This window comes from Lentzea indica, assembly GCF_012184385.1.
GTDB classification, from domain to species: domain Bacteria; phylum Actinomycetota; class Actinomycetes; order Mycobacteriales; family Pseudonocardiaceae; genus Lentzea; species Lentzea indica.
Genome location: NZ_VSRL01000053.1, coordinates 1 through 43212 on the forward strand (window position 1 = coordinate 1; position 43212 = coordinate 43212).

Sequence of the window (43212 nt, forward strand, 5' to 3'; positions counted from 1 at the left end):
GTCCGATGCGCGGCGCGAGTGCCCCGGCGAGCGTGCCGCCGAGCACGATCCCGATCGCCGGTATGCCGTAGAGCATGCCCAGTGCTCCCTCGGCGGCGAGCCCGTACCCGAGTCCCTCGTCGGCCGACACGTCGGCGAGGAGGCTGAACAACTGGAGCATGCTCTGGTAGGCACCGGTGCCGAGGACGACCACTCCGAGTGTGAGCATCAGCGGCCTGCTGAGGTTGGTGATGTCCACGACCGGGTCGGGTTTGCGGTGTGCCAGCCTGATCCAGCAGCCCAGCGTCACCGCGCCCGTGAGGAGGATCAGCAACGGGATCGCGCCGGTCCAGCCGAGATCCCCGCCGAGACTGACATAGGTGACCACGGCCGCGATTCCGCCGCCGAGGAGGAGTGCGCCCGCGACGTCGATCCGGCCCGGTGTCCTGACCACGGACTCGGGCAGGAAGAACCGGACGAGGAGCGCCCCGACAGCAGCGAAGACCGCCGACACGACGAACACGATCCGGTAGCCGTACGCCTGCGACAGCGTCTCGAACAGGAACGGGAACCCGATGCCGAACACCGCGTTCCCAGTGGTCACGATGCCGGTGACGATCATCCCCATCCGGGTGTCGCAAATGTCCCGGACAACGCCGACCGTGAGGAACAGTGACGCGACGGCCGCGCCCTGGATGACGCGTCCGAGGACGAACATCCAGAGGCTGGGCGCGATCATGCACACCAGCGCACCGGTGCCGGCCAGGATCAGCGTCCACACGAGCACCTTGCGCTTGCCGTGGACGTCGGCGGTTCTTCCCAGCAGGGGCGCCCACATGGCACCGGCGAGCAGTGCGCTCGCGTTGAGCCAGGCCGGCTGGTCGGCGCCGAAGTGCTCGAGCATCTGGGGAAGCACGATGAGCGGAGCCGTGATGACGGTGTCGACCATGACGTTGACCAGGATCAGGATCGCCACCTGAGCGACGAGGCGCTTGTTCCACTGCGTTTGCATCAGGAGGGCCTCACCTGGGTGCCGACGGACCGGAACGGCGCCAGGTGTTCGATGACGTCCATCTCCCGGTCGGCGGGGACGCGGGCGATGAGATGGCCGTCGGTCCTGATGAGGATCAGCTCACCGGGATGCGGCTGGTAGACGCGCTCGAACTCGCCTTGTGTGTCCACAATGGAGTAATCGGACGTGGAGCCGATGCGGTGGACGTGCAAATGGGTCGGCTTGGCGTTGTCGAAGACGACCGGGCCGGTGTGCTCGTAGGCGATCAGCGACCAGTGCGGTCCGCGCAGGAGGTCGAACAGGTCGCCGCTGAAGTCCTTGCCGCGCAGGCCACTGACGTTCGGTGCCCGGTCGCCGGGGGCGGGCCAGGACGTGGTGTCACCGGGGTGGACGATCGGGCTGGTGGTGCGGTAGTGGATGCCCAGCCCGCTGTTCAGGTTTCCGTCGCCGATGTCGGCGAACGCCGAACCCAGCCCGTCCCCGCTGCCACGATCGGCCTGCGCCATGGCCCGGTTCATCTTCTCCGTGCTCATCGCCAGCACGGCGCGGGCGACCGGGATGCGTTCGGCGCCATAGGTGTCCAGCAGGCGCATCAGAGCGCCGTCGAGGACGCTGGTGATCTTCCAGCCGAGGTTGTAGGCGTCCTGGATGCCGGTGTTCATCCCCTGGCCACCCGCGGGTGAGTGGACGTGGGCGGCATCCCCGGCGAGCAGTACGCGACCGCTGCGGTAGTCCTCCACCATGCGGGTGTTGACCTGGTACACCGACAGCCAGGAAGCGCTTTCCAGCGTCACCTCGCCCGCGCGTTCGTCGAACAGCTGCTGGTAGAACTCGAGAGACGGGGTCTCTGCGGGCGCGCCGGGCAGCAGTGGGCTCTGGAACTGCCACAGGTCGTCGCCGAGCGGGGTGAGGCCGAGCATGCCGTGTTCCGACGGCCAGACGTGGATGTGGCCGCGGTCGAGACCCGGCACGGTGACGTCGCCGAGGTACCAGCGCTGTTCCTCGCGGGTCTCGCCGACCAGCGGCAACCCGGCGAGCTTGCGGGTCCGGCTCTTCCCGCCGTCGGCGCCGACGAGGAACCGGGCGCGCACGGTGCGGTCACCGTCGGGGGTACGCAGCGTGGCGGTGACGCTGTCGTCGTCCTGTGTGAGGCCGACCAGCTCCGTGCCGAACTCCACCTGCCCGCCGAGTTCGCCGAGTCGTTGCCGCAGTGCGTGTTCGACCTCGAACTGGCCGATCCACAGCACGTCCGGGTACGGGGTGTGGAACTTCTCGTCCGCCCGCACCGAGATCGACGGCTTGTCCACGACCGCACCGGACGGCTCGTGGAACCGCACGGGCAGATCGGCGACTCCGTGCCGCAGCACGTGGTCGACGGCGCCGAGGTCGTCGAGGACCTCGAGCGAGCGGGGCTGAATCGCCTTGGCGCGCGTGGCGGTGCCAGGCACCGGTTCCCGCTCGACGACGCGGTGCGCGACACCGCGACGGGGGAGGTCGCACGCCAGGGTCAGCCCGGTCGGTCCGGCCCCGACGATCAGGACGTTGGTGTCGAACTCCTCAGTCATGAGGTCCTTCCTGAATGTGTTGTGCGACAACGGGGAGCGTGTCCTTGCGTAGGACGCCCTGCTGCGCGACGACGACGACGTTCTCGGGCTTCGACAGCACTTCGATGTCCCGCAACGGGTCCTCCACGCAGATGACGAGATCGGCGAGCATGCCGGGCCGCAGCGTGCCCAGCCGGTCGTCGACGCCCATCAGGCGGGCGCTGTTCGACGTCGCGGCGCGGATGGCGTCCATCGGGCTCATGCCCAGTTCCACGAGGCACGACAGTTCGGTGAGGTTCTCGCCGTGCGGGGCGATGCCGGCGTCGGTTCCCGTGGCGATGTTCACCTTCCGCTCGATGGCGGCGGCGATGTTGTGTCTGGTGCGGTCACGCCAGCGCAGCTTCTTCTCGTAGCGCCACGGCGGGATGGTGCCCGGATCGAGTGGAGCGACCATTGTGGACAGTGTGGGGACGAGGAAGGCCCCGCGCTCGCCAAGCAGGTCGCACCCTTCGTCGTCGATGCCGAAGCCGTGCTCGACCGACCGGACGCCACCGCGGATCGCGGCGAGGATCCCGGCTCTGCCCTGAGCGTGCGCCGCGACCGGGCGACCGCCGTGGCGGCGCGCTTCGTCGACGATCGCCGCGATCTCCTCGTCGAGCAGGTCCTCGTCGTCGGGGTCGTCGGTCGCGCTGCTGATGCCGCCGGTGGTGCAGATCTTGATGACGTCGGCACCGGCACGCAGCATCAGCCGTGCCGCCTTCCGTGCCTCGCGCACGTCGTCGGCGAGCGCGCAGAAGTCGAAGCCGAGGTCCATCCCGCCGGGCAGCGTGCTGTCCGCATGCCCGCCGGTGTGGCTGATGATGCCGACGGCGACCTGCAGTCGCGGACCCACCAACAACCCGGTCGCGACGGCGTCGCGGAAGCCCGCGGGCAGTGCGCCGAGGTCGCGTGCGGAAGTGACACCGGATTCCAAGGTCCGCCGTAGCCGTTCGGTCGTCTGCAACATGCGGACGACCGGGTCCGTCATCAGCGCTTCCTCGACCATGGAACGTTCGGACGCATGCCGAGGTGGACGTGGCAGTCGAAGAGCCCAGGGAGCAGGGTGCCACCGCGGCCGTCGATCGTCCGGACACCGGGTGGTGCCGCGGGTGCGTGGTCTGCCGGGCCGGCGTAGACGATCCGGCCGTCGGCGTCCGCCTCGAGCACGGCGTCGGGCACCGCTGCCGGGCTGTCACCGTCGATCAGCGTGACGTTGTGCACGCGCAGAGCGGCCTTCTCCATGGCGCAGAAGCTATGGCTATCCTGCGAAGTGGCTCGGGCATTGCACGTTCTCGTCGGTAGCGGGGTACTTGGTGCAAGAAACCTACGACGAGCTCGACGTCGCTATCGTGGACGCCGTGCGGTCCGCGCCACGCGCGAGCTGGCGCGACCTGGCGCCGGTCCTGGGCGTCGACCCGGCGACCGTCGGCCGGCGGTGGTCGCGCATGCACTCCACCGGGGACGCCTGGGTCACCGTTCACCCGGCGGGCAGCGCGACACCCTCGTGTGCAGTGGTGGAGATCGACTGCACGCCTGGCCGTTCGGCCGAGGTGGCCGACGTGCTTGCCGCAGACGTGGAAGCCGCCACCGTCAAACTGACCTCCGGCGCGCGAGACATCCTCGTCCTGGCGCAGGCCCCCGATCTCGACGCGCTCTCCGCCTACCTGCTCGACCGTGTGGGCCGCGTCCCGGGGATCAGAGGCGTGCGCAGTCATCTCGCGACGCGGGCGACCCTGGAAGCCAGCCGGTGGCGGGAAGGCGCGCTGGATCCCGAGCAGCGCCGCCGCCTGCACGCCCGCGCCAAGAACCGCCTGGAGCAGCAGGACATGGGCCTAACGGCTGCGGACCACCGCATCATCCGCGCGCTGAACATCGATGGACGGATGTCGTTCGAGCGGCTCGCCGACCACGCGGGCATGGGCCCCGTCGCCGTCCGGCGCAGGCTGACCCGCCTGGAGGAGGCCGGGCTCGTCACGTTCCGCTGCGACACCTCCCGCCGCCTGTCCGGACAGGCCGTCGCCGCCGTCTACTTCGGCTCGATCGACGTCCGCGACCTCGAGGACGTCGAGGGCCGGATCCGTGCGCTGCAGGGGATCCGGGCAGCCAGCCTGGTGGCCGGACCGTACAACGTCATCATCGACGCCTGGCTCCGGTCGACCGCGGAAGCCCACGACCTCGAACGGAAGATGAGCCACGTGCTGCCCGGCCTGCGCGTGCAGGACCGGTCGGTGGTCCTGCGCACGATCAAACTGCTGGGCCGCATCCTCGACGCGGAAGGAAGATCGCTACGTTCCGTGCCACTACTGGCCGACACAACAGGCTGATCCAGAACCGCTTGATTTCCGCTGAGCAGAGTGGCGAGTGAGAGCTGTGTTGAGAAGTGGGATCGCCAGGCTTTTGTGCTACGTCGGGATCCCGGCGTCCATCGTGTTCGCCTTGCTCATGTACGCCGCTTCGCTGGTGGGCTCCTATGACGCCGGCAAGGACTGTGCGGCACGCCAGTCGGACAGCGGCGCGCGCAACGTCGACGTGACGAGGAGTTCCTTCCCGCCGAACGCGACTTGCGTGTTCGCGGACGGGGCAACCGAGAACCTGGTGCCGACGTCGTTCGCGGTGCTTCTCTGGGGCAGCATCGGCGGCTCTGTGGTGTGCGTCGCGGGAGCTGTCTTCTTCGAACGCAGGAGCGAGCGCCTCCACGGGTGAGGCCACCGCTCGATCGGGACGGATCACATCGCCCGGAAGGACGGGCGGTGCCGCAGGCCGCTGGGATGATCGAGCTTGATGGCGAACCGGTGGCCTGACTCGCCCGCGCAAAGCCCGGCCGCCACCACCCGCAGTTCCTGCACGCCCAGGTCGTCCGGCCCACACCTGGCCAGCGCCGCGATCACCGTCCGGTCCAGCACGCCTGCCAACGCCTCGCGCAACCGCCCGGCCGACCAACCCAGATCGGTGGACGGGAACTCCAGTTCGAGGTCGAACAGGATGTCTTCCTCGTCCGGACCCGCACCGACCACGACCATCTCGTGCGAGATCATCACGCTGCCCGCACACTGCGGCACCAGCGCCGTGGCCTCGAGGTCGTCCGGCACGCCGTCCAACGCGGTGCGCAACCGCCCCACCGGCCACGCCTCCACCCGATGATCGAACTCTTCCACACCCGTGGGGCTCTCTGGAGCGTGTCGCCTGCGCCGCGAGAACCACCATGTCGCCGACTTCACTGCACCCATGCCACCTATGCTGCGCACCCACGACGCTCCTGTCACGGGGCCAGGACAGCTGCAACGTCCACAATGGATGCCGCATCGTGTCGCTCCTGGGCCCGTCTTCCCTCCCGGTGTCGTGCCGGTGCGGTCGGGGAACTCTGACCGCTATGGATGCGAAGTCCGATCTGGTGATCTGGGTCCAGCCGGTGCTGGGTGAACCGTTCACCGTGGGAAGTGCCGAGTTCGAGTCGGTGGAAGCGGCCATCGAGCGGCTTCACCAAGCGCTGGAGGAGGGGGCCACCATGCACTTTTCGGCCGGTCGGCCGGACAGGGTGGAAGGACGTGCACGTTCAGCGCAGACGTTGGTCAACTTCAGGCATGTTCTGGCGGTCCGGGTGTGGACGAGTGATGCGGAAGTCGAGGACGCCCAGTACTTGTAGCGACGCGGCGTTGCCGGTTCGTCCTGGCCCGGATCAACCTGGATGCTGCAGGACAACGACCTGAGGTTGAGCGCCTGTTCGGGTTCAGCAGCGTGCTCGGATGGCCAGGGCACCCGCCGCGCTGGTGGTCGATCTGAGCCCGGTCACGTTCTTCGGCGCCGCCGGCGTGAACCTGCTGGTGCAGATGCGTGAGCAGGCAGATCGACGTGATGTCGCCTTCGCGGTCGTCGCCGGACAGCGGGCGGTCCTGAGGCCGTTGCGCGCCACCGACACCGACCGCGCGCTGCACTGCGTCCCGACGTTGCCCGAAGCCATGGCCGCCGTACGGCCCCACCGTCCAGTGACTACCGAAAGCAACATCGTCCGCCACGCGGTGTAGCGCCCGTGCGTGCACACCGGCGAAACCCGACGCGCTTCGAACACTCTCGCCGGTAGGGTCTGACAGCACTTCGAGGCTGCAGAGTGGAGAGTGGTGTCGTGACCGAGGGGCCAGTCGCACCGTCCAGTGACATCGACCTGACCCGTCCCAGCGCTGCCAGGGTCTACGACTACTACCTCGGTGGGGCGCACAACTTCGCCGTCGACCGCGAGATGGCACAGCAGGCGATCGCGATGTGGCCGGATCTGCCGCTGATCATGCAGGCCAACCGGGCGTTCCTGCGGCGTGCGGTGCGTTTCTGCGTCGCGCAGGGCATTCGGCAGTTCCTCGACCTCGGCTCGGGCATTCCCACCGTGGGCAACGTGCACGAAGCCGCCCGGCGAGCCGTTCCGGACGCTCGGGTCGTGTACGTGGACAGCGACCCGATCGCCGTCACCCACAGCCGCAACATCCTCGACGGCGACGAGCTCACCGCGGTGGTCCACGCCGACCTGCGCCATCCGGACACGATCCTGAGCCACCCCGACGTGCGGTCGCTGCTTGACCTGGACCAGCCGATCGCGGTCATGATGGTGGCGGTACTGCACTTCGTGCCCGACAGCGACGATCCAGCCAAGATCATCGCGAGCTACCGCGACGCGATGGCACCCGGCAGCTTCCTCGTCGTCTCCCACGCCAGCCAGGACGGTCAACCGGTGAAGGCCGGCTCGCACCAGGACCTCTACCGCCGTACGCCGACGCCGATGACCATGCGGTCCCGGCCTGAGGTGACCGCACTGTTCGACGGTTTCGATCTCGTTGACCCCGGAGTGGTTTTCCTCCCGTTGTGGCGCCCCGAGTCGCTCGACGACGTCGACGAGCACCCTGAGCGGTTCACCGGTCTTGCCGCGGTGGGCCGCAAACCGCGGTAGCCCACCGGCAACCACCAAACGATCAGGTGGTTCGCCCCAACTCGACACGATCGGCGGTGTGCACGGGTGCGGCGTGTGGTTGGCTGCTGGCGTGCGTCCTGACCCGGCGACCGGCCCCATGTCCGGGGACGGTGTCGCTCCTGGCCCCGAAGACGAGCGGCTGCTCCGCACTGTGCTGGACGATGCCCCGCTCGGATTCGCGGTGTTCGACGACGCGTTGCACTACGTCTACGTGAACAACTATCACGCGGCGCTGCACGACATGGCGGCGAGCCAGCTGGTGGGCAGGCCGATCTCCGGCGTGCACACGACCGATCTTGTACGTGCTGTCCAGGACCGGGTGCGGCACGTGCTGCGCACCGGCGAGGTGGACCACGACGTCGAACTCGATCTGTCCACTCCGGACGAGGACCTGCACCTGCTCGTCAACCGGTTCCCGTTGCGTGGCCGGACCGGGTCCGTCGTCGGTGTCGCCGTGACCGTGCAGGACGTGACCCAGCTGAGGAAGCTCGCCGCGCTCGAGACCGAAGGTGCGTACAGGCACGCTCAGGTCGATCTGGTTCACCGGCTGGAACAGGCACAGCGCATCGGCGGGCTGGGCTCGTGGGAGATCGACCTGGCGACCGGCAGGGTGCGGTGGTCCCGGCAGATGTGCGCGATCGCCGGTGTCGATCACACACCTGATGCCGAGGCGGCGTTCGCCATGGTGCACCCGGACGACCAGGAGATCGCCCGGCAGTACCACGAAGCGCTCAGCGCCGGCTGCCCGGCAGGCGCGGAGATCCGGATGATCCGGCCGGATGGCGTCACGATCAGCGTGATCAGCGCGGGAGAACCCGTGCTCGACGACACCGGCGCCGTGGTCAGGGTGCAAGGAACCGCGCTGGACAAGACCGCGCAACGCGCCGCCGAAGACGCTGCTCGCTGTGCTCGCGCCGAGGCCGAGGCGGCGCGAGCAGGCCGACGCGTCGACCGCGACGCCCTCGTCCGTCTCCAGCACGCGCTGTTGCCCGCGTCGATCCCGGAGATCCCCGGTGTGAGCATGAGCGTCGCCTATGAGCCCGCCGACTGCCTGGCCGGTATCGGCGGGGACTTCTACGACTGCTTCGCTCTCGGGGACGGCTTGTTCGGGTTCGTCATCGGCGATGTCGCCGGCCACGACGTCGAAGCCGCGACGACCATGGGGCAGATCCGGGCAGGCGTGCACGCGTACGCGCTGGAGGACGGTTCCCCTGGTTCGGTGTTGCGGCGGCTCAACCGGCTCGTGCTCGCCGACGCGAACCTCGCGATGACCACGATGATGTTCGGTACCTACCGCCAAGGCGACCGCCTGCTCACCTACAGCAACGCGGGTCATCCGAAACCCGTGCTGTGCCGGAACGGACGCGCGCAACCGCTGGACCATCCCCACGGCCCCGCGCTCGGCGCGGTCACCCGCGACTGCGCCTACCCCGAGGCCACGCTGAATCTGCTGCCCGGCGACGTCATGCTCTGGTACACCGACGGGCTCGTGGAACGCCGGAACACCGACGTCGACGCCATGGTCCGGCACCTGTGCGAACTGCTCACCGCCGATGTCGCGGTCGAGAAACTGCCGTCCTACCTGGTGGCCCACATCGTCCGGGAGGAACAGGACGACGACATCTGCGTGTTCACCATCAGCGCCAACGCCATCACGCCGCCGGCCTGACGACCGGGTCAGGGCGTCGCCCGTGCGGGTACTCGGGTCTCATGGACCCGACAACAGTCCTCCCGCGGCAGCCCTGACAGGCACCCTGCCGTGACCACGGTGTTCCTCGCCGGCGACGTCGTGACCGGCCGCGGCGTCGACCAGATCCTGCCGCACCCCGGTGATCCGCGGCTGTGGGAGCCCGTGATGCGTGATGCCCGCGCCTACGTGGAACTGGCGGAGGCCGTCAACGGCCCGATCCCCCGTCCCGTCGACTGTTCCTGGCCATGGGGTGACGCCCTGGCCGTGCTGAACGACGCAGCACCCGACGCCCGCGTGATCAACCTGGAAACCTCCATCACCCACAGCGCCGCCATCGACACGCGCAAGCGGGTGCACTACCGAATGACGCCCGAGAACATCGGATGCCTGACCGCAGCCCGGCCGGACGTGTGTTCCGTTGCCAACAACCACGTCCTGGACTTCGGCCGCGGTGGTCTGCGGGACACCCTCGACGCACTGGCCGTGGCGCGGATCAAGGCCGCGGGAGCCGGCCACGACGCGCACGAGGCGGGCAGTCCCGCGATCGTTCCTGTCAGTACGGGCAGTGTGGTCGTGTTCTCCTTCGCCGACACGTCCAGCGGCGTTCCTCGGGACTGGGCCGCGACGGGGACGCGGCCCGGCGTCGCCCTGCTGCCCGACCTGTCCCCCGCCACCGCCGACGCGGTCGCCGCCAGGGTGCGGCAGGTCAAGCGACCCGGCGACGTCGTCATCGTGTCGGTGCATTGGGGTGCCAACTGGGGTTACCACGTTCCCGCCGACCAGGTCCGCTTCGCGCACCGGCTGCTCGACGCCGGGGTGGATGTTCTGCACGGCCACTCGTCCCACCATCCCCGTCGGATCGAGGTCCACCACGGCAAGCTCGTGCTCTACGGCTGCGGTGATCTGATCAACGACTACGAGGGCATCCCCGGATTCGACAGGTATCGAGCCGATCTTCGCCTGCTGTGCTTCGCCTCGGTCGACCCCGGCACGGGCGAGCTGACCGCGTTGCGCATGACACCGCTGCGGGCCCGGCGCATGCGCCTGCACCACGCCTCCCGCGAGGAGGCCGAACACCTGCGAGGTGTCCTCGGCTCACGAGTCCACCTCGTTGAGGGGAATGAGCTCCATCTCCAGCTCTGACAAGTTGCGTGGTGCTCTCGCTCGGACGAGCCGCTGTGGCTGGCGCGCCCGTCCCTGCGCACGGCCGGCTCTACCGGGGCGTTTCGCACCGGACAGAGGGGTACCCAGGCAATGAAGCCACGACACAGGGAGCAGAAATGACATTGCCTGCTCAGCGGCCGGGCCGCCAGCTCTCGCGGTGGGACCCGTTCCGCGAATTCGAAGACCTGTACACCCAGATGGGCCGGTTGTGGGACCGCACCTTCAACACCGACACGCCGACGGCAGGAAACTGGTCGCCGCTGGCTGACGTGTGCGAGACCGGCGACTCCTACGTCGTCGAGATCGACGTGCCCGGTGTCAAGCGCGAAGACATCTCCGTGCAGCTGACCGGCAACGACCTGGTGGTGAGCGGAGAGCTGAAGGAAACCGAGCGTGAAGGCATGTTCCGCCGGCGGACGCGGCGCACCGGCTCGTTCGAGTACCGGACGAATCTGCCGGCGGACGTCCGGACGGACGACATCGACGCGCACCTGCACGACGGCGTGCTGACGCTGCGCATTCCGAAGGCGGAGGCCGCACAACCAAGGAAGATCGAGATCAAGGACTGACCGTGACAGCCGGCGTTCGCCCGCCTGCGGGCGTCAGCGAGCGCCGTACCAGCCGGTCACCGGCAGATCCGGTCGAGGTGGACAGCCGGCGCAGGTAGTGCCGCCACAGCTCGGCGGTCAACCGTGCGTCGGCCAGAGCACGGTGCGCAGATCCGTTGTCACCAATGCCCGCTGCCGCGTGGCGCACTGTCCACATCGTCCGTGGTGACGCCGTGCACCCACGCGAGCACCGGGTTCTCGCCGAGCGACAGGCGCCGATACGACTCGCGGCCTTCCTCGAGGAGCCGCTGAGCAGCAGCGTCCAAATAGGACGGTACATCGTCAGCCTCGTACCACCAGCACATCTGGCGGCGTATCTCGGAGCCAGGAGAGGTAGCCGCTGATCGAGTGGTAGGCGGGCCAGTAGGGCATCCCGCGACCGACGTGATCCACGTTCGTGCAACTGACCTTCAGAGCGGGTCGATGCTCTCCGGCATCTGGTCGGTGCCCCACAACTGTTCCGGCACTTGACCGACGTAGATCATCCCGTCCTGCACGGAGTAACGTCCGATTTGGACGGTCGTGCCGTGCGGAACCCAGACCGATGCCCCAGACCACCGGCGAGTGGCCATGGGCGCGGGCGTGATCGATGCGGCTGTGGTGGGATGGCCCTGTGCGGCGATCTTGCGGCGGAAGCGATCCAAGAACCCCACAGGCGTGCCACTCCCCTTTGTTTGCGGGAGGACCGACCGGGTATCCCCCACGGAAACGGCCATGTACGAGACAGCTGGAGCAGGCCATGCTCAGTCGTCACGAACAACAGCAGCTCGCGGAGATCGAACGCCAGTTCACCGCGTCGGATCCCGCCCTCGCCGGCCTGCTGAGCAAGGGCCCGAGTTCGGTGCGGACCCGCCGCCGCAAGCTCGCGGTACTGGCTGTCAGCCTGCTTGGAGCGCTCCTCATTCTCTTGGGCGCGGCCGTGGCGGCCTTCTCGCTGATCTTCTTCGGCGTCGTCGCACTCCTGACTTGCGCGGGCGTGCACGTGTGGAACCACCGTGCCGACGAACCCTGACCACCGAGGTCGGTAGATCCAGTTCGGCCTCCGCCATCACCACAAGCTGCTGGTGACCCAATTGCGGCCTGAGCGGTCTTCCGCTCGGCGCCGGCACGGCCTACCCTTCATGGACTGGTGTGCCGGGAAGCCTGGTCGGCGTGACGTATCCGCCGTGGGAAAAGAGACCGGTCATGCTCACCAGGAGAGCCCTCGTCATCGGCACCGGCCTCGCCGGTCTGGCAACCGCGTATCGCTTGCGTCGCAGCGACTGGGACCTCGTACTGGTGGGCGGCCCAGCCCAGTGCGCCTTCACCCGCACCGCTGACGGCCTCGACGCCGCACGACGGCTCGGGCTGCGACTCGACCCCGACGTGACGGCCGTGCTTCGCCGCAGCCTCGGCGACTCGGTGTCCTACCGCATCGACGAAGTACGCGCTCTGCGCCCGGACGACTGCGGTGTCACGGTGACCTTCACGAACGGCGAGGACGACTGGTTCGACTTCGTCACCGAGCCCGACCCCGGCTTCGACACCTCGCTCGCACTCGTCGCCGCCGAGATGCTCGGCGACGCGCTGGACATCTTCCGTGCCACAGATGAGGCGTTGCGCTGGTGGGAAGAGAACCTACGGCCGCTCAAGGGAGATCTGGTTGAAAGCCTTGCTGGTCACGCACGGCACACGTGGTGACGTTCAACCGTTGCTCGCGCTCGCCGTCGAGCTCCGTGCTGCTGGTCACGAGGCTGTGCTCGCCGCACCGGAGTCGTTCGCAGCGGCGGCTGCGGAGCACGCGGTGCCGTTCGCCCCGTTGGACGAGGGCCCGAACCGGTTGTTGAACGAGCCGTTGCTGAAGGAGGCGATCGAGGGCGGCTATCGCGGTGTTCGCGGGAAGATCACCGCGATCAGGACCGTCCGCCGGATCAAACCCCTCATGGCGGACGTGTTGCGGGACACCGGAAGAATCGCGCGTGAGGTTCGCCCGGACGTCGTCGTGCACACGCCGAGCGTGCCCGCCCAGCACGCGGCGGAGATGCTCGGCGTCCCGGCGGTGCTCGCGACGCTGCAACCGGGCTGGGTACCGACAGCGCTGTTCCCGTGCCCGATGGTGCCGTTGCCGAAGCTGCCCAGGATGTTCAACCGCGCCACCTACCTGGTCGTGCGGGCGACGTTGCGGGCGTACTCGGGGATCGTGAACTCCTGGCGCACCAACGATCTCGGCCTGCCCGGTGGCCGCGGGCCGGCGCCGGCCCTGGTGCTGCAGGCATTCAGCGGCCGGGTGACACCCGTGGATCCGGCGTGGCCGGAAACCGTGCGCACCACCGGCTTCTGGTACCTGCCGCGATCGGACTCGTGGTCGCCCGATCCCGCGTTGAAGGAGTTCGTCGAGAACGGGCCGACGCCGATCTACGTGGGATTCGGCAGCATGGCAGGCCGCGACGCCCAACGCACCGGCGAGATCGTCGCGCAAACCGTGCGCGCCGCCGGCGTTCGCGCGGTGGTCGCCACCGGCTGGGGAGGCTTGGCAGCCGACACTTCCGACGAACTCTTTGTCGTGGACCAGGTACCGCACGACTGGCTGTTCGGCCGTGTCACCGCTGTCGTGCATCACGGCGGCGGAGGAACGACCGCGGCCGCACTGGCAGCGGGGACACCTCAGGTCATCTGTCCGTTCGTCGCCGACCAGCCACACTGGGCCCGGCGAATGCAGGCGATCGGAGTCGCACCAGATCCCGTTCCGCACAAGGGATTGGCGGCCGATGCACTTGCTTCGGCGATCACCAAGGCCGTCGAGATGCGGGCCCGTGCTCTTGAAGTCGGTGCCGGGATACAAGCGGAAAATGGTGTCCGTGCCGCGGTCACCGCAGTGGAGGCTCATCTGTCGTGATCGGCCTGGCGCCACGATCGCTCCTGAGCCGCCGGGATCGATAACTTCGTTGTTGTCGGGTGTTATGGCGGTGGGGGTCAGCACCCGGTCCTCGGTCAACACCACCGATCCCTCAACCAGGTCCGGCTCCCGCACCGGCCGCCACAGCACCGCCACGTCCACCTCACCGAGCGAGGTCAGCGTCACCGCGCGGCTGGTGCGCTCGAACAACGTCCCGCCGATCCGGCGCTCCTGCGTCTTGATCGCCTGACTGACCCGCGCCTGAGACACGTGCAACCGCTCCGCGGCTCGCCCGAAGTGCAACTCCTCGGCGAGCGCCAAGAAGATCTCGATGTCACGAAGCTCCACCCATGGCGGTGTGGTCGGGGCACGACCTGGCCGACCGGTCGTCGGTGTCGCTGGAGGACTTCGCCGACCGGGTGTTCATCGACCCTGGTCCACGAGTGCCCGAGTACTGGGCTCAGTCGATGTTGCCCCAACACACTCCCAGCGGCCGTCGCGTTCCGCGGGGTCCGCTGATCGGCACCTTCCACATGGTGCTCTCACGAATCGCCGCCCGCGAGTGTCTGGCGCCCTTGAACGAGCACGTCCCGCACTACTACTCGACCCCGGGTGTCGCCTTCGTGCCGGTCCACGACGCACCGATCACCGAGTGGGTTCTGGTGTGGCGCAAGGACGTGCTGCACCCGCGCGGGCGCGGCTTCGTCGACGTGGTGACGGAGCTCGGCCCGCGCGAGTTCGGCACGGTCAGGCAATAGCGGATTGTTCGAGCGTCATCCGAGGCAGGTCCGGACGCCTTGGCCAGGTTCATCGCCCGCGGGTCGTCGGGCCGGAAGTTCCAGAGGTTGGTGGCGTAGCCGAAGCCGACACGGGCGTCGGGGTCTGCGAAGCCGACCGAGCCGCCGGAGCCGGGGTGGCCGAACGACGCCGGACTGAGCATCGGGTACGGCGGGCAGGCCCGCCAGAACCCGAGTGACATGTTGAAGGAGCGGTCAGCGGGGATGTTCAGCCCCGGCGGCAGCCCGTACATCGATGTCGTGTCGGTGTGGACTTCTGTCGCTGTCTCGACGGTTGCCCGGTTGAGCAGTCGCACGCCGTTGACGTTGCTGACCGTGGCGGCGTACATCCGGGCGATCGAGTGTGCGTCGGCGACCATGTTCGCGGCCGGGTGCTCGGACGCGCGCCAGGCAGGTGTGGTGAAGTAGTCGGTCGAGGTGAAGGCGCCGCCGAGTTCGGCGGCGCGGATCGCGACGGAGCCCGGGCTGTACAGGGCGGTGACCCATGCGGTGACCGTGTCCGCGTCGAGTCCGGTCGCCTTGATCATCCCGGCGAGCAGTTCCTCCATGCTGAACGGCGCGGCGTGAATCTTCGCGACCCGTGGCTCGTGCTGGGCGGGCATCCCGATCCAGGCACTCAGCCCGAGCGGCCGGGCCACCTCCTCGGCGAAGAACGTGCCGAGTGACTTGCCGGTGATCCGCCGCACGACCTCGCCGACCAGGTATCCGAAGGTGTTGGCGTGGTAGATGTGCTGCGTACCCGGCTGCCACAGCGGCGGCTGTGCCTCCAACGCGCGGATGACCGGGTCCCAGGCGCACGCCTGCTCGAAGGTCAGTGGCCCGTCGACGATCGGCAGACCGGCCTGGTGGGACAGCAACCAGCGCACCGGGATCCGGTCCTTGCCGTTCGCGCCGAACTCCGGCCAGTACCGGACCACCGGAGCGTCCAGATCCAGCAAACCGCGCTGCACCAACAGGTGGGCACAGATCGCGGTCGCGCCCTTCGTCGTGGAGGCGACCTGCATGACGGTGTCCCTGCGCCACGGCCGGTTCGTCTCGCGGTCGGCGAGGCCGTCCCACAAGTTGACCACGAGGCGACCGCCCGCATAGACGCTGCACGCCGCGCCGAGCTCGCCGCCTCCCTCGAAGTTCTTGCGGAACGCGTCGGCGACCTTCCCCCAACCGCGCGCGACACCGCACTCACCACTGTCGCTTCCGGAGACGTCCGCGGAAGCGGTTCCCCGGCCGACGAGGCCGGTGACGGCAGTGAGCGCGCCGGCACCCATTACGCCCTTCAACACGGTCCGGCGCCCAACGTGGCCCTGTTCGGGTGTGTCGTCCGGCGTACCGAAAGCAGGCATGACAAATCTCCCCTTGTTGTGTCCCGTGTTTCGGAAGTTGATGTGCCCACAGTCGCCGATCGACCAGACACACCACTGACACCGCCCTGACACCGACCACGCCGAAGACATGGCCGGTGTCAGACGTGTGCCGTGACGCCCCGAGACTCCCGGCCAACACGACGGCGATCAACGGCGAACATCGCAACGACCGATGACACGACGGTTATCAGCGCTTCGGCACCGGGCTTGACCTTGACGCCGCGTCAACCCTCCATCCTGTGGCCATGACAGCTCAATCGATCGCCGGTCCGGCGATTCGCGTGCAAGGTCTGGTGAAGTCGTACGGAAAGCTCGAAGTGCTGCGTGGCGTGGACTTCGACGTGGCGCGGGGCAGCATCTTCGCCCTGCTCGGCTCGAACGGAGCGGGCAAGACCACGATCGTGCGAATTCTGGCCACGCTCCTGAAGGCCGACGCGGGAACGGCCGGCGTCAACGGCTTCGACGTCGCCACGCAACCGGCGAACGTACGGGAGTCCATCAGCCTCACCGGACAGTTCGCCGCCGTCGACGAGATCCTCAGCGGGCGGGAGAACCTCGTTCTGGTCGCCAAGCTGCGGCACCTCAAGGATCCTGGCGCGATCGCGGACGACCTGCTGAGGCGTTTCTCGCTGACCGACGCGGCCACGCGCAGGGCGTCGACCTACTCCGGTGGCATGCGCCGCCGTCTCGACATCGCGATGAGCCTCATCGGGAATCCACCGGTGATCTTCCTGGACGAGCCGACGGCCGGGCTCGACCCCGAGGCGCGCATCGAGGTGTGGCAGACGGTCAAGGAGCTCGCCAGCCACGGCACGACGGTGCTGCTCACCACCCAGTACCTCGGCGAGGCCGAACACCTGGCCGACCGGATCGCGATCCTGCACCAGGGCCGGATCATCGCGAACGGCACCCTCGACGAGCTCAAGCAGCTTCTCCCGCCCGCCACCGTCGAGTACGTCGAGAAGCAGCCCACCCTGGAGGAGATCTTCCTCGCGATCATCGGCGACGACGACCCGCGCGACACCGCCGGCACGACGACAAGGAACCGAGGATGACCGCGTACTTCTTCGCCGACACCGGTGTGCTCACGGGACGGACGCTGCGCCATGTCACCCGCAGCATGGACACCATCATCACGACCGTCATCACGCCGATCGCCATGATGCTGATGTTCGTCTACGTGTTCGGCGGCGCGATCGACACCGGTCCGATCCACTACATCGACTACATGCTGCCCGGCATCCTGCTCGTGACGGTCGCGTCAGGCATCTCCTACACCGCGTACCGGCTTTTCGCAGACATGAAGAGCGGGATCTTCGAGCGATTCCAGTCCATGCCGATCGCACGGTCGGGGGTGCTGTGGGCACATGTCGTCACCTCGCTGGTCGCCAACCTGATCTCGCTCGTGATCGTCGTGGCCGTCGCACTGCTCATGGGCTTCCGCTCCGGGGCGGGCGTGCTGGAATGGCTTGCGGTCGCAGGCATCCTGCTCCTGTTCACCCTGGCCCTGACGTGGATCGCGGTGATCCCCGGCCTCTCCGCGACGTCGTTCGAGGGCGCGAGCGCGTTCGCGTACCCGCTCATGTTCCTGCCGTTCGTCAGCTCGGCGTTCGTGCCCACGGAGAGCATGCCCGGCCCGGTGCGCTGGTTCGCCGAGAACCAGCCGGTGACGTCCATCGTCAACACGATCCGCGACCTGTTCGCCCTGCAGCCGGTCGGCGACACCATCTGGATCGCACTCGCCTGGTGCGCCGGCATTCTCGTCGTGGCGTACGTCTTCGCGATCGCCGCCTATCGCCGGAAGATCGCCTGAGGCAGGCTGGGTCCCATGCTCACCATCAGCCAGCTGGCGGCGTACGCGGGGGTGACTGTGCGAGCGGTGCGCCACTACCACCAGATCGGGCTGCTGCCGGAGCCAGAACGCGACCAGTCCGGCTACCGCACCTACGACGCCGCCGCGGTGGTGCGACTGATCCGGATCCACATCCTCGCCGATGCCGGCGTGCCGCTGGCTCGGGTGCAGGAACTCCTCGACGCCGGCCAGGAGGAGTTCACCGCCGGCGTCCAGGAGATCGACAAGGACCTGCGCGCCGAGATCCGGCGGCTGCAAAGCACCCGCAAACGGCTCGCCCGACTCTCAGCCGGAGAGCAGCTGACGCTCCCGCAGAGCGTCGTGGGCTATCTCGACCGGCTGCGCGGTCTGGGCGTCGAGGAGCAGTACATCGAGATGGAGCGGGATGTCTGGATCATGATCGCCGCCCAGGTGCCACACCTGATCGACGCCGTGATCGCCCAGAAGCACGAGCAGCTGGACGACCCCGACATGGTGAAGCTCTACAGCTTTCTCCAGGGACCACTCGACGGCCCGGCCGATGATCCGCGCATCGTCGAGATCGCCGACATCCTGGAGCGCCTGAGGATTCGCGCCCTGGAAGCCTGCGTCACGGATGCCGACGGCTTCGACGATCAGTTCGTCACCCTGCTGGACACGACAATGGTCAACTCCTCACCGGGCGCCGCGCGGGTCGTGGCCATCCTCGAGGAACGGGGATGGAAAGGCTGGACCCGCATCGAGCAGGTACCTGCCGACAGACTCAACACTCAGTCCGGACCTACCGAGTAACACTGATCAGCTGTGCGGCCGTCACCGGACACGCCAACCTGACTTCACCACATCAAGCAGATTCGACGGCGGTCATGGACGAACGTGATTCGAGTTGCCTATTGGGCCGAATGCGACGGAACCGCACATCGGGGCCAGGCGTCATGACCGCCATGGGAGAGAAGTTCCACGTCGTGCCAGATGAGCTGCGCGGCTACAGCGGGCTGCTCGAACGTCAGGCCGAGCACTTCCTGACGATCCGGGAGCACGCGATCCTCAAGGGTGGGGACACGTCCGGGTTCACCGGGCTGCTGTCGCTGCTCGATCCCGTCGTGACCGGGGTTGCGCAGCTCTACGGCGAGACGCTCGACGCCGCCAACAAGAAGATGAGCCAGGACGCCGAGGCGTTGGTCAAGTCGGCCCACGCCTACGAGAAGGCGGACGAGGTCGCGGTCTGCCTGATCGACACCGCGGGCGGCAAGACGGAGCCCCCGTCCTGGCTGGAGCGGTTCCTGGGGGTGGGCGAATGACCGGCGGAGTCTGCAACGGCTACCAGGACGTTGAAGATCCGAACGTCGCGCTGCGCGCCGCGCCCGACGACCGGCCCGGCCGGCAGACCGTCAAGGAGCTGATCGAGGCCGCCGGGTGGAAGATCCAGGGCGTCAACTGGATCTACCAGCAGGTCACCGGCGACGACCTGGTGCGCGACCTGGTCATGCCGCTGGCCGGCGACTTCGAGAAGATCGACGCGAACGCCGCCGCGTGGGACCGGGTCGCCAAGGCGCTGGACAACGTGCGGCACAACGTCAACAACAGCATCGAGGAGCTCTCGCCGAACTGGGACGGCGGCGCCGCGCAGAGCTTCGAGAATCGCATGCGCCGCACGTGGACCACGGCGATCGAGTGGGACTCGCAGGTCGCGAAGTTCATCGGCGACCGGTTCAAGAACATGGCGAGCTCCTGCCGGTCGGCCGCGAAGCTCGCGCTGACCCTGCTCGACAAGATCTGCGACAAGCTGATGAAGGCCGCGATGACCGCGTGGATCCCGCTCGTCGGCTGGGGTCGTGCCGTGTGGATGGTCTACGACGTGGTCAACATCGTCGACCAGGTGCGCAAGCTGATCCAGTCCATGCAGACGCTCATCGAGGGCGTCAAGAGCATGATCGACGGCATCAAGCTGATGGGCACCGCGCTGGCCAGGATCCCGGACGTGCGGGACGTCAACGACTTCTTCGACGTGGTCGACACGTGGCAGGACGGCACGGAGAAGCTGGGCGACGGCACGTCCGCCGTGGGCAGCGGCGCGTGGGGCGCGGCCAAGAGCGGGTACAAGGCGCGCAGCAAGTACAAGGACGCGCAGAAGGAAGAGCGCTGGGCAGAGCGCAGTTCTTCGAGTTCGGGCGGTGCGGAATGACGTTCCCGTACGACAGCGCTCGCCAGCAGTTGCAGGCGTGGCAACAGGATCTCGATGCCAAGGGCTCGCGGTTGGAGAAGGTCGCTCTTGAAGCGTCCAAGGTGCAGACCCGCGGCAGCGACCTGTCCCCCGCGGACATCGCCGAGATCGAGAAGTTCGCACGGTCGAAGGACGCGCCGAACGCGCTGAAGGACCTGCAGCGCAAGGTCGACTCGGGCGAGATGTCCTGGCGGGACATCTCGTCCGGCAAGGCCGTCAACGATCCCGACGTGCAACGTGCGATGCAGAGCAGCATGCCGTCGCTGAAGCGGGCGTACACGGCGATCAAGGAGGGCCAGAACCCCGACGAGATCGTCGCGGCGGGTCAGCAGCGCACCACACGGTCCCGCAACGACTTCGACGACGACACGCCGATCGACTTCACCGAGGACGCCTTCTGACACTCCAGGCGACCGAGCTCGGCAGGAGACCGGCGACTTCGGCGACCACCCGGAGCTGACGCGGCTGGTACGGGAGGTGTCGTCGCACCTGCGGTTCGAGTTCGCCTTCGATGGAGACCCGCATCCCCACAAGCTGGGCTCGCTGTCAGCGTCCGGGCGCTCGATCAGGTCGTGTAGTCGGCGTTGATGCGGACGTAGCCGTCGGTCAGGTCGCAGCCGTAGACGGTGAAGGCGCCGTTCGCGATGCCGAGGTCGACCGAGATCACGATCTCGTCGCCCTTCATGTACTGGGACGCGGCAGCCAGCCCGGCCTCGTCGGTCAGGGTCGGGTACAGCTCCAGGTCGCCGAAGTGGATGCTGACCGCGTCCTGATCGATGTCGGTCTCGTCCTCCAGCTTGCCGATGGCCATGGCAACCCTCCCCCAGTTGGGGTCCGCACCGTGCACGGCGGTCTTCACCAGCGGTGAGTTGACGATGCTCTTGCCGACGAGCTTGGCCTGCGCGTCGTCCCTCGCCCCGGTGACCCTGACCTCGACGAGCTTCGTCGCGCCCTCGCCGTCCGAGGCGATGTCGCGCACGAGCGTCAGCGTCGCGCGGTACAGGACCTCCTCGAACTCGGCGAGGTCGACCGCGCCCGCCAGCCCGTTGGCGAACACCACCGCGCTGTCACTGGTCGACGTGTCGGTGTCGATGCTGAGCGCGTTGAACGTGCGGTCCACCACCCGCCGGAAACGGTGTCCAGATCGGCGGCCTCGACCTCCGCGTCGGTGAAGAAGAACGCCAGCATGGTCGCCATGTTCGGCTCGATCATGTCGACGCCCTTGGCGATGCCGAGCACGGTGGCATCGCCGCAGCGCAGGCTCACGACCTCGGGCCGGGTGTCCGTGGTCATGATCGCGCGGGCCGCGGCGGGGAAGTCGGCGCTCTGCAGTGGTGACGGCAGTGCGTCCATGCTCGACCGGATCAGGTCCATCGGGTACGGCCGACCGATCACGCCGGTGGACGCGATCAGCAGCTGCTCCTCGGGCACGCCGGCCAGTGCCGCTGCCCGGCTGCGCACCTCGGCGGCGTTGTCCGCGCCGACCTTCCCCGTGGCGACGTTCGCGTTGCGCGACAGCACGACGACACCACGGCTGTCCGCACCCGACTGCCTGCTCAGCACGACGCTCGGGCCGGGGCGATGCGCCATCGCGGCGACACGGCGGCTGTCGATCAGCTCCGTGAGTGCGGGCACGTCCTCGCGGTGCGCGAGAACGCCGTCTGACCGGCAGAGCACGGCGAGCGTTCCGCCGATGTGGTTGAGCACAACGGTTTCGCTGGCCGCGAGCTCAGAGTTGCCGCCGGTGCTGCCGGGCGACCTGCTGACTCCGGGGCAATGTGCCGATCGGGTTCTGGACGCCATCACGACGCGCGGGTGGCATGAGGCCGTTGGTCTGGCTGGGCGGGCTGGCGGCGGAGCAAACGGTGCATCTGGTCCACACTGGACAGACGTGGCCGCGAAGTCCTCGCGGCCACGGTTCAGCCAGCGGTTGACCGGGACCGTGACGACGATCATGCCCTGGTGCCGACACTCCACTCGTCAAGGGCGCGCTGCAGCTTGCCGGTGTCAACGGGTTTGGTGAGGTAGTCGTCCATGCCCGCAGCCAGGCAGCGCTCACGGTCCTCGGCGAGTGCGTGTGCTGTCATGGCGATGATCGGGATGCGCCTGCCGCCCTGCTCGCGCCTGCGCAGCTCGGTCGTGGCGGTGTAGCCGTCCATTCTCGGCATCTGGCAGTCCATCAGGATCGCCAGGTACGGCTTGGTGCCCGCGAGTTCAAGGACCTCGTGCCCGTCCTGGGCGACGTCCACCTGGTAACCCATCCTGGTGAGGGTTTCCACGGCGACCATCTGGTTGATCTCGTTGTCCTCGGCCAGCAGGATCCGGCCGCGGCTCGCGGTGGCGATCGTCTCCACCGGGCCACGCGGATCGGGGGGCAACGCGTCCGGGGTGACGATTTCGAGCAGGCAGTTGTAAAGCTGGGACGGACCGATCGGTTTGGGCAGCAGCGCCGCCGCACCCGCGTTCTCGGCGAGTCGGTCGTCGTGGTACGAGCCGGAGGTCAGCAGAACGACCTTGACAGGTGGAATGTGCGTGTCGGCGGCGATGGCGTGGATCAGGCCGATGCCGTCGAGGTTCGGCATGTGCTGGTCGACCACTGCCAGCCCGAACGGACGGCCGGTGCATGCCGCCTCGCGCAGATGTTCCAGGCCGGCGAGGCCGTCGGACACCGCGGTCGGGTTCATGCCCCACGCCTTGGTGTGCCTGCTGATCAGGTGCAGGTTGGTCGGGTTGTCGTCGACGACGAGCAGCCGGTTGCCGGTGATGTGGCTGTGCAGCGGCACGCGGATGTGCTTCATCAGCGGGTGTTCCTGGGGCGCGAACCGGAGGGTGAACCAGAAACGGCTGCCTTCCTTGAGCCGGCTGGTCATTTCCAGGGTGCCGCCCATCAGTTCCACGAGCTGCCGGGTGATCGTCAGGCCGAGACCGGTGCCCCCGTACCTGCGGGTGCTGGCGGCGTCGGCCTGGGAGAACGGTTCGGTCAGGCGAGCCAGGTCGTCCGGGGCGATGCCGATGCCGGTGTCGAGGACGGTGAAGGTGATCCGGGACCTGTCGTCTGGCAGCGGTTCCGCACGCAGCAGTACGCTGCCCTCTTCGGTGAACTTGACGGCGTTGCCCAGGAGATTGAGCAGAGCCTGGCGCAGCCGGCCGTCGTCGCCGCGGAGTGCGGTGGGCAGGTTCGGCGGGTAGTCGCAGACGACTTCGACGTGCTTGTCGCGGGCGGTTTGGGCTACCGCCTGAACGACCTCCTCGAGGACCTTGTCGAGCTCGAAGTCGGTTTCGACCAGTTTGAGCTTGCCCGCTTCGATCTTGGAGAAGTCCAGGATGTCGTTGATGATCGACAGCAGTGCCCGGCCAGAGGTCTGGATCGCGTCGACGTAGCGCCGCTGAGTGGATTCCAGCGGGGTGTCCAGCAGGAGGTCGGCCAGGCCGATGACGCCGTTCATCGGCGTGCGGATCTCGTGGCTGACCATGGCGACGAACTGCGACTTGAGCTCCGCGGCGGCCACCGCCTTGTCGCGGGCGTCGGCGAGCTTCTGTTCAGCCTCGCGGCGTTCGCTGATGTCGCGGATCGCCGCCGAGACCATCGTGCCCTGCTCCGTGTCCAGTGGTGCGAGGCTGATCTCCACCGGGATCTGGCTGCCGTCCTGGCGCAGGCCGGCCAGTTCGATGCCGGTGCCCATCCGGCGGTGACGGGGGTCCTTGAGGTAGCGCTGCCGGTGGCCGACGTGCTTCTCCCGCAACCGTGCCGGGATCAGCAGTTCGATCGACTGGCCGACCAGATCTTCACGGTGGTAACCGAAGAGGCGCTCGGTCTGCTCGTTGACGAGCACGATCGTGCCGTGCTCGTCGACGATCAGCATCGCGTCGGGCGCGGCGAGGACGAGTTGCTGGAACCGTTGCTCGGCCTTGATGCGCTCGGTGACGTCACGGGCGATGGACGAGACGCCGATGATCTGGCCGGTGCTGTCGCGAATCGGTGACACGCTCACCTCCACGTGCACCCGGCTGCCGTCCTTGCGGACTCGCACGGTGTCGTGCAACCGGATCGACTGTTCGCCGTCGGCGTGCAGGAGCGTGGCGAGCTCGCCGCGTACGTCGGTGGGCACGATCAGCTCGATCGAACGGCCGATGGTCTCCGCCGCGGTGTAGCCGTACTGGCGTTCGGCGGCCGGGTTCCAGCTCGTGATGATGCCGCCGAGGGTCTGGCCGATGATGGCGTCGTCGGTGCTGTTGACGATGGCGGCCAGACGCGCGACGGCGTCGTCGGACGCCCGCTGTGCCGTGGTGTCACGGGCCACCGCGTAGACCAGTCCCTCGTCCGGGATGGGGACGGCGTTCCAGGTGAGCCACCGGTAGGAGCCGTCACGGCAGCGGTACCGGTTCTCGAACATCAAGGTGGTTCGGTTCAACGCGATCTGCTGGCTGCTTTCCGCCGCGGTCCTCGCCACGTCGTCGGGATGGATGAAGTCGAGGTACGGCCTGCTCAGCAGTTCCTCGGTGGTGTAGCCGAGTGCGCGTTCCCAGGCCGGATTGAGGTGCTTGAAGTAGCCGTCGGTGCCCGCGATGCACAGCAGGTCCGTCGAGATGCCGAAGAAGTGGTCCAGCCTTTCGGCCGCCCGTCGTCGCTCGGCCTCGGCCTGGTTGCGCGAGGTGAGGTCCCGATAGCTGCTGACGAGCAGCCGGGTGTCCTCCGTGTCGCGCACCCTGGTGGTGGTGACCTGGGCGGCGATCTCGCTCCCGTCCTGGCGGCACACGAGAACGTCTTCCTCCACGTCGTCGTCGGCGCCCAGACCTGACGTGAGCGGCAGCCACGGGTACGGCGGTTCGATGCCGGCCGCCTCCTCCTTGGCGTATCCGGTGATCTCGCACCAGCGGGGGTTGACCTCCAGCACCTTCCCACCGGGATCGGCGATGAGCACGCCTTCACGCAATGACCGCAGCACCGTGCCGTTGAAGTCCCGTTCCCTGCGCAGCTCGGCGAACAGCTTCCGCCGTGCCCGATCCGCTTTGTCCAAATCGGACCCCGCACGCAGGAACACGACGTACAGGATCAAGACCGTCGCGGCGGTGGACACGGTGATGACGGTGTTCCTCGCGTCGGCGTCCTTGCTGCCCACTGCGTTCAGCAGCAGGCCGAACAGCACGAGCAGCACGGTCATCGCCAGCCTCAGCTGGCGCAACACCTCTCCACCCGCGGCGCCGCCGAGGTACACCCTGGCCGTCGTCCGATCCGGACGGCAGGCAACCAGTCCGGCGGACAGGGCGATGAGGCAGATCGCCGTGCTGAACGACATCTGGCCGATCAACGAGTCACCGGACAGGTACACGAGACCGTAGGCGTGACCGAGCAGCGCGATGACGGCCACGAGAGCACCGGCCGGCGCCAGCACGGCGGAGGGACGGTGGCCACGCCTGCCATCGGTGTCCAGCAACACCATGGCGAGACCGGTCAACACGAACGCGATCGCGGTGTGCGGTGACGGACGTCCGGGGAAGTCGGCGACGACCCACTGCGCCACGCGGTCCGGGAACAGCAGCGTGTCCGCCCCGAGGTGCTGTCCGGTCACGTACTCGGCCAGCACAAGCATCCCGACCAGTGCCACCAGCAGGCCCAGTGCCTGTCCTGCGCGCCGCCGTGGCGTGCCCGCCGTCTCGGGTGCGATCAACCACAACGCGATCCCCAGCAGCGCGAGCATCAACGCCACGAGGGGCCTCAACGTGGGGGCGCCGGGAATGATCGACGCCAGGGTCCGCACGCCCGTGGCATGCCCGAGCAGCGCGATTCCGTTGATCACGACCACGATCAGGACGGCCGCCGCGGTGATGCGTGACGACCGGAGCGACGCCCGCGCCGAGTACTCCATGTGGCGTAATGTAGGTGCGAAAAGTTGCAACGCTGACACCCCGCAAGGGTGAACTCACATGGCAATCTCGGATGAGGACCTGCGTTCGGCGATCGCCGGACGGCTCGCCCAGCTCCGGTTCGGCCGGCCCGCCGAACCGGGTGACCTCGCCGCGCGCGTGCTCAACGCGTTCCACGTCGCGGCGCCCCGACACGTCGACGCCATCGCGGCAGCAGTCGCCGCCGGCGACGTCAAGACGGCCAGAGAGCAGGCACACGACCTGACCAGTCTCGCGGGCCACATCGGCGCCGCCGACGTGGTGGACTCCTGCGGCGAGCTCAGCCTGCGGCTCAAGGCGGGCGACATCGCGGGCGCCGCGGCGGTGGCCGCCGATCTGCGCGCCGGTTACGAGCGCGCGAGCCGCGCCACCGTGGGGATGTAGCGCTCCGTACAAGATCGAGTTGCACGCGATCTCGGCGTACCTACGGTGTGGGGAACGTTGACGCACCAGGAGATGAGTGCATGGCGACTGTCCTGATCGTCGACGACCTCCCGATCAACCGAGATCTGATGCGCACCCTGCTCACCCACCACGGACACCGGGTGCTGGAGGCCGGCGACGGTGTCGAGGCGCTGGACCGGATCGCCGACGAGATCCCCGATCTCGTGGTGACCGACGTGATGATGCCGCGGATGGACGGGTACCAGCTCGTGCGCGAGCTGCGGGCCAAACCGGAGACGGCGGGCGTCCCGGTGATCTTCGCGACCGCCAACTACCTCGACCACGAGGCCGCCCCGCTCGCACTCGGGTACGGCGTCCGCCACGTCGTGACCAAGACCGACGAGCCCGGCAAGCTGCTCGAGGTCATCGACGCCGAGCTGGGCGGCGAGCGGGCGTGCGAGCCGATCCCGATCGACGAGGGCCTGACGCGGGAGCACCTGCGCATCGTCAACACCAAGCTGGTCGAGAAGGTCCGCGAGACACAGCGCAGCGAACAACAGTTCCGGTTGATGGCCGAGTCGGCCCCGGTGGGGATTCTCCTCGTCGACACCGAGGGAAAGGCGGTCAACGTCAACACCCGGCTCGCCACGATCCTCGGCCGCCAGGCGGATCAGCTGACCGGCCTCGCCTGGCAGGACGCCATCGGTCTGGACGACGACAGCGAACTCGCGGAGGTGCTCGCGGGCAGGCAGGAAAGACTGACCCGCAACCAGTGGCCGGTCGAGCGTCCCGGCGGCGGCCGGTGGCTCGACATCAGCCTGCACAACGCCTACGACGAACACGGACGGATGCTCCAATGCGTGGGGGTCGTCGACGACATCACGGAGAAGATCCGGGCGGAGGAACGGCAGCGCGAACTGGACCACCGGCTGCGAGTGGCCGAGCGGCTGGAGAGCCTCGGCCAGCTCGCCGGCGGCGTCGCGCACGACTTCAACAACATCCTGACCTCCATCCTCGGCCACGCGAGCATCGCGCAGGAGACGACCGAGACGGGCGCGGAGAACGGCGCCGTGGACGCCGCGGTCGCCGAATCGCTGCAGAAGTGCCTTGATGGCGTGATCCGGGCGGGCAACAGAGCCACCCGCCTCATCTCCCAGCTGCTGGCGTTCGGCCGGCCCGACATCGCCCAGCCCGAACCGGTGGACGTGAACGAGTTCCTCGACGAGATCGAGACGCTGCTCGAGCCACTGCTCAGCTCGATGATCGAGATCGTCAAAGACCGGGACGCCGACCTGTGGCAGATCTTCGTCGACAGCGGCCAGCTGGGCCAGATCGTGCTCAACCTCGCGGTGAACTCACGGGACGCGATGCCCGCCGGCGGCACCCTCGTCCTGCGTACCCGCAACCACGTCGTCGACGCGGACACAGGCCCGCTGGCGCCGGGCCGCTACGTCCAGCTCACCATCGCGGACACCGGGCACGGCATTCCCGCGGACGTGCTCGAGCACGCGCTCGATCCGTTCTTCACCACCAAGCCGGTCGGGCAGGGGACCGGGCTCGGGCTGGCCACGGTGTACAGCATCGTCCGCAAGTACGGCGGCGACCTGGTCATCTCCTCGACAGTCGGCGAAGGCACGACGATCGACGTTTACCTGCCCGCCGTGGACGGCTGACCGATCGGCAGGCGATCCGGCGAGGTGGGCTTGCCGATGCGGAAGCCCTGCACCTGGTCGCAGTCCAGCCGCCGCAGCACGTCGAGCTGGCGCGCGTTCTCCACGCCTTCGGCGACCACCGTGAGGTTCACCGCGTGCGCCATCATCACGATGCTGCGGACGATCGCCTCCGCGTCACGGCACTCGCCCAACGCGGAGATGAAAGACATGTCGATCTTCAGCTGGTCGATCGGCAGCTTGCGGAGCTGAGCGAGAGACGAGTAGCCGGTGCCGAAGTCGTCGATGGCCAGCCGCACCCCGATGTCACGCAGCGCGCTGAGCGTGCCTGCGGCGACCGCCGGATCCCTCATCAGCGCGTTCTCGGTGATCTCGAGGCAGAGCGTGTTCGGGGCGATGCCGGTCGTCCGGCCAGGACTCCTGCACGGGCGGGCCACCAGCCGGGGGTCGTCGAGCTGGCGAGGTGACAGGTTCACCGCCAGGTGGCAGCTCGCCCCGATCCGCGAGCGCACGAGGGCCGCCTGCCCGGTCGTCGTGCGCAGGACGTGGTCGCCGACCAGGTTGATCAGGTCGCTCTCCTCGGCCAGTGGGATGAACTCGGCGGGTGAGATGGCCCCGTGGATCGGGTGGGTCCAGCGCAGGAGCGCCTCGACGCACACCACACGACCGCTCCTGAGGTCGGCGATCGGCTGGTAGACGACCGAGAGCTGCTCGTTCGCCGCGGCCTCGCGCAGATCCTGTTCGAGCTGGAGGCGGCGCTGCATCTTCTCGCGCAGGTCGACGTCGAAGAACACGTGCCGGCCTCGGCCCTGGGACTTCGCCTGGTACATCGCCACGTCCGAGTCGCGCAGGAGGTCCTCGCCGCTGCGCGGATCATCGGGGCCGGCGGTGACGATGCCGATGCTCGCGTCGAGGTGGAGCTGCCGCCCGTCGACGTGGACGGGTGCGGCGACGGTGTCACGCAGGTGCTCGGCGAGCCCGTGCAGGTCGAGCCTGGAGATGTCGCGGGCGACGACCACGAACTCGTCGCCGCCGAGCCTGCCGACGAGGTCGCCGCCGCGGACGCGACCGCGCAGCCGTTCGCCGACGATCCTCAGCACCTTGTCACCGACGGTGTGCCCGAGCGAGTCGTTGATGACCTTGAACTTGTCCAGGTCGATGAACAGCACCGACATCGTGCCCGTGCGCGCCGTCAGGTGCCGGATGACCAGCGCGCGGTTGGCGAGCCCGGTCAGTCCGTCGTGCGTGGCGTCGTGCTCCAGGCGGGCGGCGATCGACCTGCGCTCGGTGATGTCGGTGAACGAGACGACCACGGTAGCCGGGTACGTGTTCACATGGTTGAGCGGGCGGCAGCTCATCGACAGCCAGATGTCCCGCCCGTCCGGCCTGCGCGCGCGGAAGACGCGCCCGTTCTGAGGCAGTCCCGTCCGCCGGGTCTGCGCACACGGGTACGCCGATTCGGGCAGCCGGACCCCTCGCTCGTCGAACAGCGGGCACACGGTCGTGGGTGAGCCGACGAGGCGTTCCTCCCGGATGCCGAGGACGCGTTCCGCCGCCGGGTTGGCCGACTCGATCAAACCGGTCGAGCCCACCACGAGGACCCCTTCCTCCAACGAGGCGACGACCGTCGTGAAGTGCTGTTCCGCACGACGCCGTGCGGTCTCGTCCGCGCACACGAGCACGTAGCCGTCGTCCATCTCGGCGGCCGACACCCTGACGACGAGCGTGGCGCCGTCGGAACGCCGATGCACCGCCTGGGTCATACCGCCCCCGCGAACCACGGCGGCGGGATCGAGCCGCGCACCGACCAGCGTGGCGACCGGGTTGCCGACGGCGTCGGCAGCCGTACGGCCGTACACCGTCTCGGCGGCGGGGTTCCACGTCGTCACGACACCCTCGGAGGTGGTCGCGATGATCGCGTCGCTGACGTGCGCGACCAGCGCGGCCTGGTAGTGCAGGGTGGCCTCCGCGGCCTTCTGCGCGGTCACGTCGCGCAGGATGACCTGGAAGGCGGGCCTGCCCTCCCACGTCGTCCGCACGGACACCGCCTCGACGTCGACCGTGCCTCCGTCGAACCGCACGATGGTGGCCTCGGCGGGTTCGGAGGCTGCGCCCGGTGTGGACAGCGCGCCGATCCGGCGCATCATCTCCGGCACCGAGGCCGGATGGACGAAGTCCGTGATCGGGCGGCCGACGATCTCCGCCTCCGAGCGCGCGCCGAGGAAGCGGACCCCAGCGGGGTTGGTGTAGGTCAGCACGCCCGCCTCGTGGACCACGATCGCGTCGGGGCTGAGCTCGACGAGAAGCCGGTAGCGGTCAGCGAGATCGGCGAGCGCCTGCTGGTCCACGTGCCGCGTCGTCACGTCGGTGGCGACGCCCGTCAGGCTCTTCGCCGTGGCGTCGCCGGACACGCAGGCTCGCAGCTGGATCCACTTCGTGGTGCCGTCCGGCAGCACGTACGGCTGTTCGAGGGCGAAGTCCTGCCACACCGCGGCGGTGCGGGCGGCGACGACCAGCGGTTCGACCAGGGCCATCAGATGGGGCCGGATCTCCGTGTCCGTCTCGTCCGGCACGCCGAGCAGCCCGGCCAGGCCGGACATCCACGTGGCACAGTTCGTCGTGAGGTCGAACCACCACATGACCGCGGCGTCCATGGACGGCGCGAGGTCAACGACGCCCTGGTCGAACTTCACATCCTGGTCCAGCTTCGCGGTGTCCATACCGCTCTTAACGGCAGGTGCGCGACGTTCCTGACGAGAATTGGGCATGCATGTGGTGAGCGGTGACAAGTCGGCGCTCGAGGAGTCGTTGCAGGCCGGACGCCTCAGCTGCCCGGTGTGCCGGGGAGCGCTGCGGCGTGGGCAACGCGCGTGAACGCGTGGTGCGGTTGCGCGGTGTCTCGGACCGCAAGGTGCGCCCGCGCCGGGCCAGGTGTGCGGACTGCCGGCGCACCCACGTGCTGTTGCCGGACTGGATGCTGCTGCGGCGGGCGTACGCGGCGCCGGTCATCCGGGAGGCGGTCGCCGCGCACGTCCGCGGCAAGGGCTATCGGCGGATCGCGCTGAGCCTCGGACTGCCCGAGACCACGGTGCGGGACTGGCTGCGTGCCTTCCGCCGCAACACGAGTCCGCCCCATGTCGCCGCGTGGTTGTCGTCAGGTCTCCGGAACTGAGTCCGCTCTGACGGGCATGACCCCGAGGAAAGGACAGGACATGATCGGCATCTGTGGCATCGGAGTGGTCAGCGGTTACGGCTGGGGCCGCGAACCGCTGTGGGACGGCCTGGTGAGCGGCAAACCCGCCGCCCACCTGGTCGGCGGATACGGGCAGGACGACGCGTGGGTGGCGCTCGTGCCGGACGGCGGTGTTCCCGAGGACGGGCCGAGCCGGTTCGCGCGGGCGATGCGGGCCGCAGCCCGCGAGGCGATCGCGGACGCGGGCGACCACGGCTGGCAACCCGGTCGCCGGGTCGGCCTGCTGCACGCGGTCGTGCTGGGCGAAGTGGATCTCTGGCGGGACTTCTACCTCGCCCGCGACGGGCACGTGTCGGTGCGGGAGTTCCTGGCCCTCATGCCGTCGACGCCGATGTCGACCTCATGAGGGAATACGGCTTCCACGGCCCGGCGATGAACGTGTCCGCGATGTGCGCCTCCGGCAACGCCGCGCTGATCACGGCGAAGTCGTGGCTCGACGCCGGCGTGGTGGACGACGTGGTGCTGGTGGCCACCGACCTCTCGGCCACGCCGGAGAACGTGAGCCACTTCGTGCGGCTCGGCGTCGCGGTCACCGACACCGACCCGCTGGACGGATGCCGTCCTTTCCAGGAGGGCAGTCGCGGGTTCACCGTCGGCGAGGCGTCGGTCGCGATGGTGCTGTCGAGCCGCGCGTCCACGCCGTACCTGCACCTGCTCGGTGGCGCGATGTCACACGACGCGCACCACGTCACGTCGATCGACCCCGGACTCACACAGGTGATGACCTGCTTCCGGGACGCACTCGCCAACTCCGGCGTCGATGCCGGCTCCGTGCGATACCTGAACGCACACGGGCCCGGCACCGCGCAGTGCGACCGGGCGGAGGCGGCCGTGGTGGAAACGCTCTTCGCGCCGAGCACCGAGATCTACTCGGTCAAGCCGCTCACGGCGCACTGTCAGGGGGCGGCCTCGGCGATCGAGGTGGCCGCCGCCGCCCTCGGGAGCGAACGGGGGATCGTTCCGGCACCACCGACGGTGGCGACGGCCCACCCGCAGCTGCTCGACGGTCCCACTCCCCTGGCGGACGGCATCACGGTGAAGTCGTCGCTCGGGATGGGCGGCCACAACTCCGTCGTGGTGCTCGCGCCTCCATGCTGACCGGGCCCACCCTGCCGAAGCAGGATGCCGTCATGGCCCCCCGCGAGGGTGGCCATGACGGCGGCTCAAGCGGCGAGGCGGCTGCGGAGCGTGCCACGCGTGGCCACCTCCGCGAAGTACGCCTCGCGTTTGCGCGCGGCCCGGCCGGACGGTGGCTCGGCCACCAGGTCACGATCGAGCTGCGCGTTGACGCCGTCACGGAGCAGCGCGAGCGCCTCGCCGGATGTGCGACACCCGGGACTCGCCCACACCCAGTTCCGCCGCGATGTCGGCCATCGAGCGCTCCTGGAGGAAGTACCTGACGATGACGGTGCGCAGGTTGCCGGGCAGGGCGTCGATCGCATCCCGCAGGTAACCGCGTCGCTCACGCAGCAGCAACACGTCCTCGGGACCGGGAGCCCGCTCGCGGACGAGGAGGTCCGCGGTCTCCGGGGTGATGCCCTGCAGGCTGATCGGCGCCGCCCGCAGCACGTCGTGGTGCCACGCGGCCACCTCACGCTCGGACACCCCGAGCAGCTGTCCGAGCTCGACCGGGGTGGGCATGCGGCCGAGGGTCGCCACCAGGTCGTCCTGGGCGGTCTGGAGATCGCGGGCCCTGGTCCGCACAGAGCGGCTCGCCCAGTCGAGACCGCGCAGGTGGTCGATCAGCGCGCCGCGGACCCGGACGCACGCGACCTGTGTGAACGGCCCGTCACCCCGGTAGTTCCGCGCGCAGGCGACCAGCGCGGTCAGCCCGGCCGACAGCAGATCTTCCCGGTCGACGTGTGCGGGCAGCCTGCGGGCCAGGTGCTGAACTTCGCGGTCCACCAGTGAGAGGTGACGACGCACAAGTTCCTCGACTTCGCTGATCACTGCCATGGGGGGAGTCTTCGAGCGTTCGGTGAGCACAGCGGTTTCCGCTCGGGTGCAGAACGGTTGTAGGCATCCGGGCGCGCTCACGCGAAAGCGGCCGGCGGCGGGGGCGGTCTGGGTGACTCCGATGTGGAGCGGGGTGCTGAGCGAAGGCGGCCGAGGTGATGGAGAGACACGGCTCTCCCACCACCGGGCCGGGCGAGCATCACTCTCGTCCCTCCCCCGCTTCCGCACAGGACGCCAGCAACCAGAGAAACGCCTTGCCGAACGGCGCCGGCACGGGGACAAGTCCGCCCGAGGCGGCCGGTCCAGTTCGCCGGGATCCCGCGCCGACGACGTTCTCGGGCGGGCCGGCGGGTTTCGACGACGTGGCGTGACTCATACCGCAAATGCGGGATTCCTCATCGGAGAAACAGCCACTTTTCCAGCTCATTACGCGTGCCCCCGGGGGATTCCGTTCATGCGATTAGGTGAGTTTTTCTGCCTGGTGCCGGTCTGGACCGCGAAGTAGCATCCGAATCAGGCCGGCTGACCTTTTGCAGGTCGTCAGTGGCCCTCGTGCAGCTCGAACGACGATGAGAGGCTAGCCATGCAATCCGGTACCGGTTTTGAGATTCGAACTATATTCGGTGCATTGGTCGTGGCGACGGCCATGGCGGTGATCACCGCCGGTCCGGCCGGCGCCGTCGACGACACCACCACGACGACTTTCACCGTCTCAGCGGGCGCACTGGGAATCAACGCACCCGCGACGGCACCGCTCGGCACAGGGGCAGCGGGAGGCACGATCACGGCGCAGATGGGAAACGTGGTCGTCACCGACGCGCGGGCCCAGCTGGCCCCCACCTGGGCAGCCACGGTCGCCTCCGGCGACTTCACCACCGGCACCGCGACAACTGATGAGACGATCGCCAACGACCTCGTGGGCTACTGGTCAGGACCCGCGATCTCGCCGTCGGGCTCCGGCGCGACGTTCGTGCCGGGACAGCCCACGGCCGGTGACGTGGTGACATTGGCCGCGTCCCGGCCGGCGTTCTCCCTCACCGCCGGAGTCGGAAACAACTCGGTGACCTGGAATCCGACGCTGATCGTCAACGTCCCGGCGGCCGCGGTCGCGGGCGGATACACCGGAACGGTGACGCATTCGGTGGTGTGACCGGGCTGCTCGGCTGTTCGTGGTGCTGGTGGTCGCCGCGCTCGTGCAGAGTGCGGCGACCACCGGGTGTTGGTCCGCGACACCGGCCGGGACGCCCGGCGACGGGATCGGTATCAAACTGCTCGACGCCCCGACCAACAGGCGAGACGACCCCAGGGCCAAGACGTACATCATCGACTTCCTCCCACCCAACTCCGTGATCAGGAGAAGGGTGGAGATCCGGAACACCTCGGACGAGGCGAAGTCCGTCGACGTCTACGCAGGCGCTGCCGACATCCAGGACGCCAAGTTCATCGTCGGCGCCGATCGCACGCCCAACGAGTTGTCCACCTGGGTTTCTTTCGACCGCACCCATTTCGACGTGCCCGCCCGCAGCACGACCACGGTGCTGGCGACGATCACCGTTCCCGCGCAGGCGACCGGTGGCGAGCAGTACGCCGCCATCTGGGCGCAGGTCGCCGCGCCGCCCAGTGGCCCGGGGATGGTCCGCATGGTCAACAGGGTCGGCGTCCGGATCTACCTCAGCGTCGGCCCCGGCGGCGAACCCAGGTCGGACTTCGAGATCGAGAACCTGACCCCGGCGCGCACTGCCGACGGACGGCCCGAGGTCCTCGCGCAGGTGCACAACACCGGCGGGCGAGCGGTGGACGTGAGCGGTTCGCTGACGCTCTCGGACGGGCCGGGAGGGCTGCGCGCAGGCCCGTTCCAGGTGTCCGCCGGCAAGACGATCGAGCCGGGAGGCAGGGCGCAGGTCTCGGTCCTGCTTGACCAGAAACTGCCGGTCGGCCCCTGGAAGGCGGAGCTGAGCCTGGCGAGCGGCCTGATCAACCGGACCGCGACCGCTGTGATCACCTTTCCCAGTTCGCCCGGTGTCGGCGAGCCGGTCGTGCCGCAGTCACCCTATTTCACCGGGGTACTGGTGGGACTGCTCGCCGTGGCGTGCACGGCATTGGGCTGGATCGGCATTCGTTCGTGGCGGCGCCGGCGTGCGGATCTCCGGACTGAGTGGTAACCGGCAGGAAAGCGCTGTGGCTGTTCCCCGATCATTCTGATTACGGGAAAAACCGGAAGATCACACCTTGTGGTGGTTGGCGCGATGGGGCAATGCACCAGGGGCGTGCAGAACCAAATACTTGCCTTTGCGCGAGCGGAGCGCGGTCGCCAACGGATCGCGTCGTTCCTGACGAGTTGGGGTGATGGACGGTGAAGCGGCGGGTTTTGGCCAGGCTGGTGGTCACAGTCTTGCTGACGACCTTGATGCCGCTCGTCTTTCCCGGGATGGCCACGGCATCGAACCCACTCGCGATCACCAGCGCGAACCAGGCCACATTCGCCGTGGGACGGCCGGCCACCTTCACGCTCACCGCGACTCGTTCGCTGAAGCCCGTTCTCACCGCAGCCGGCGCATTGCCCGATGGCATCCGGTTCGTCGACAACCGCGACGGGACGGCCACGCTGTCCGGAACACCCAGAACCATGGGCGCGTACCCCCTGACCATCAGTGCCCGCGACACCGCCGACCGAACCGTCGAGCAGAGACTCCTCCTCAGCGTCGGGGAGGGCTGGTACAACGCCAGCTGGCAGCGCCGCAAGCCGATCACGATCGACCGCACCAAGGTCGGCTCGGCGCTGACCAACTACCCCGTGAAAATCATGAGGACCACCGACTCGGACCTGGCCAGCAGGGCGCAGTCGAACGGCAACGACATCCTGTTCACCAACTCGGACGGCACCACCAAGCTCAACCACCAGCTCCAGTCGTACACGTCGGCAACCGGTGCGCTGGTCGCGTGGGTGCAGGTGCCCGCGTTGTCCAGCACAGCCGACACGACGCTGTACATGTACTACGGCAACAGTTCGGCCTCCAGCCAGCAGAACGCCAGCGCGGTGTGGGACTCCACCAACACCTCCGTCTGGCACCTGACCGAACCCGTCAGCACGACCACCGGCAACTTCAAGGACTCCACCAGCAACGTCAACCACGCCACGTACCAGGGCTCACCGGGCCTGGCCACGAACTCCGACGGCGGCCTCACCTTCAACGGCACGTCCAACTACCTGTCGACCACGACTCAGCAGACCAACCCGCAGGTCTTCAGCGTCGAGGCGTGGGTCAAGACCTCCACCGCATCGGGTAAACCGATCGTCAGCTACGAGGGGCTGCAGACAGGTACCGCGACCAGCCTGTACGACAGGAACCTCAACATCGGAACCGACGGACGCGCCCACTTCGCCGTGTGGGACGGTTCCGTCGCCCGCCAGGTGCCGGGAGGCACCAACCTGGCCGACGGCAACTGGCACTTCCTCGTCGGCACGTACAGCAACGTCAGTGACACCCTCAGCCTGTACGTGGACGGCGCCCTGGCCGGCACCGCCGCCAGCCTCGCGGCCGAGATCAGCAACGGGTGGTGGCGCATCGGCAGCTACCACGCGTCCGACAACACCTTCGGCGTCAACGGATACTTTCCAGGCACCATCGACGAAGTCCGCGTCGCCAACGTCGTGCGCTCCGCCGGTTGGGTGACCACGAACTTCAACAACCAGAACAGCCCGTCGACGTTCGCAACGCTCGGCACCGAGCAGACGCTCACCGCACCGGCGATCACAAGTGCGAGCAGCACCACCTTCACCGAGAGTTCGGCCGGCTCGTTCACCGTCACCACGACCGGCGCGCCGACGCCGACACTCAGCCAGACCGGCTCGTTGCCCACCGGCGTGACCTTTGTGGACAACGGCAACGGAACGGCCACCCTGTCAGGAACACCCACCAGCGCGGGTACGTACCCGCTGACCATCACCGCCGCCAACGGGGTCAGTCCCAATGCCACGCAGAACTTCACCTTGACCGTCGGAGCGGCCTGGTACAACACGGGCTGGCTGTACCGCAAGGCGATCACGATCGACCACACGAAGGTTCCGGCCAACACGACGAACTTCACGGTCCTGGTCAGCAGAACCGACTCCGACCTCGCCGCACGGGCCCACTCCACCGGGCGCGACATCCTGTTCACCGACTCGGACAAGGTCACCAAGCTCGGCCACGAGATCGAGTCCTACACCTCGGCGTCCGGAATCCTGGTCGCCTGGGTACAGGTCCCCTCCTTGTCCAGCACGGTCAGCAAGACCATCTACATGTACTACGGAAACGCCACCGCCGGCGACCAGCAGAACGCCAGCGGCACGTGGCGCTCGGAGTACAAGGGGGTCTGGCACCTGTCGCAGAGCCCGACCGCCACCGCCCCGCAGTTCAAGGACTCGACCAGCAACGCCAACCACGGCACCGCGCAGGGCTCGATCCCCTCCGGCGCCCAGGCCGCCGGCAAGGTCAACGGCAGCATCACCCTGGACGGCAGCAACGACTACGTCTCGACCGCCGTCCAGCAGACCAACCCGCAGGCGTTCACGATCGAGGCCTGGGTGAAAACCAGTTCCGCCTCCGGCAGGGCCGTCGTCAACTTCGAGGACATCCAGACCGGCAGCGCCAGCACTCCCAACTACGACCGCGCTATCTACGTGGGCACCGACGGCAGGCCCCGCTTCGTCCTGTGGGACGGCTCGCAGGCACGTATCGCCGCGGGTGCCAGCACCATCGTGGACGGCCAGTGGCACCATCTCGCAGGCACCTACAACGGCACGACGATGAACTTCTACGTGGACGGCACGGCCGTCACGCCGGTCACCAGCTCCTCGGCTCAGGTGTTCAACGGCTACTGGCGCTTCGGCAGCTACCACGTGGAGCCCTACATCAACGCCATCGACGGCCACTTCTCCGGCAGCATCGACGAGATCCGGGTGTCCAACACGGCCTGGTCAGCGACGACCATCACCACCAGGTACAACAACCAGAGCTCGCCGTCCACGTTCCTCTCGCTGGCCGGTGAGCAGGCGTACTCCGCCGCACCGACGATCACGAGTGCGAGCAGCACCACCTTCTCCTCGACCCTGCCGGGCTCCTTCACCGTCACCACGACCGGCAGCCCTACGCCGTCCCTCAGCGTGACCGGCGCTCTGCCCAGCGGCGTGACCTTCGTGGACAACGGCAACGGAACAGCCACCCTGGCCGGGACGCCCGCATCGACTGCCACGGGTACGTACCCGCTGACCATCACCGCCGCCAACGGGGTCAGTCCCAACGCCACCCAGAGCTTCACCCTCACGGTCGTGTCGGGGTGGTACAACTCCGGCTGGCGCTACCGCAAGGCGATCACGATCGACCGCACCAAGGTCGGCGCAAGTCTGACGAACTTCCCGTTCCTGGTCAGCAGAACCGACTCCGACCTCGCCGCACGCGCCCAGTCCAGCGGTAACGACATCCTGTTCACCAGCTCCGACGGCGTCACGAAGATCAACCACCAGATCGAGACCTACACGTCGGGCACCGGCACGCTCGTGGGCTGGGTCAAGGTGCCCAGCCTGTCCACCACCGCGGACACGGTCATCTACATGTACTACGGCAACGCCTCGGCGGGCGACCAGCAGACCGCCGGCGCGGTCTGGGACTCCGGCTTCACCGGTGTCTGGCACCTGTCCGAGGGGCCCACGAGCACAGTCCCGCAGTTCAAGGACTCGACCGGCAACGCCAACCACGGCACCGCGCAGGGTTCGATCCCCTCCGGCGCCCAGGTCGCCGGCAAGGTCGACGGCAGCATCACCCTCGACGGCACCAACGACTACATCTCGACCACGAACCAGGCGACCGTGCCCAACACCGTCACGGTCGAGGCGTGGTTCAAGACCTCGACGGCGTCCGGAAAGAAGATCGTCGGCTACGCCAGCGACCAGACGGGCACCACAGAGGCGAACTACGACCGGATGCTCTGGGTCGGGACCGATGGCAAGCTGCGCTTCGGCGTGTACGACGGTGTCTTGCGAATAGGCGCCAGCGCCGGCACCGTCACCGACGGGGCGTGGCACCACGCGGTCGGCGTGTACGACAACGTCGCCCAAACCCTCACGCTGTACCTCGACGGAGCCGTCAGTTCCTCCGTCGCGACCGGCACCACGCCGCAGAGCTACACCGGTTGGTGGCGCATCGGTTCCTACATGATGTACGCAGGCTGGACGAACAGTGCGGCCGGTTACTTCCCTGGATCCGTCGACGAGGTCAGGGTCTCGACCACGGCGAGAAGCGCGGGCTGGATCACCACCGAGTACAACTCCCAGAGCTCGCCGTCCACCTTCTCCTCGACGGCCGGCGAGGTGGTCTACACCGAGGCGCCCGCGATCACGAGCGCGAACAGCACCAGCTTCACCGCTGGCTCGGCGGGCACCTTCACCGTCACCACGACCGGCACGCCGACACCAGCCATCAGCAAGAGCGGCGCATTGCCCACCGGAGTCACCTTCGTGGACAACGGCAACGGCACGGCAACCCTGTCGGGAACGCCCGCGGTCGCGGGCACCTACCCGTTGACGATCACGGCCAGCAGTTCGACCACTCCCGACGCCACCCAGGCCTTCACCCTCACCGTCAACGGAGGCTCGCTGTCGATCACCTTGCCCAGCACCGCGAATCTGGGCACAGGCGCACTCGGCAGCACGGTCAGCGGCGCACTCGGCTCCGTGCAGGTCATCGACAACCGTGGCAGCACCAGCGCGTCGTGGACCGCCTCGGTGTCCTCCACCACCTTCACCAGTGCGGGAAAGACGGTTCCGCTCGCGAACCTGAGCTACTGGTCGGGACCGTCCACGGCGACCACCGGCACCGGCACCTTCACCCCGGGACAAAGCAACTCCGGAGCCGCGCAGGACCTCACGGCGTCTCGCACCTGCTTCACGCTGGCAGGAGGCAACGGCATCAACCAAACCACGTGGAACCCGACACTCATCGTCACGGTGCCGATAACTCTGGTCCCCGGCACCTACAGCGGAACAGTCACGCACTCCGTCGTTTAGGAAGCACCCATCGACTTCGAATGAGCCAGGAGGGTGTTGTGTTCGGTAAACGAATCGGGTCGCTTGTGGCGGGAGCCGCCGCCGCTATTGCCGTCGGTACTGCTGTTCCGGCGAATGCGGTGGATTCCACCGTGACGTTCGCGACCACGGGCGGCACGCTTTCGGTCGTGGCGCCTGCTGCGGCGACGTTGACCGGTGGCAGCACCTCTCCGGGCGGGACGGTGAGTGGCCCGCTGGGAACCGTGACCGTCACCGATACTCGGGGTAATGCCGCCGGGTGGACGGCGAGCGTGTATTCGACGACAGGATTCACCGCCTCTGAAAGCACCGCGATCGCCAACAGCAGCGTCACCTACACACCGGGAGCGACCACGAGCACCAACTCGCCCGGTAGCCCGACCATCACCACGGGAAACGCCGGATCGCCGGGCGCCAACACCGGAGCCGCACTGACGGCATACACCTACGCCAACGCGACCGCCGGAGGCAACACGGTCGCCTGGAACCCCACCATCGCGGTCGTCATCCCGTCCAACGCGATAGGAAACGCGACGTACTCCGGGACGATCAGCCACCAGGTGGTGTGACCGTTGCGTCAGGCGCTGTTGAGAAAGGGGAAGTCGTGAGTATCAAGCGAATTGGTTTGCTCGTGGCGGGTGTCGCCGCCGTTGCGGCCGGTACTGTTGTTCCGGCCAATGCGGAGGACACCACTGTGACGTTCACCGCGAGTGCCGGCTCTCTTTCGGTGGTGGTACCTGCCGCCGCGTCATTGACCGGCGGTAGCACCGTTCCGGGCGGGACGGTGAGCGGTGCGCTGGGAACCGTCACCGTCACCGACGCGCGGGGCAATGCCGCCGGATGGACGGCAAGTGTGTACTCGACGACCGGATTCACCGCCTCCGGAAGCACCGCGATCGCCAACAGCGGTGTCACCTACACACCGGGGGCGACCACGAGCACCAATTCGCCGGGCAGCCCGACCATCACCGCGGGAACCGCCGGATCGCCGGGCGCCAACGCCGGAGCCGCACTGACCGCGTACACCTACGCCAACGCGACCGCCGGAGGCAACACGGTCGCATGGAACCCCACCATCACGGTCGTCATCCCACTCACCGCGAAGTCCGCGGTGACGTACTCCGGGACGGTGAGCCATCAGGTGGCGTGACAAGGCTGCCCTGCCGCTGGTGCTCACCTGCCTGGTCGCCCTCCTGAACGGGGGTACCGGCGCGCTGGCGGACGGCGACCTTGCCAAGAACAGCATCGGCATCCGGCTGCTCGAGATGCCCGCGAACCGCTTCGGCGACCCTCGCGCACAGGTCTACATCGTCGACCACCTCGCGCCGGGTGCCGTCATCAAACGACATGTGCTGATCACGAACAATTCCCAGGCGCCGCAACACATCGAGGTCTTTCCCGGCGCGGCCAGCATCGACGATGACGCGTTCAACGCGCTGGCCGGACGCGCCACCAACGAGCTGACCAGCTGGATCTCGCTCAACCGCACCGCCGTCGACCTGCCGCCGGGAGGAAGCGAGAAGGTACTGGTGACGATCGCGGTCGACCCCGCCGCGTCCACCGGCGAGCGCTACGGCGTCATCTGGGCGGAGACCAGTGCCCCGTCCAACACACCTGAAAACGTCCTGATGGTCACCAGGGTCGGCGTCCGGATCTACCTCGACGTCGGTCCCGGCGGTGACCCCGCACCGAGTTTCGACATCAGCAGCCTCACCCCGTCGCGCGACGGCGACCGCAGGCCCGAGGTGCTGGCCACCGTGCACAACACCGGAGGCCGTGCACTGGACATGGCGGGCGAGCTGACGCTGTCGGACGGCCCAGGAGGGGTGAACGCGGGCCCGTTCCCGGTCTCGACCGCGGTCACGGTGCTACCTGGCCACACCGCAGGAGTGCGAACTGTTCTCGATCAACGCCTGCCGGACGGCCCGTGGAAAGCGCGGCTGACGCTGCGCAGCGGCTACATAGAACGAGTTGCGACGGCCACCCTCACTTTTCCGGCCGCTGCCAACACGGTGGGTGGGCCGGTCACCCCCGAGAACTGGTTTCAGACACACCCGTTGCTGGCAGGCGGTCTGGCCGCGCTGGTCGGGGCCGCGCTGTTCGTGGCGTTCTTCGTCGTGCGCCGGAGGAGGCCGGTCTCACGTCGCCGAGAGCGTGAAAGGGCGGAGCCACTCGCCGAGAGTGTCTGATCGAGTCGTAACGGGTCCCCATCGGTGAGCACGAGGGTGATGTGAGCTGAAAGCTTCACCAGGCCACCAATGCTCACGGAGATCTCGTGTTGGTGCCGTCGGCATCTTTCTCGCCGCTGTGGGCCCTGAGAACGCGGACGGAGACGACGACATCGACACCATCCTGACGTTCTTGGTGAACTCGGGGGACGGTGACGACCTTCGAGGTCTTGAGCGGCCCTCTGCCTTCTCGGCACGGACAGCAGCGTGCCGACCCGCGACAAAAACGCCCCGTCCGGCTACCTGAGCGGTAACCGGGCGGGGCGTTCGTCGCGGGTGTGGTGGTGTCAGAAGTTGAGCTGCCAGGCGTCGAGGTAGCCGGCCTGCGAGGCGCGGTAGACGTCCTGGACCCGCAGCTTCCAGGTGCCGTTGGCGAGTTCGGCGGAGGCGTTGAGGGTGTAGGTGACGTGGAGGTTGTCGGTGGTGTCGGTGGAGGCGTTGCGCAGCCGGTAGGCGGTGCCGTCCGGCGCGATCAGGTCGAGCTGCAGGTCGCCGCGGGCGGTGTGCTTGATGTCGACGGTGACCTTGAGGCCGGTGGGGGCGGTGCCGGTGCGGCCAGAGACCGTGATCGGGCTGGTGACCGTACCGGTGCCGGGGATGGTGACGTTGGTCGTGTTGGCGAACACCGCCTGCTCCGGCGCCGGAGCCGGCGCGGGGGCCGGGGCCGGGGCCGGGG

At 68.2% G+C, this 43212-nt stretch carries 40 protein-coding genes and 4 pseudogenes; 29 read left to right on the forward strand and 15 right to left on the reverse strand.

What is annotated here, in order from left to right; genetic code table 11:
* The 4 genes from FXN61_RS16920 to FXN61_RS50745 all read right to left on the reverse strand — a co-directional run.
* Positions 1-991: MFS transporter (locus FXN61_RS16920; protein ID WP_223165479.1), on the reverse strand; the 991-nt coding region annotated here is incomplete at its 3' end.
* Positions 991-2556 carry an FAD-dependent monooxygenase gene (locus FXN61_RS16925; RefSeq protein ID WP_167975038.1) on the reverse strand — a complete coding sequence of 522 codons (1566 nt, stop codon included), beginning with the start codon at positions 2554-2556 and terminating at the stop codon, positions 991-993. The genes FXN61_RS16925 and FXN61_RS16920, both read right to left, overlap by 1 nt.
* Positions 2549-3562, reverse strand: coding sequence for a metal-dependent hydrolase family protein (locus tag FXN61_RS16930; RefSeq protein ID WP_223165480.1), 1014 nt, complete (start codon positions 3560-3562; stop codon positions 2549-2551). Before FXN61_RS16930 ends, FXN61_RS16925 begins: the two co-directional genes overlap by 8 nt.
* Complete coding sequence (locus tag FXN61_RS50745; protein ID WP_223165481.1) at positions 3562-3816, reverse strand: hypothetical protein; 255 nt, start codon at positions 3814-3816, stop codon at positions 3562-3564. Before FXN61_RS50745 ends, FXN61_RS16930 begins: the two co-directional genes overlap by 1 nt.
* A 71-nt stretch (positions 3817-3887) precedes the next feature.
* On the opposite strand from FXN61_RS50745, the gene FXN61_RS16935 reads away from it, so the two are divergent.
* Positions 3888-4898: an Lrp/AsnC family transcriptional regulator gene (locus tag FXN61_RS16935; RefSeq protein ID WP_167975040.1), complete on the forward strand. Its 1011-nt coding sequence runs from the start codon at positions 3888-3890 to the stop codon at positions 4896-4898.
* A gap of 37 nt (positions 4899-4935) precedes the next feature.
* The gene (locus FXN61_RS16940; RefSeq protein ID WP_167975042.1) at positions 4936-5277 is read left to right on the forward strand and encodes a hypothetical protein; all 342 of its coding nucleotides are present in this window, start codon (positions 4936-4938) and stop codon (positions 5275-5277) included.
* Positions 5278-5300: 23 nt separating this feature from the next.
* Here FXN61_RS16940 and FXN61_RS16945 read toward each other — a convergent pair whose 3' ends face one another.
* Positions 5301-5801: a DUF6225 family protein gene (locus FXN61_RS16945; RefSeq protein ID WP_167975044.1), complete on the reverse strand. Its 501-nt coding sequence runs from the start codon at positions 5799-5801 to the stop codon at positions 5301-5303.
* Positions 5802-5944: 143 nt separating this feature from the next.
* Between FXN61_RS16945 and FXN61_RS16950 the strand changes: the two genes are divergently transcribed.
* The 6 genes from FXN61_RS16950 to FXN61_RS16975 all read left to right on the forward strand — a co-directional run bounded on the left by FXN61_RS16950 (position 5945) and on the right by FXN61_RS16975 (position 10951).
* Positions 5945-6217, forward strand: coding sequence for a hypothetical protein (locus tag FXN61_RS16950; protein WP_167975046.1), 273 nt, complete (start codon positions 5945-5947; stop codon positions 6215-6217).
* A gap of 100 nt (positions 6218-6317) precedes the next feature.
* On the forward strand, positions 6318-6596 hold the full coding sequence (locus tag FXN61_RS16955) for an STAS domain-containing protein (RefSeq protein ID WP_167975048.1): 279 nt from the start codon (positions 6318-6320) through the stop codon (positions 6594-6596).
* A 98-nt stretch (positions 6597-6694) separates the two neighbouring features.
* Positions 6695-7507, forward strand: a complete 813-nt coding sequence (locus FXN61_RS16960; RefSeq protein WP_167975050.1) for an SAM-dependent methyltransferase — start codon at positions 6695-6697, stop codon at positions 7505-7507.
* 91 nt (positions 7508-7598) lie between these two features.
* Positions 7599-9197 (forward strand): SpoIIE family protein phosphatase, encoded by a 1599-nt coding sequence (locus FXN61_RS16965; protein ID WP_167975051.1) that lies wholly within the window; start codon positions 7599-7601, stop codon positions 9195-9197.
* Positions 9198-9287: 90 nt separating this feature from the next.
* Entirely contained in the window at positions 9288-10361 is a 1074-nt protein-coding gene (locus FXN61_RS16970) for a CapA family protein (protein WP_167975052.1), read from the forward strand.
* Positions 10362-10498: 137 nt separating this feature from the next.
* Entirely contained in the window at positions 10499-10951 is a 453-nt protein-coding gene (locus FXN61_RS16975; RefSeq protein ID WP_167975053.1) for an Hsp20/alpha crystallin family protein, read from the forward strand.
* Between the two features lie 158 nt (positions 10952-11109).
* Here the strand turns inward: FXN61_RS16975 and FXN61_RS16980 are convergent, their stop codons facing one another.
* Together FXN61_RS16980 and FXN61_RS16985 are read right to left on the reverse strand one after the other, a co-directional pair.
* Positions 11110-11295 (reverse strand): hypothetical protein, encoded by a 186-nt coding sequence (locus tag FXN61_RS16980; RefSeq protein WP_223165482.1) that lies wholly within the window; start codon positions 11293-11295, stop codon positions 11110-11112.
* 105 nt (positions 11296-11400) lie between these two features.
* Complete coding sequence (locus FXN61_RS16985; RefSeq protein ID WP_167975055.1) at positions 11401-11643, reverse strand: hypothetical protein; 243 nt, start codon at positions 11641-11643, stop codon at positions 11401-11403.
* An 86-nt stretch (positions 11644-11729) separates the two neighbouring features.
* On the opposite strand from FXN61_RS16985, the gene FXN61_RS16990 reads away from it, so the two are divergent.
* The 4 genes from FXN61_RS16990 (at position 11730) to FXN61_RS55390 (ending at position 14115) form a co-directional block, all read left to right on the forward strand.
* Positions 11730-12002, forward strand: a complete 273-nt coding sequence (locus FXN61_RS16990) for a DUF3040 domain-containing protein (protein WP_167975056.1) — start codon at positions 11730-11732, stop codon at positions 12000-12002.
* Between the two features lie 173 nt (positions 12003-12175).
* A complete protein-coding gene (locus tag FXN61_RS16995; RefSeq protein ID WP_167975036.1) occupies positions 12176-12670 on the forward strand; it encodes an NAD(P)-binding protein in 495 nt (164 codons plus the stop codon).
* Positions 12633-13865: a glycosyltransferase gene (locus FXN61_RS17000; protein ID WP_223165483.1), complete on the forward strand. Its 1233-nt coding sequence runs from the start codon at positions 12633-12635 to the stop codon at positions 13863-13865. The genes FXN61_RS16995 and FXN61_RS17000 overlap by 38 nt, the downstream gene beginning before the upstream one ends.
* 70 nt (positions 13866-13935) lie before the next feature.
* On the forward strand, positions 13936-14115 hold the full coding sequence (locus FXN61_RS55390; RefSeq protein ID WP_312877794.1) for a hypothetical protein: 180 nt from the start codon (positions 13936-13938) through the stop codon (positions 14113-14115).
* Here the strand turns inward: FXN61_RS55390 and FXN61_RS17005 are convergent.
* A pseudogene (locus tag FXN61_RS17005) lies at positions 14028-14213 on the reverse strand (LysR family transcriptional regulator); the annotation flags it as partial. The gene FXN61_RS55390 and the pseudogene FXN61_RS17005 sit on opposite strands and share 88 nt — an antisense overlap.
* 2 nt (positions 14214-14215) lie before the next feature.
* Between FXN61_RS17005 and FXN61_RS56370 the strand changes: the two are divergent.
* Entirely contained in the window at positions 14216-14623 is a 408-nt protein-coding gene (locus tag FXN61_RS56370) for a LysR substrate-binding domain-containing protein (RefSeq protein WP_167975058.1), read from the forward strand.
* 107 nt (positions 14624-14730) lie between these two features.
* Here FXN61_RS56370 and FXN61_RS17015 read toward each other — a convergent pair.
* Positions 14731-16113, reverse strand: a pseudogene (locus tag FXN61_RS17015) (serine hydrolase domain-containing protein); the annotation flags it as partial.
* Between the two features lie 155 nt (positions 16114-16268).
* Between FXN61_RS17015 and FXN61_RS17020 the strand changes: the two are divergent.
* The 6 genes from FXN61_RS17020 (at position 16269) to FXN61_RS17045 (ending at position 20479) form a co-directional block, all read left to right on the forward strand.
* Complete coding sequence (locus tag FXN61_RS17020) at positions 16269-17078, forward strand: ABC transporter ATP-binding protein (protein ID WP_167975059.1); 810 nt, start codon at positions 16269-16271, stop codon at positions 17076-17078.
* Entirely contained in the window at positions 17075-17836 is a 762-nt protein-coding gene (locus FXN61_RS17025) for an ABC transporter permease (protein WP_167975060.1), read from the forward strand. Before FXN61_RS17020 ends, FXN61_RS17025 begins: the two co-directional genes overlap by 4 nt.
* Before the next feature lie 15 nt (positions 17837-17851).
* Positions 17852-18646: a MerR family transcriptional regulator gene (locus FXN61_RS17030; protein ID WP_167975061.1), complete on the forward strand. Its 795-nt coding sequence runs from the start codon at positions 17852-17854 to the stop codon at positions 18644-18646.
* A gap of 143 nt (positions 18647-18789) precedes the next feature.
* Positions 18790-19155: a P-loop NTPase family protein gene (locus tag FXN61_RS17035; RefSeq protein WP_188135148.1), complete on the forward strand. Its 366-nt coding sequence runs from the start codon at positions 18790-18792 to the stop codon at positions 19153-19155.
* Entirely contained in the window at positions 19152-20039 is an 888-nt protein-coding gene (locus FXN61_RS17040; RefSeq protein WP_167975062.1) for a WXG100 family type VII secretion target, read from the forward strand. Before FXN61_RS17035 ends, FXN61_RS17040 begins: the two co-directional genes overlap by 4 nt.
* Entirely contained in the window at positions 20036-20479 is a 444-nt protein-coding gene (locus tag FXN61_RS17045) for a hypothetical protein (RefSeq protein WP_167975063.1), read from the forward strand. Before FXN61_RS17040 ends, FXN61_RS17045 begins: the two co-directional genes overlap by 4 nt.
* Positions 20480-20643: 164 nt before the next feature.
* On the opposite strand, the pseudogene argJ reads toward FXN61_RS17045, so the two are convergent.
* Positions 20644-22034: pseudogene (gene argJ / locus FXN61_RS56375) on the reverse strand (bifunctional glutamate N-acetyltransferase/amino-acid acetyltransferase ArgJ).
* Complete coding sequence (locus FXN61_RS17055) at positions 22031-25945, reverse strand: PAS domain S-box protein (RefSeq protein WP_167975064.1); 3915 nt, start codon at positions 25943-25945, stop codon at positions 22031-22033. The pseudogene argJ and the gene FXN61_RS17055 overlap by 4 nt, the downstream one beginning before the upstream one ends.
* A gap of 58 nt (positions 25946-26003) precedes the next feature.
* Here FXN61_RS17055 and FXN61_RS17060 point away from each other — a divergent pair, with 58 nt between their 5' ends.
* Together FXN61_RS17060 and FXN61_RS17065 are read left to right on the forward strand one after the other, a co-directional pair.
* Positions 26004-26366 (forward strand): Hpt domain-containing protein, encoded by a 363-nt coding sequence (locus FXN61_RS17060; protein ID WP_167975065.1) that lies wholly within the window; start codon positions 26004-26006, stop codon positions 26364-26366.
* Positions 26367-26446: 80 nt separating this feature from the next.
* Positions 26447-28039 carry an ATP-binding response regulator gene (locus FXN61_RS17065; RefSeq protein WP_167975066.1) on the forward strand — a complete coding sequence of 531 codons (1593 nt, stop codon included), beginning with the start codon at positions 26447-26449 and terminating at the stop codon, positions 28037-28039.
* Here the strand turns inward: FXN61_RS17065 and FXN61_RS17070 are convergent.
* The gene (locus tag FXN61_RS17070; RefSeq protein WP_167975067.1) at positions 28015-30756 is read right to left on the reverse strand and encodes a sensor domain-containing protein; all 2742 of its coding nucleotides are present in this window, start codon (positions 30754-30756) and stop codon (positions 28015-28017) included. The genes FXN61_RS17065 and FXN61_RS17070 overlap by 25 nt on opposite strands.
* Positions 30757-30818: 62 nt before the next feature.
* On the opposite strand from FXN61_RS17070, the gene FXN61_RS17075 reads away from it, so the two are divergent.
* Together FXN61_RS17075 and FXN61_RS17080 are read left to right on the forward strand one after the other, a co-directional pair.
* Positions 30819-31208 carry a DUF6431 domain-containing protein gene (locus FXN61_RS17075; RefSeq protein WP_312877795.1) on the forward strand — a complete coding sequence of 130 codons (390 nt, stop codon included), beginning with the start codon at positions 30819-30821 and terminating at the stop codon, positions 31206-31208.
* A gap of 16 nt (positions 31209-31224) precedes the next feature.
* A pseudogene (locus tag FXN61_RS17080) lies at positions 31225-32387 on the forward strand (beta-ketoacyl synthase N-terminal-like domain-containing protein).
* 195 nt (positions 32388-32582) lie between these two features.
* On the opposite strand, the gene FXN61_RS17085 reads toward FXN61_RS17080, so the two are convergent.
* On the reverse strand, positions 32583-33245 hold the full coding sequence (locus tag FXN61_RS17085) for a sigma-70 family RNA polymerase sigma factor (protein ID WP_246291667.1): 663 nt from the start codon (positions 33243-33245) through the stop codon (positions 32583-32585).
* Positions 33246-33873: 628 nt separating this feature from the next.
* Here FXN61_RS17085 and FXN61_RS17090 point away from each other — a divergent pair.
* Together FXN61_RS17090 and FXN61_RS17095 are read left to right on the forward strand one after the other, a co-directional pair.
* Positions 33874-34395: a hypothetical protein gene (locus FXN61_RS17090; protein WP_223165485.1), complete on the forward strand. Its 522-nt coding sequence runs from the start codon at positions 33874-33876 to the stop codon at positions 34393-34395.
* A 22-nt stretch (positions 34396-34417) separates the two neighbouring features.
* Complete coding sequence (locus FXN61_RS17095) at positions 34418-35407, forward strand: DUF916 domain-containing protein (RefSeq protein WP_223165486.1); 990 nt, start codon at positions 34418-34420, stop codon at positions 35405-35407.
* Positions 35408-35447: 40 nt separating this feature from the next.
* Here the strand turns inward: FXN61_RS17095 and FXN61_RS17100 are convergent, their stop codons facing one another.
* Entirely contained in the window at positions 35448-35873 is a 426-nt protein-coding gene (locus FXN61_RS17100; RefSeq protein ID WP_167975070.1) for a hypothetical protein, read from the reverse strand.
* On the opposite strand from FXN61_RS17100, the gene FXN61_RS17105 reads away from it, so the two are divergent.
* From FXN61_RS17105 to FXN61_RS17120, 4 genes are all read left to right on the forward strand, one after another.
* On the forward strand, positions 35872-40290 hold the full coding sequence (locus tag FXN61_RS17105) for a DUF2341 domain-containing protein (RefSeq protein ID WP_167975071.1): 4419 nt from the start codon (positions 35872-35874) through the stop codon (positions 40288-40290). The two genes, FXN61_RS17100 and FXN61_RS17105, sit on opposite strands and share 2 nt — an antisense overlap.
* A 131-nt stretch (positions 40291-40421) precedes the next feature.
* On the forward strand, positions 40422-40877 hold the full coding sequence (locus tag FXN61_RS17110; protein ID WP_223165487.1) for a WxL domain-containing protein: 456 nt from the start codon (positions 40422-40424) through the stop codon (positions 40875-40877).
* A gap of 35 nt (positions 40878-40912) precedes the next feature.
* Complete coding sequence (locus tag FXN61_RS17115) at positions 40913-41458, forward strand: WxL domain-containing protein (RefSeq protein ID WP_167975073.1); 546 nt, start codon at positions 40913-40915, stop codon at positions 41456-41458.
* 19 nt (positions 41459-41477) lie between these two features.
* The gene (locus FXN61_RS17120) at positions 41478-42497 is read left to right on the forward strand and encodes a hypothetical protein (protein ID WP_223165488.1); all 1020 of its coding nucleotides are present in this window, start codon (positions 41478-41480) and stop codon (positions 42495-42497) included.
* A 326-nt stretch (positions 42498-42823) separates the two neighbouring features.
* Here FXN61_RS17120 and FXN61_RS17125 read toward each other — a convergent pair.
* Positions 42824-43212 (reverse strand): proprotein convertase P-domain-containing protein (locus tag FXN61_RS17125; RefSeq protein WP_188135149.1); only part of this gene is annotated, 389 nt, incomplete at its 5' end.

Excerpts from the sequence above, each read along its gene's own strand:
- FXN61_RS16925 (WP_167975038.1), bottom strand. The coding sequence starts at position 2,556 with ATGACTGAGGAGTTCGACACCAACGTCCTGATCGTCGGGGCCGGACCG.
- FXN61_RS16930 (WP_223165480.1), bottom strand. The coding sequence starts at position 3,562 with ATGACGGACCCGGTCGTCCGCATGTTGCAGACGACCGAACGGCTACGG.
- FXN61_RS50745 (WP_223165481.1), bottom strand. The coding sequence starts at position 3,816 with ATGGAGAAGGCCGCTCTGCGCGTGCACAACGTCACGCTGATCGACGGT.
- FXN61_RS16945 (WP_167975044.1), bottom strand. The coding sequence starts at position 5,801 with ATGGGTGCAGTGAAGTCGGCGACATGGTGGTTCTCGCGGCGCAGGCGA.
- FXN61_RS16950 (WP_167975046.1), top strand. The coding sequence starts at position 5,945 with ATGGATGCGAAGTCCGATCTGGTGATCTGGGTCCAGCCGGTGCTGGGT.
- FXN61_RS16955 (WP_167975048.1), top strand. The coding sequence starts at position 6,318 with ATGGCCAGGGCACCCGCCGCGCTGGTGGTCGATCTGAGCCCGGTCACG.
- FXN61_RS16975 (WP_167975053.1), top strand. The coding sequence starts at position 10,499 with ATGACATTGCCTGCTCAGCGGCCGGGCCGCCAGCTCTCGCGGTGGGAC.
- FXN61_RS16980 (WP_223165482.1), bottom strand. The coding sequence starts at position 11,295 with ATGTGCTGGTGGTACGAGGCTGACGATGTACCGTCCTATTTGGACGCT.
- FXN61_RS16990 (WP_167975056.1), top strand. The coding sequence starts at position 11,730 with ATGCTCAGTCGTCACGAACAACAGCAGCTCGCGGAGATCGAACGCCAG.
- FXN61_RS16995 (WP_167975036.1), top strand. The coding sequence starts at position 12,176 with ATGCTCACCAGGAGAGCCCTCGTCATCGGCACCGGCCTCGCCGGTCTG.
- FXN61_RS56370 (WP_167975058.1), top strand. The coding sequence starts at position 14,216 with ATGGCGGTGTGGTCGGGGCACGACCTGGCCGACCGGTCGTCGGTGTCG.
- FXN61_RS17020 (WP_167975059.1), top strand. The coding sequence starts at position 16,269 with ATGACAGCTCAATCGATCGCCGGTCCGGCGATTCGCGTGCAAGGTCTG.
- FXN61_RS17025 (WP_167975060.1), top strand. The coding sequence starts at position 17,075 with ATGACCGCGTACTTCTTCGCCGACACCGGTGTGCTCACGGGACGGACG.
- FXN61_RS17030 (WP_167975061.1), top strand. The coding sequence starts at position 17,852 with ATGCTCACCATCAGCCAGCTGGCGGCGTACGCGGGGGTGACTGTGCGA.
- FXN61_RS17035 (WP_188135148.1), top strand. The coding sequence starts at position 18,790 with ATGACCGCCATGGGAGAGAAGTTCCACGTCGTGCCAGATGAGCTGCGC.
- FXN61_RS17040 (WP_167975062.1), top strand. The coding sequence starts at position 19,152 with ATGACCGGCGGAGTCTGCAACGGCTACCAGGACGTTGAAGATCCGAAC.
- FXN61_RS17045 (WP_167975063.1), top strand. The coding sequence starts at position 20,036 with ATGACGTTCCCGTACGACAGCGCTCGCCAGCAGTTGCAGGCGTGGCAA.
- FXN61_RS17055 (WP_167975064.1), bottom strand. The coding sequence starts at position 25,945 with ATGGAGTACTCGGCGCGGGCGTCGCTCCGGTCGTCACGCATCACCGCG.
- FXN61_RS17060 (WP_167975065.1), top strand. The coding sequence starts at position 26,004 with ATGGCAATCTCGGATGAGGACCTGCGTTCGGCGATCGCCGGACGGCTC.
- FXN61_RS17065 (WP_167975066.1), top strand. The coding sequence starts at position 26,447 with ATGGCGACTGTCCTGATCGTCGACGACCTCCCGATCAACCGAGATCTG.
- FXN61_RS17070 (WP_167975067.1), bottom strand. The coding sequence starts at position 30,756 with ATGGACACCGCGAAGCTGGACCAGGATGTGAAGTTCGACCAGGGCGTC.
- FXN61_RS17085 (WP_246291667.1), bottom strand. The coding sequence starts at position 33,245 with ATGGCAGTGATCAGCGAAGTCGAGGAACTTGTGCGTCGTCACCTCTCA.
- FXN61_RS17105 (WP_167975071.1), top strand. The coding sequence starts at position 35,872 with ATGGGCGCGTACCCCCTGACCATCAGTGCCCGCGACACCGCCGACCGA.
- FXN61_RS17100 (WP_167975070.1), bottom strand. The coding sequence starts at position 35,873 with ATGGTTCTGGGTGTTCCGGACAGCGTGGCCGTCCCGTCGCGGTTGTCG.